We start from the raw sequence: 54,778 nt of genomic DNA on the forward strand, positions 1-54,778 counted from the left end.
CCTCGGCGTCGACGACCTTGTCCTGGATCTGCCCCCACTTCCAGAAGGGGCGCTGGCCGATCCGTTTGATGACGAGGTTGAGCGAGACCGGCATGGAGCCGACGGTTCCCTCGTGCAGTCGGTCGTCCGTGACGTAGCGCAGACCGAGCTGCTGACGCCCGCGTACGCCGAGCCGCGTCACATCCTGCCCGTCGAAGAGCACCGTGCCCTGCGAGGCCGGGCGCTGACCGGCGATCACCTCGGCGAGCGCACCCTGCCCGTGCCCGTCGATCCCCGCGATTCCGAGGATCTCGCCCTCGTGCACCTGGAGCGTGGCTGCTTCGACCTCGACATCGCGGCCGAGTCCATGGCTGGACACCCCGGTGAGCGAGAGGCGCACCGGGCTCTCGCTCCGGTCGATGCGCACGGTCTCCCTGGTGGTCTCGGTCGCGCCGGCGAGCTCGGCGGCATCGTCGACCTTCGCGAGGTCATCGCCGAACATGGCGTGCAGGATCGCGTCCTGCGCCTGGGCCTCGGAGTGGACGGCGAGCTCCTCGACCGAGATGTGCCCGACGTTGCGCCCCCCGCGCAGAACCGTGACGCAGTCGCCCATCGCGTAGGCCTCGCGCAGCTTGTGGGTGATGAAGACGATCGCGAGCCCCCGCGCCTTGACTCTCTCGATGCTCTCACCGAGGTGTTCGATCGCCTGGGGGGTGAGCATCGACGTCGGCTCGTCGAGGATGAGCAGACGGCTGCCCTTCCACATGGCCTTCGCGATCTCGACCTGCTGCTGCTGGCCGAGCCCCAGATCCGCGGCGAGCGCGTGCGGTTCGATGCGGACGCCGAGCAGTTCCGACAGCTCCTCCAGACGCTGGAGAGCCGACTTCCGGTCGAGCAGGAAACCGTTCTCACCCAGCATCAGGTTCTCGAGCACGGTGAACGCCGGTACGAGCGTGGAGTGCTGATGGACCACGCCGATGCCGTGGTCCACCGCTGCGCGCGGCGAGTTGATCGGCGTGAGCACGCCGTCGATCGAGATGGTTCCCGAGTCGGGCTGCTGCATCCCGGCGAGGATGCTGATGAGGGTGGACTTGCCGGCGCCGTTCTCGCCGAGAAGGCAGTGGACCTGACCGCTGACGATGTCGAGCGAGATCCGATCGTTCGCCACGACGCCGGGGAAGGCCTTGGTGATCTCGTGCAGCGAGATCACGCTCGGCTCTGTGGGTGATGACACGTGTGCTTCTCCTTGCGATGTGTACGCCTGGGCATCGGTGCCGGGAAGGGCGTCCCGGCACCGATGGTGTTCCGCGGGTGGTCAGGCGCCCTTGGCGGCGATGACGTCGTTCACCTGGGCGGCGTTCTCCGCCGCGGTGGGCACGATCGATCCGTCGGCGATACCGGCCTTCGCGGTCTCGATGGCCGCCTGGATCTCCGCCGTCAGGTTGTCGGTCTCCTGCAACGAGAGCCCGCCGTTGTCGACCGTGAGCGCGTAGCCCTGCTCGCCGAAGGTGCCGGCCTCCACGTCCTTGATGGCCTGCTCGTAGGTGGACGCGTAGTTCCACAGCACGGAGGTCAGCAGGACGTCGGTGTTGCTCAGGCCCGCTGTGACGTCGCCGATGTCGGCGATGTACTTGACGCCGTCCGCGGCCTCGACGGCCTGGAGGTATCCGTGCGTCGCACCGTCGCCCATGCCGAAGATGACGTCGGCACCCGAGGCGATCAGCTGCTCGGCAGCGGTCTTGCCGCCGGCCGCATCCGCGTACGCCGCCGGACCGACGGACGTGTAGAGCACGGAGATGGTCGGATCGACGCTGTAGACGCCCTCCGCGAAGCCGGACGACATCTTGAACCAGTTGAGGTCATCGGCCGACACCACGATGCCGACGGTCTTGCTGGTCGTCGTCATGGCCGCCGCGATGCCGGCGAGGTAGCCGCCCTCCTGCGCCTCCGTCTTGGTGACGGCGATCTTGCCCGGGATGTTCTCTCCGGCGTCCTGGATGAGGATCGGGACGTTCTTCGCCTGGGCGACGCTCGTCGCGGCGACACCGTAGCCGGAGGCGTGGGCGATGATGAACTGCGCTCCGCTGTCAGCGACCTGACCGAGGACGGTCTCGGTGTTGTCCCAGCCGGCGTCGGGGACGAGCGTGACCTCGATGCCGAGCGACTCCGACGCCGCCGTGGCGCCGTCGAGCCCTGCCTGGTTCCATCCGAAGTCCGACTCGTTCTCGGGGGCGACGAGCGCGAACTGCTCGACGGTCGCGCCCGCCTCGCTGCTCGGCTCCCCCGAGGGGGAGTCGCCTCGACCGCCGGAGCAGGCGGCGAGGCTGAAGGCGATCACGACGATCGCGGCGGCTGTGGCTGTGCGTGTGCTGCGGCGCGGTGCGCCGCTCAGGGTAATAGGCATTGCCGAAGATCCTCTCAGTCGGAAAGTCCCGATCCTCGTCGCCGTGCCAGGGCAATCTTTCTCACAATGTGTCGGGATAGCGATACAGTATGAGAAACGCAGCGACGCGTCAACGGTGAGATTCAGGATTTACACCCCGGAAACACGATCCCTCGATGATGTGGGTGGAGGTGCCAACATGGCTCGACAGAACATGAGCGCGTACGTCGCGCTGGCTTTCATTCTCGCCCTGACCGGTTGCGCTGCACAGCCGGCGCTGTCCGACAGGGACGCTGCCGCGCTCGCGCAGCTCGATGCGGTGGCCGGCCCGACGTCGGGTGTCGACGCCGACGCCATCACCGACACGGAGTGCTGGCTGCCCTCGGAGCACATGCTCGAGGAGGGCGTCGACTCCGACACGATGTGGCGCGTCCTGTGCCGGGTGCACTACAAGACCCCGACGAGCGAGCGCTATCAGGACACCACCTGCATCGGCGACTTCGCGGCCGAGCCCATGCTCGACCACTGCTACCGCTGGACCCACTACGACTTCGCCCAGGTGTTCGAGGACCACCCCGGAGTGGGCGCCAGCTGACCGCTCGCTCCGGATGCCGGTGTTTCCGGCGGGTAAAACTCCCCAATGACCTCTTGACACCTTCCCCGTTGTTCTCATAGCTTGAACGTCAATTACCGCAATATGAGAATCTATGAAAGGTAAGGTCAGCGATGACGGACCCGAAGGTCTATCTCCTCGACGGGGGAACCCTCGTCATCGACGAGTCGGACGTGCACTGGCACATCAACGCCGGCAACCCCGTGCGCTTCCCGGTCTACAGCGTGCTCATCGAGCATCCTGACGCTCTCATCCTCTACGACACCGGTTTCGATCTCGACCACGTGAACCGCGTCCTGCCGTTCGAGCTGCCGGAGCAGAGCGCCGAGCAGACCATTCCCGCGCAGCTCGCGAAGGTGGGGTATGCGCCGGAGGACGTCGACATCGTCGTCAACTCCCACTTCCATTTCGATCACGTCGGCGGGAACAAGTTCCTGACGAAGGCCACCACGCTCGTGCACAAGGAGGAGCTCCGCCACGCGAAGGTGCCGGAACCCTTCGAGCGTCTCGGATACTCCGACCTGTCGTTCGACCACGACTCCGTGACGTACAAGCCGATCTCGGGAGACTACGAGATCGTGCCGGGCGTGTGGCTCTTCGAGACCCCCGGTCACACGATCGGGCATTACTCCCTCCTGGTCGAGCTCGAGAACGAGAAGAGCATGCTCTTCTGCGGCGACGCGGCGTACACGCACACCACTCTCGAGAAGGAGTGGATCGCCGGCTTCCATCTCGACCCGACGAAATCCATCGAGGCGATCCGTCGGCTGAACTACCTCGCCCGCACCAAGAACGCCGATGTCTATCCCTCGCACGAGCTCGAGCCCTACACGACGTGGAAGCTCGCGCCCGACTACTACGGCGGCAACTGAGCGCGACCACCCGGCACACCAGCCGACACACCACACCCGACAGCAGGAACAGAAGGAGCATCAGGACATGGCCGAGAAAGAGCAGCGCGTCGCGATCGTGACCGGAGCCGCGCAGGGCATCGGTGCGGCAATCGCCGAAGAGCTGGCAGCGGATGGCGTGAAGGTCGTCGTCACCGACATCAACGCCACCGGCGCCACGGCGGTGGCCGAGCGGATCGGCGGCGTCGCGAAGGCCCTCGACGTCAGCGACCCCGATGCCGTCGCGGCCGTGGTCTCGGAGGTGGTCGACGAACTCGGGCGCATCGACATCCTCGTCAACAACGCCGCCCTCGTGCCGCTCACCGCATGGGAGGACATCACGTTCGCGGAGTGGCGACGCGTCATGTCGGTCAACCTCGACGGCATCTACCTCATCACGCACGCGGTGACCGAGGTCATGGGCCGCGCCGGATACGGCCGCATCGTCAACATCGCTTCGAACACCTTCGTCGCGGGCACCCCGAACTGCGCGCACTACGTCGCGACGAAGGGCGCATCCATCGGCCTCGTGCGCGGCCTGGCCGGCGAACTCGGCAAGAACGGCATCACGATCAACGCCGTCGCCCCCGGCATCATCGCGAGCGAAGGCGTGCTGAACGGACCCCACGTGAACGGGTTCGACTACGTGGTGCCGATGCAGGCGTTCGACCGCCGCGGATTGCCGCAGGACGTCGCTCCTGCCGTCGCCTTCCTGGCCTCGGAGAAGGCCGGGTGGATCACGGGCCAGACGCTCGTGGTCGATGCCGGCCACACGCGCAACTGACTCCATGCACGCCGACATCCTCATCATCGGTGCCGGCTCGGCGGGCAGCGTCCTGGCGAATCGCCTGAGCGCTGACCCGTCGCGGCGGGTCGTCGTGCTCGAGGCCGGCGCCCGGGTGGATGACCCCGACATGCGCCGCCCCGAGCTCTGGCCGTTCATCCACGGACGCTCCTACGACTGGGACTACCGCACGGTGGCACAGCCGGGCCTCGGTGGACGCCGTCTCGACTGGGCACGTGGGAAGGGGCCGGGCGGATCGAGCCTCGTGCACGCCATGGCCCACATGCGCGGATGCCGTGCGGACTTCGACCGGTGGGTGGAGGCCACCGGCGACGCGCGGTGGTCCTGGGACGCGCTTCTGCCCCACTTCCGCCGCATGGAGACCTTCTCAGGAGGGGCGGATGAGGTGCACGGCGACACGGGACCGCTCCCCGTCCTGCTGCCGGGGCCGGAGCTGTCGAGCCCGCTCGTGGCGGACTACCTCTCGGCATGGAACGCGCTGGGCGTACCGCGCATCGCCGACCACAACGGCGGGGAGATGCTCGGGGCCACACCGAACTCCCTGACCATCCGCGACGGCGAGCGGGTCACGGTCGCCGACGTCTACCTCGACCCGGTGGTCGATCGCCCGAACCTGACGCTCCTCACGGGCGTCACGGTGCATCGGCTCGTGATCGAGCGCGGCCGCGTGACGGGCGCGAGAGTGACCAGGGGCGGACAGGACGAGACCATCGAGGCCGACGAGGTGATCCTCGCCGGCGGATCCATCGGAGATCCGCTGCTGCTCATGCGCTCGGGCGTGGGCGACCCCGAGATACTCGCCGGCGCGGGCGTCGAGACGGTGCTCGAGTCGCGCGGCGTGGGACGGAATCTGCACGATCACCTGCTCGGCGCCGGCAATGTCTACCGGGCGCGACGCGCCGTGCCCCCGACGCGCTTGCAGCTGTCGGAATCCATGACGTACCTGTCGCTCGCGGGACTCGATCGCACCGAGGGCGCCGCCGACATCGTCGTGGGCTGCGTGATCGGCCCGAGTATGTCGGAGTCCTTCGCGCCTGCGGAGCGCGAGGGCGCCGTTCCCGGCGAGGCGTACACGCTGCTGTTCGGTGTCACGAACCCCACGAGTCGCGGTTCGCTGCGCATCTCCGGCCCGGAGATCGACGACGAGCCCGTGATCGATCCCCGGTATCTCCAGACCGAGCACGACCGTGCGGCGTTCCGCGCCGCACTCGCGCATGCACGTCTCGTGGGCGCATCGGCGGGACTCGACGAGTGGCGCGACCGTGAGCTGCTGCCCGCGGCCGACCTGAGCGACGCCGCGGCCGACGCGTTCATCGCCCGCGCCGCGATCACGCATCACCACCCGGTGGGAACCGTGCGGATGGGGGCCGACGACGACGCTCCGGTGACGCCCGACCTCCGCTTCCGCGGCCTCGACGGACTGCACGTGGTCGATGCCTCCGTGATCCCCTCGATCACCGCGGGCCCCGTGCATGCCTCCGTGCTCGCGATCGCGGAGTCCTTCGCGGACACCTATCCGGGCTAGCGGCTGCAGAGAAGAAGCCCGGCACGACCTCGCGGTCGACCGGGCTTCTTCTGCGCGCCGTCCGGGTCAGACGTCCGCGCCCAGGAACAGTCGCTGCGCCGTGCGATGCATGACGTCCTCGAGGTCCTCGGCGTCGAGTCCCGCGAGCTGCACCTTGAGCTGCTCGACCTTCGGCTCATGCCACGGACCGTCGGAGCCGTACATGACCCGGTTCGATCCGACCTTGCGCACCGCTTCGAGGATCTTGATGCTCATCGGCATTCCACTGGTCTCGAGCCAGACGTTCGGGTGTCTCTGTGCGACCCCGATCGACGCATCGATGTAGATGATGTTGCCGTGTCCCATGTGACCGAGGATGATCTTGGCGTCCTCGTAGCGTGCGATGAGCTCCTCGATGCTCCACGGCAGCGAGAAGATCGGATGCCCGCAGTGGATGAGCGCCGGCAGATCGCGTTCGATCAACAGCTCGATGATCGGCCAGACCATCGGATCGTCCGGATGGAACCCATCCATCAGCGGGTGCAGCTTGACCCCGCGGAACTTCGGATCGTCCAGGAAGTCCTTCAGCTCCGGGATCGGATCGCCGAGCTTGGGATTCGCCCAGTACAGCCCGTAGGCGCCGGGGATGTCCTGGATGACCCGCCGCACCATCGCGTTGTCCTGGTGGAAGACGAAGCCGGTGTCGATGTCGTTCTTCGCGAGGTACTCGGCGAGGTGATCCTCGTCGAGCTTCACACCGAACGTCGGGAAGTCCCCGACGTGCATGTGGGCATCGGTGATCGACATGATCGGATGCTCAGCGCGAGAACGTACCGACGTAGCGGGCCTGCTCGATGATCGAGTCGGCGTGGGACGCGAGGAACTCCTCGCGGGTCGGCGTTCCCTCGACGCGCGCACTCAGCGCGTAGACCCAGAAGTAGTAGTGATGCTGCCCGTGCCCGACCGGCGGCTGTGGACCGAACCACGCCGTCTGCGTCGTCCCGTTCGGCGCTTCGCGGATGCCCTCGGCTGCCAGGTCGAGCGTGGCGGCATCGGCCGGGATGCCGTAGACCGCCCAGTGGGTGAACCCCTGCGCCAGCGGTGCGTCAGGATCGTGCACGACGACGGCGAGCTCGACCGTGCCTGCGGGGGCGCCGGAGAGCGCGATGGCGGGGACCTCGTTGCCGCCGTCCGCCGTGAGGCGGTCGGGGATGCGGGCGAGGCCGTCGAAGTCGGGGCTCGAGATGGCGAGCTTGTCGATGAAGAGAGGCATGGCTTCCTTTTCGGTCAGATGCCGAGAACGCGGGCGATCTCGGCGGCGACGAGGAGCGGATGCTCCTCGGGGATGTAGTGGTCTGCGTCGTCGACGACGACCCAGCGGTCGTCCGGGCGATCGGCGCGCGCGCGTCGCCAGGCCTGCTCGCTCACGATCCTGCTGTCGGCACCGCGCAGGTGGGTCATCGTCGCGGAGACATCGCGGAAGGCGGCGTCCCACGGCGTCCGGAATCCCTCGATCAGCAGGCGCATGGCGCGCTTGTCCGCACGGGCGACCCAGCGGCCGTCGGCGTCCTGCACATAACCCCATCGCGCGCGACGCGCGATCGCGCCGGGGAGGATCGCGGTGTAGCGGGCGCGCAGGTACTCCTCGATCTCGGCGACGTCGTCGAACGACCGGAAGCCGTCCGCGACGCGCGTGTCGAGCACGTCGAGGACCGAGTCCTCGACGTAGGGCGTGTAGTCCACGACGACGGCGCCCGTCACCCGATCCGGATGCCGGGCCGCCGCGACCCAGGCGTTGCGCCCGCCGAGCGAGTGCCCGGCGACCACGGCATCCGCGATGCCGAGTGCGTCGAGAACCGTGACGACATCAGCGGCGAAATCCGAGGCCCCATAGCCGGTGGCCGGCTTGTCGCTGCGCCCATGCCCGCGCTGGTCGAGCGCGACCACGGTCGCCCGATCCGCGAGCGCATCGCCGACGGGTTCCCAGACCGCATGGTGGGCCGAGGTGCCGTGCAGCAGCACGACCGCGGGGCCGGACCCCCGCACGCGGAAAGCGATGTCGACATCGGCGCCCTGCGTGCGGAGGAGTCCGTCCTCGATGGTCTCGACCGATACCTCGGCGACCATCAGACCTCGGGGATGGAGGAGAGCGTCTTGCGCGCGGCGATGAGGCCGGTGATGATCTCCTTGCGCTTGGCGTCGACGTCTCCCGGACCGTACTCGTACATCCCGGCGCCGGACTTGAACCCGAGCTTGCCTTCGGCGATCTTGTCGAGGATCAGCTTCGGGGTCTCGGTGCTCGCATCCAGCTCCTTGTTCAGGTAGCCCGAGACGGCCTGGTAGATGTCGAGACCGGCCATGTCGAGGAGACGGGTCGGTCCGACCACGGAGAGCTTGTAGCCGATGCCCCACTTGACGCACGCGTCGAGACCCTCGGGGGTGACGATGCCCTCGTCGAGCAGCGCCATGCACTCGCGCAGGATCGCGTACAGCACGCGGTTCTCGACGAAGCCGGGGATCTCCTTCTCGAGCACCGGCACATAGTCGAACGCCTTCACGATCCCGATGAGCTTCTCGACCAGCGCGGGATCGGTGTCCTCACCGGGGATGACCTCGATCATCGGGATCAGGTGCGGCGGGTTCGACCAGTGCATGCCGATCAGACGTCCCGGCAGGGTCATGCTCTTGCCCATGGTCGTGATCGGGATGCCGGACGTGTTCGTGGCGATGATGACCTCGTCGCCGATGCGGGCCTCGAGGTCGGCGAGCACCTTCTGCTTGAGGTCGAGACGCTCGGGAACCGCCTCGATGATCAGCTCACTGCCTTCGAGGGAGGCATCGAGGTCGGTCCCGAAGGTGACCGAACCCCCGGGTGCCGAGGGCGAGTCGACGGCGGCGAGGACGCCCTGGACCACGCCGTACGCCGCTTCCGCACGTTCGATGGCCTCGGTGGAGATGTCGTACAGGCGTACGGTCACGCCCGCACGGGCGAGGGTGGCGGCGATGCCGGGGCCCATGGTTCCGGAACCCACGACGGTGGCGATGCGGGGAAGGCTGCTCATGATCGTTGCTCTCTTTCGGTTGGTGTGGGTCAGATGGCGGGCGGGAGAGCGATCGGCGAGATGCCGATGCCGTAGGTGGCTTCCACGCGCTCGAGGCGACGGTTGAAGTACGTCCAGAAGTTGTGCTGCGCCTTGGCCGGGTAGATCCGGTCGAACTTCTCCCTGGTCTCCTCCGGTGTCGGCTCGATCGGCGTGAATCCGGAAGCACCGAGGTCGACCTGGAAGCGGGCCGCCTTCTCGAGGAAGATGCCCGTGAGCGTCACCTCGGCGACCGTCGAGCCGACGAAGGCGATGCCGTGGTTGGCGAGCAGCAGCGCCTGCGCGTCGCCGAGCGCGGCGGCCGCGGCGACGCCGAGCGGCACCGTGGTGATGATGTGGCTCGTCTCGGCGAAGCGCGGCACTCCCTCATAGGCGAACCAGACCCCGTGGTTGTTGTACGGCTTGAGCTGTTCATGCGAGGCACCCAGCAGCGTCGAGAAGTGCGCGTGGGAATGACCGACGAAGTTCACGTCGGGGCGCGCCTTCATGATCTCCGCATGCAACGGCCATTCGAGATGCCGCAGCCCCGTGCCTTCGAGCACGTTGCCGTCGAAGTCGATCAGGATGAAGTCGTCACCCTCGACCTCGCTCAGCGCGAGATTGCCGCGCTTGAGCCAGAGCCCCCGCCCGAAGGGATCGCGGAACGAGAGGTGCCCCATCGACATGTCGCCGTGGCCCTCCAGCTCGAGGATGCGATGCGCGCGGGCCACGTCGGCGAGCACGCTGGCGATGGACTGGTCCTCGTAGTACTGCGAATGCGTGTAGGTCACGCTGTCTCCTCGGGGTGTCGGCGCCCGTGCGGGCGATGCTCTCAGGGTCGGGCAAGGACTTCGGCGGCGGTGATGCCACCGACGCGGGCGTTCAGACGCCCTCCGGTGGCGACCGCGGCGATGATGACGAGCTCATCGGGGCGGGGCGCATCGGGCAGCGTCAGCGTGATCGCGTCGTAGTGCGACCGCACGTAGACCTCATCCTTGTACGCGAGGGGGATGTCGATCGAGCTTCCGGCTGCGGCGGATTTGGTGGCGGACGAGATCCACGCCTCTCCTCCGCCGATGGCGTCGCGGAATGCGTTGCCGAAGACCGTGGTCACGCACGCGACGACGTGCTCCTGCTCGCCGTCGAGTCCGGCGATGCCGCCCTTGCCGTAGCTCTCGGCAGGACGCCCGCCGAGGAGGGCCAGCGCCCGGGCGCCGAGCTCGGTGCCCAGACTCGCACTGGGGTCGATGAGCGGCGACAGATCCTCGACCCAGCGTCCGGCGAAGGGATTCTTGATCACGACGGCGACCGCGGCCTTGACGAGAGGGAGGGCGGGCGCGGGGCCGACCTCGTGCAGCGTCTCCTGCACGAAGGAGTGGAACGCGCGGACCTGGTAGACGGAATCGATGCTCATGCGGGGACCTCGTGTCGGTGCGGATCGGTCGGGTTGTAGAGGGCGGTGGTCACGGTCTCGCCTTGGAACTGGTTGCCCTTGGCCATCTCGCGGGTGTCGGCGTACCACTGGGAGCGGTCCTGCGCGAGGTCGGTCAGCGGACGCTCGAGGCGCTCCCACTCCTGCAGCGCCTCGGGGATCGACGCCGCCTCGGTCGCGGCGGCGGCCAGGGTCCAGGCGTTCTGCATCGCGCACCCGGCCCCCTGCGCCAGCGCGGGGCACATGGCGTGGGCGGCATCGCCGATCAGCGCGACCTTGCCTTCGGTCCAGTGGTCGAGGCGCGTCGTCTGGTAGCCGTAGTAGCGTCCGGGGATCTTCGCCGCATCCGCCAGCACGGGAGCCAGCTGCGGGAACACCGAGGTCCACAGGTCGAGGTCGATCGGCACGCGCGAACCCTGCGCATCGGCGGCGGGCGCCATCAGTGCGATGTAGAGCTCCTGATCGTTCGCCGGGGTGTAGAGCACGCGCAGCACGCGGGGCTCGAGGTTCCAGAAGTCGATGACGTTGTCCCACTCGGTGTCGGGCTCGAGCGCCTGCAGTTCGGCCTTGCGGCGGGGAACGAGGAAGCGCGTGATGCCATCGCGCGAACGCTGACGCTCGAGCGGGATGCCGAGCGAGTCGCGCACGGCCGATCCGACTCCGTCGGCACCGATGATGAGGTCGGCCTCGGCCGTCTCGCCGTTCGCGAACGAGATCGTCCCGTCGGCCGTCGCGCCGGTGACCTCGGATCCGCTGATGATCTCGACGCCGGCCTCACGCGCGGCGACCAGCAGGGTCTGGTGCAGGTGCGGACGGGTGAGGGTGCGCCAGCGGATGCCGTCGAGTGTCTCCTGCGACTGGATGACGTTGTTCATGCGCGTCTCGTACGCCGGGGGTGTCATGGAGTTCGACATGAGATCCGGACCGGCCTTGATCTTGTCGAGCACCTGGAGGCTGTTGTTCCACAACACGATCCCCGCTCCCTCCGCACGCAGCTCGGGGCTGCGCTCGTGGAGTCGCACGCTCCAGCCCATCTGTGCCAGGGCGGTGGCTGCGGTGAGACCCGCGAAGCCGCCACCCGAGATCTCGGCGTGGCGTCGGCGTTCTGTCATGTCGCTCTCTCTCTTCCTGTCGGCCGCACTTCGGCGCCGGGACAGCGGATCACCGAACTCGTAATTCTCATATTCTGAGCGGTGATTCTCGCAATGGTAGAGATTCTGCCCTGTCTGTCCGCCGTCGCGCAAGAGATTCGTCGCGACAGGCCCAACGTTTTACGTCGCCGTAACGTGGGCGCCCCTCCCGGACGACATTCGCGGAACCCGCATACTGTGCTCTCATGACTGTTGTCGCACTGATCACCGGAACCTCCTCGGGCATGGGGCTGCACGCCGCCGTCGAACTGGCGCGGCAGGGGCTTCACGTCGTCGCCACGATGCGGGATGTCGGGCGAGCCGAGCGCCTGCAGGCCGCCGCCTCCGCCGCGGGGGTGCCGGTCGATGTGCGCGCTCTGGACGTGGTCGACCACACGGCGGCGGCCACCCTCGTCGCCGAGGTCGAGGCCGAGCTCGGCGGCATCGACGTGCTCCTGAACAACGCCGGGCGCGGGAGCGTCGCCACGGCCGAACAGGCGAGCATGCAGCAGGTGCGCGACCAGCTCGAGGTCAACTACCTGGCACCTGTGAACCTCACCAAGCTGGTGCTGCCCGGCATGCGCGAGCGCAGGAGCGGGCAGATCCTCACGATCACGAGTGTCGGCGGTGCGGTCGGCCAGCCCTTCGCCGACACCTACTGCGGTGCGAAGTTCGCGGTGGAGGGGTTCATGCAATCCCTCGCGCCCGTCGCCGAGCGCTTCGGCATCCGGGTCAGCGTGATCGAGCCCGCCGCGGTCGCGAGCGACTTCGTCGACAACGCCGAGCGGCCCGACACCGACGGCCCTTACGGCGCACTGCTCGACGCCTACCTCGCGCGCACCGCCGGAGCCTTCGCGAACGCGCAGACGGCGGAGTCCGCCGGAGCGGCCATCGCCGCGGCCGTGCTGTCGGATGAGTACCGATTCCGCTGGCAGACCTCCGAGGGCGCCACCGCGTTCGTCAGCGCCTCACTGGCCGACACCGACGGCAGCCGCGTGCTCGGCTTCACCCGTGGGTGGATCGCGGCGGGCTCGTGAGCATCGCCGCGTAGCCCGCCTCATACGTCGGATACTCCAGTTCGCCCAGCACGGCGCGCAGCAGCGAACCGTCGAGCACCGTGCCGGTCGGAGCGGCGGAGACGTCATCCGGCGGCACCTCCAGGCCGAGGGTCTGCGCGATGAACGCGACCACGTCGCCCAGCGGTGCCGGCGCTGCGTCCACCGCGTGCAGCACGCGCGGCGGCTCCGGCATCCGCAGCAGCACCTCCAGCGCGCGCACGAGGTCGGCGTCATGGATGCGGTTCGTGCGGCGGCGGTGGTTCACGGTCGCGTGCTCGCGCACCTGGCGGATCAGGAAGTCGCGCCCCGGGCCGTAGATCCCCGCCGGGCGCACGATGACGGCATCGAACAGGTCGATCGCCGCGCGCTCTCCGTCGCGCAGCTCCTGCGCGCGCTCGGTCACGGGCGCGGGATCATCCTGCTCCGTGATCGGGCGCTCCGCTCCCCGCCCCTCGAACACTCCGGTCGACGAGACGAAGACCGTGCGGGCGGGGACCGCGGGCAGCGCCGCGGCCAGATGCGTCAGCGCCGTGCGGTAGCCGGAGGGACCGCTCGGCGGGAGCGTCACGACCATCGCGTCGACCGGTGGCAGCGGTTCGGGCAACGGAGCCGAGAGGTCAGCCCTGATCCCGATGACACCGTCGGGCAGGGTGCCGTCGCTCCGCCGCACCGCGAAGACCTCCCCGCCGTCGGCGCGCAGCCGCGGTGCGAGGAGCCCTCCGAGCTTGCCGTATCCGACGAGGAGCGTACGGGCGGGTGCGGGTGTGCGGGACGAAGTCATCCGTCCCAATCTGTCACACGACGGCGAGGTCCAGCCCCGCCGACACATCGCCGGCGGGGCCGTCAGGCATCTCTGGTCGAGCTCGCGATGAACTGCCGCGTGCGCTCGTGCTGCGGGTTCTCGAAGAAGTCCGCAGCAGAGGCATCCTCCACGATCTCGCCGCCGTGCATCAGCACGACGCGATCAGCGACCTCGCGCGCGAATCCCATCTCGTGCGTCACGACGATCATCGTCATCCCCTGCCGCGCGAGCTCGGTCATGACTTTCAACACCTCCCCGACGAGTTCAGGGTCGAGGGCGCTGGTCGGCTCGTCGAACAGCATGAGCTGCGGCTTCATCGCCAATGCCCGCGCGATCGCGACACGCTGCTGCTGCCCGCCGGAGAGCTGGGCCGGATAGTGCTCCATCTTGTCGGCGAGTCCGACGCTCTCCAGCAGCTCGCGCGCCTCCGCCTTCGCCGCTGCACCCGACAGTCGCCGCACTGCACGCGGCGCTTCCATGACGTTCTGCAGGGCGGTCATGTGCGGGAACAGATTGAAGCGCTGGAACACCATTCCGATGTGAGCTCGCTGCGCCGCCATCCCTCGCTCGGTGAGCTCGCGGACTCCGTCGCGATACTCGCCGAAGCCGACGAGCATCTCGTCGACCCAGATCTGCCCGGCATCGATCTTCTCCAGCCGATTGATCGCCCGCAGGAGCGTGCTCTTACCCGCGCCAGAGGAACCGAGCAGACAGACGACCTCGCCCGCGCGCACATCCATCGTGATGTCGCGGAGCACGGTGTTGTCGCCGAAGGACTTCTTGACCTGCCGGATGCGCACGAGCGCCGTGTTGTCATTCATCGATACCTCGCCGGGAGAAAGGGGGACGCACGAGTGCGTTGCGGATGGCCGTCCGGAGATTCCGCGGACGACCGCGTCGGGTGCTGCCGTCGAAGGCGCGTTCCAAGTAGAACTGGCCGATGCTCGCGATCGTCACGATGATCATGTACCAGACCGCCGCAGCGAACAGCGTCTCCATCACCTCGAGATTGCGGCTGGAGATGTTCGCTGCCGCCTTCACGAGCTCGAAGTAGGTCACCACCGACGCCAGCGAGGTGGTCTTGAGCATGTTGATGAAGTTGTTGCCGGTTGGCGGAATGATGATGCGCATGGCCTGCGGCAAGATGATGCGGGCCAGCGTACGCATCGGGCTCATCCCGAGGGCATGTGCAGCCTCGGTCTGGCCGCTGTCGATGCCTTTGAGCCCACCGCGGATGATCTCGGCCATGTAAGCGCTCTCGTTGAGCGCGAGACCCAGGAGCGCGGCGGTGAACGCGGTCATGATGGCATTGGTCGGCTGATCGATCAGCGTCCAGTCCGTGAACGGCACGCCGATCACGATGCGGTCGACCACCAGAGCGAGGTTGTACCAGACGAGGATCTGCACGAGCACGGGGACGCCGCGGAAGATCCAGATGTACCCGGTCGCGACCGACGTGGCGACCGGGTTGCGCGAAATGCGCATGATCGCGATGACGACGCCGATGATTACAGCCACCAGCTGCGCCGCCACCGCGAGCACCACCGTGTTCCAGGCCGCTTGAGCCATGGTGTCGAGCACCACGTACTGCAGCACATGCGGCCATTGGATGCGTGCCCCGGCGAGCACGACGATGATGCCGGCGACAGCGGCGAGCACGATCAGCGCGCTGACCCAGCGCCAGAAGTGCAGCCGACGGTAGAGCTTGGGTCCTGCGACCGAGACGGAGGCGAGGGGAGCAGTAGTGTTCACGGGTTCCTTTCCGGAGGAGGTGTGCGGGAGCGACCGACGGCCGCCCCCGCCGCACTCACTTCCCCGCGTTGATCTCGACCGTCTCGATGGCTCCGGCCTGGAGCCCCCAGGCGGCGAGGATCTCGCCGTACGTGCCGTCGTCGATCAGCGACTGCAGCGCCGCGGCGAGCGCTGCCCGCAGCTCCGGCGTCTCCTTGTTGACTCCGATGCCGTAGAGCGCCCCCTCGAGCGGGGGCAGGTCGACGACCTCGAAGTCCTCGCCCCCGTTGGCCGTCTGGGCGACGTAGACGAGGTTCGCCAGATCGTTGAGCTCGGCGGTCACGCGTCCGGTCTTGACCGAGTTGAGACGCTGCTGGTCGCTGTTCACGGTGACGACGTCGATCGCCTCTGCCCCGTCGGCAACGCACTTCTCACTCAGCGCGAGGGCCCATGCCTCCTGTGAACTGCCGACGCCTGCGGTCACGCCGTGCCCGCACAGATCCGCAGGCTCGGCGATGTCATCGGGATTGCCCTTCGCGACGAGGATGCCGATCCCGGTCTTGAAGTAGTCGACGAAGTCGACCATCTCTTGACGATCGGGGCGATCGTTCATACCGGCCATGGTGAAGTCGACACGCTGCGACTGCAAGCTCGTGATGAGGTTCTCGAACGCGGAGTCGTTGTAGGCGACGTCGAGACCGAGTCGCTTCGCCATCGCGGTGGCGAGATCGACCTCGTACCCGATGGGCGTCGCCCCGTCGGCCGCATAGAAGTTGGCAGGTGGGAACTGCAGGTTGGAGCCGACCTGAAGCACTCCGGCGTCCGTGTACTGCGCCGGCAGCAGCGCGGCGATCTCGGCATCCTCTTCGACCCCGGAGACGATCGCCGCCGCCGGCTGGTCGTCTGCGGCGGGCGCCGACGACTCGTCCGTGTCGGTGGGGAGTGTCGACGTGCACGCGGACAGGGCCGCGATGCCGACGAGGGAGAGGGCGAGGAGGGAAAGACGTGACTTCATTGTGTGTCCTTTCGGGTGGGGTGGAATGTTCAGAGGGTGAGTGCGCGCACCGCATGGAGAAGACGATCGACATCTTCGACCGAGGTGTACGGGGCGATGCCCGCCCGCACCGCGCCGTCGCGCAGATCGGCCCAATCCTCGGCCTCGATCGCGTAGAAGCTGCCGCCCATCACGGCGACGTCCGCTCGCCCGAGTGCCGCGCAGACCTCGGCTGTGGTGCGGCCGTCGATACGGAAGAGGGCGGTCGGCACGTGCGTGCTCGGCGCACCGATGCGCTCGACGCCGTCGATCTCCGCGAGGCCGGCGATGAGCCGCTCGAAGAGAGCATCCTCGTGCTTCGCGACCGCCTCGTAGGAGCGCTCCAGCCGCTCGCGGCGCGTGCCGTCCCCGGGGATGACGTCGGCCAGGAACTCCACCGTCTCTGTCACCCCGGCCAGGAGCTCATAGGGCAGAGTGCCCAGCTCGAACCTCTCGGGAACCTGCATGGTCGACGGGCGGAGCTTGTCGGGGACGAGGGCCTCCAACTTCTCGACGCTGGATCCCAGCACGCCGATGTGAGGACCGCAGAACTTATACGGCGAGCACACGATGTAGTCGGCTCCGAGGGCGACGGCATCGACGAGCTCGTGGGCCGTGTAGGCGACGGCGTCGACGTAGATCTCCGCTCCGACCGCGTGCACGGCTGCCGCGATCGCCGCGATGTCCGGCGCCGTGCCGTACAGGTTCGACGCCGCGGTCACGGCGACGAATCGCGTGCGGTCGCTGAGCACGCGACGTACATCATCGGCTGTGAGGTCACCGGTCTCGCGGTCGAAGTCGATCCAACGCAGGGTCGCGCCGGACAGGTCAGCGGCGAGCACCCACGGACGTACGTTCGCGTCGTGGTCGAGGCGACTCGCGACGATCTCATCGCCGGGGCCGAGGCGACGGGCGACGGCTCTGGCCACGTCGAACGTGATCTGCGTCGCGCTGCGGCCGAAGAACACAGCGCGCGGATCAACGTTCAGCAGGTCGCCCATCGCGGCACGGGCGCCGCGCACGATGCGGTCTGCGTTCTGCTCACTGTAGTTGTTTCGACCGCGCTGCGAGACGGGACTCACCATCGCGTCGCGGATGGCGTCGGCGACGCGGGTCGGGGTCTGGGTGCCACCGGGCGCATCGAACAGGGCGCTTCCGGTGCGCAGGGCGGGGAACTGCTGGCGGACACGGGACAGAGGGTAGGTCGAGGACATGGTCGAACTCCAGGCAGAGACAGAGGCGGCGCGTTGACGCTCCCGCGCGCTCCGGTCACTCCGGGAGCACGCGCATCACCTCAGGGATGACGGGTGGGAGAGACGTCGGTGCACCGATTCATCGGCGTGGATCGACAGAATCGCAGTCGCGATCGATCCGTTTGCTACAGCACCGTCGTACGGCGGGCGCATGATCCCCCGATGCGCCCATTGCGCCGCTGGCGGTTCTCGCCGTGCGCTCCGTACATGTGTTTCTCCATCGAATCATCGAGTGCGTCCGCACTCTCCGGCACATGCTAGCACCGGAGCCAACAAAGTGAAATCGATTTCCCGGTGGGGCGTCGCGCCTCAGCGGGCGAACGCGACCGAGCCGTCCGAGGCGAACGGGATCTCGTGCAGCTGTCGATGCAGGATGTCGCCGGCTTCCGGAAGGCGGGCGAAGTCCACCTCGATGCCGAGGCCGGGCTCGTCGGAGAGCACCATGTACCCCTCGTCGACCCGCCATCCGGTCCGGATCGCGTCGCCGAAGGCGGCGAGCTGGGCGGGGGCGTGCTCGTGCGTCAGGGTGTTCGGGATCGTCGCATCCACGGTGAGAGTCGCGGCATCGGACACCGGGCTCAACCAGTTGTGCCACGACACCTGGGCGTGGTGCGCCTCTGCGATCGCGGCGATCTTGCGCGCCGCACTGATGCCGCCGGCGAGGGTGACGTCGGAGCGGACGATGAACGGACCGTTCGCGGCCAGCGCCTCGCGGACCTCCCAGATCGACTGCCACCGTTCTCCGAGCCCGAGCGGAACGCCGTGCGCGAGCAGACCGGTCTGCACATCGAACGTGTCGATCTGGATCGGATCCTCCACGAAGAGCGGTCGGAGCGGTCGGAGACCGTCGAGCAGTGCGGGGATCTGGTGCGGCGCGAGAGAGCGATGCACCTCGACGATCATGTCGACCTTGCCGGCGGTCGCATCCCGCACGGCGGTCGCGCGCTCGACGGCACGGGCCGCGATCTCTCCCGTGGAGTGATCGATCCAGGTGTCCTCCAGCGGATCGAACTTGACGGCGGTGAAGCCCTCCGCCGCCGCACGGGCCGCAGACCGGCCGAGCTGCTCGGCGTCGGCGCCGTCGATGATCGCGTGCAGGCGGATGCGGTCGCGGTACGCGCCGCCGAGGAGCTCGTGCGTCGGCACGCCCAGTGCCCGCCCCTTGATGTCCCAGAGCGCACAGTCGATCGCGCTCAGTGCCGCACCGACGATCGCGCTGCGGAAGGGGCCCATCCGCCACATCAGGTGCCAGTGGCGCTCGATGCGACGGGGGTCGGTGCCGCGCAGGGCTGCCGCGAACGTCTCGACGACCGACGCAACGGCCTCGGGATACGCCCAGCACGCGGATTCCCCGATGCCGACGACCGAGGAATCGGTGCGGACCGCGACGAACAGGATGTTCCCGCGCACGTGGGTTTCGATATCGCTGATCTTCATGGGGAGGAGTCCTTGCGTGAGTCTGCTCAGGAGGCGCTGCCGGCGGCGAGCCCGCCGTCGACGATGAGGTCGGTGGCGGTGACGTACGAGGCATCGTCCGAGAGGAGGAAGCAGATGGCGGAAGCGACTTCGCTCGCCTCGGCCGCGCGTCGTATCGGGATGATCCGCGCCGCATCTTCGCGGATGGCCTCGAGCGAACTCTGCGAGACCGCGAGGGGCGTGATGGCCGACCCCGGGAGGACGCTGTTGACCCGGATGCCGGTGCCCGCCAGCTCCAGGGCGACCGAGCGGGTGATCGCCTGCGCCGAGGCCTTCGACGAGGCGTAGATCGCGTTGCGGGCCACCGGGCGGATGCCGGCGACCGATCCGACCACGACCAGCGATGACCGGTCGTCCTTCGCGACGACGCGCGCCGCCTCCTGAAGGCTGAGCAGGATGCCGAGGGCGTTCACATCGTGCACGCTGCGGAACCTGGCGGGATCGACATCGTCCAGCGGAACCGTCCCCGGATGCACTCCTGCGACCAGCGCCACACCGTTCAGCTCGCCCGCCGCCGAGACGGCGGCGAAGAGCGCGGCGACCGAGGCCGGATCGCCCTGGTCGTAGCCGAAGTGCTCGCAGCCGCCGAGGGTCTCAGCGAGGTCACGCGCCGCGTCGACGTTGCGGTCCGCGACGATGACGCGCGCGCCTTCCTCGTGGAGGCGCACGGCCGTCGCCTCCCCCAGTCCTGAGGCTCCCCCGCACACGAGGTAGCGGCGCCCTTCGAGACCCCTCACCGCACGACCTCGATCGGGGGCGCGGGCGTCCGCCGCCGCGCTGTCAGGAAGCAGGAAGTCGGGGTGATCGTCACGATCACAGAATACGGCAGTTTTCGGCAAAACCGATAGCAAAACCTCTGAATATGAAGAGATCATTGGTCGGAGGAATACGGTCTGATACGGTTCTGCCGTGTCCCCCACCACCGACGGCGCTCCTGCTGCCATTCTCCGCGACCCCGAGGTATTCGTCTACGAGCTGCGCCCCGAATGCGAGGACGACTACGACCGGCACCATGCCGCCGTCTGGCCCGAGGTGATCGCCGAGCTGCGCGGCAGCGGCATCACCGAGTACACGATCCACCGACGCGGCAGCCTGGTCATCTCCGTCCTGCGGCGCGAAGAACGCACGCAGGCGCCGGAGCTCTCTCCCGAGGCACGACGTCGCGTGGACGAGTGGCACGACCTCATGGCGCCGCTCTTCGCGGCCGTGCAGGACGAGGCGGGCGAGCCGTTGTATGCGGAGAAGATCTTCGACATCGGCGCGTATCCCGAGACCGACTGAGTTCAGCCGAGCGGCGTCCACCCCGCCGGACGCGTGAGCGCGACCCCCGTTCCCTCCACCCGTTCGGGCGCCGAGTAGGAGATCGCGAGCTCCGGTGTGTCCATCGCCTCGCCGCTCCATCCCGAGCGCATGGCCGCGTCGAGGATGCCTGTCGTCAGCTGCGTGCGCTCGATCGGGATCTGCGGGCGACCGTCGCGGATCAGCTGCTCCGCCTGCCGCACCAGGAACGTGAAGTGCAGGTGCGGTGCTCCCGGCAGCCACATCTGGCAGATGAAGGACTCGTCCGCGCCACGGGCGGCGAAAGCGAACTGACGCACCTCGTCTTCGCAGATGACCACGTGGGCGACGAGCCCGTCGGCGTAGTGCACCTCGATCACACCGGCGACCGTCAGGATCGCATGCTCACGCTGCGCCGGGTTCAGCTCCAGACTGTCGAAGGCCGCAGCGAGCAGATCGGGATCGACCCTCCCCTCGGCGATCGCCGTGTGCGAAGCCTCTCGGTCGAGGGCGACCACCTGCGCGACACCCGTCTCCCCGCCGGCGCGACGTTCGACATGCGCCTGCAGCCCTTCGAGGCAGTGGAACCCGTAGCGTTCGAGCGGCCCCCACCCGAGCAGGAGCGCGGCATCCATCGCCGCACCCTGCGGCCACTCGGCACCGACGGGCACCCGCCACGAGAGCGGGATGGTGGAACCGGCTCCGTAGCCGACGCCGAGCCGACGCGCGGTCGCCGCCATCTCGTTGGCATCCCGCGCGGAGTACGCCAGACCCTTGTCGTTGAAGATCGGGACGTACCGCCCGGCAGCCGTCATCGCCGCGATCGCCGCATCGAAGAAGCGGCGTCGGGGGTACACCTGCTGTCCATGCTCGTTCAGCTCGTAGTCGCCGTGCTCGCCGATGATGATGACTCCGTCGACGGCGAGCTCGCCCGTCCCATCGACGAGCGCCTCCCCGATGGACAGCGCACGGCGGATGCCGTGGCGTTCGAGGAACGGAAGTCCGAGGTCGTCGCCCTGCACGCACCCGACCTGCTCGAGGTACATCGACACGACCTCGAGCTCGGTCTGCTGCTCGACCCCGTCGAGAGTCCACCCCTCGACGATCGGGGGCACGATCACATCGGTGTGGCACCCCTCGAACCACACCGTCGCCAACACTGCGACACGCATCTTCGCGCGTGGAGACATCCTGTCCTCGCCTTCGTCACGACAAGCCTATCGATGCGTATGCCCGAAATGAAGAATCGCCGCGAAATAGCATCAGATCACCTGAATCCAATAGTCTGGCCGAAAACATCCCTAATTCCAGGAGTGCCGACATGAGCAGAATCCGCCCGATCATCGCCGACGGTCTTCCCCCGGCTCCGTCCGCATTCTCGGCGGGAGTCATCGCCGACGGACTGCTGCAGGTGTCGGGCCAAGGACCCATCGATGCCGACGGCACGATCCGGTCGGATCTCGACGTCGCCGATCAGACCAGGCTCACGCTCGAGCACATCTGCCGCGTGCTCGAGGCCGGCGGTGGATCGTTCGCCGATGTGATGATGCTGCGCGTGTACCTGACCGATCGCGCCGACTTCGGCGAGATGAACCGCGCCTTCGAGGAGTACGTGACCCGATACCGGGAAGGCTCGGGGCCGGCGCGCACCACCGTGATCGTCGGGCTGCCGTTCGAGGGGATGAAGGTCGAGATCGACGCGCTCGCACTGGTCCCGGAGCGCGCTTCCGCCTGAGCGCGGAGGGTCAGCGCTCCGACGGGACGGCCGTGAGCGGATGTTCCTCGAGCAGCGTCACCTCGACCTGCATCCAGGGGCGGGCGGGCAGCGAGTCGATCGCCGCCTGCACCGCGTCACGATCAACAGCGCGCCACACGCCGATGTTCTCGACGGACTCGTCGGAGGGAACGCGCCAGATGTGCGCGATCACGCCATCCCGCCGCAGCTCCGCCCCGCGACGACGCTCGGCCGCCACGACGGCGCTCCACTCCTCCGTCGAGACGTCGGTGGGCACCGTCGTGCGCACCCGGACCAGGAACTCCCGCTGTGCCATGACCTGCTCATCTCTCGTCATCGTGGGGCGCCCCGATGCACCGGCGTGTGCGGAGCGAGTCGAATGTAGCGCGATTGCGGGCATAATTGGTGGACAGCGCGGAAACCATCGTGATTCCGCCTCGCAGCGATAACGGATGACTCGCGCGAAATCGACGGGAGACGGGAATGATCGGACTCATCGGGCCTGCCGACTCGGTGGCGCACGCACTGGCCGTCGCGACCGCGCACCACTGGGAGGGCCGGATCATCGCCCGCCCCTACCGGCACGCCGACGAAGCGGCGACGGTCGCCCGCGAACTCGACCAGACCTGTCAGGTGCTGCTCTTCACCGGTCGCGTGCCGTACGAGCTCATCCGCGGCGTCGAGCTGAACGCCGAGCTGCAGTACATCTCGCACTCCGGCGCCGACCTCTACCGCTGCATCGCGCACGTGCTGCTGACCCACGACGGACACATGCCCACGGCGACCGTCGACTCGATCGACAGGGAGACCGCCGAGAGCACGTTCGAAGACCTCGATCTTCCGGCGCCGGCGTGCGCACCGTTGCCGAGCGACTCCGACGGGCCCATCCCGGCCGCGGACGAACTCGTGCAGTTCCATCTCGACCAGCTTGCCTCCGGTGCGGCGGAGATCGCCCTGACGTGCCTCGCCGAGGTGAACGAGCGACTCCGCGAGAAGGGCGCGCCCGTCGAGCGCATCGTGCACACCAAGGCCACCCTGCTGGATGCGCTGCACCGCGCCGTCCTGGCGGATGAGCTGCACCGGACGCGCTCGGCCCAGCCGGCCGTGGCCATCTTCCGCGTCGACGTCGACAGCCGCGGCGGGCTCGACGTCTATGACCGCGAGCAGCGGCGCCTGCGCGCGCAGAGCGCTCTCCTGCACCTCGCCCGCAAGAACGGCGGGCGCCTGAGCACACTCGAGCGCGACCTCTACGCCATCACCACGAACCGCGGGGCGATCGAGATGGCACTCGAGCGCCGCCGCAACGGCCACTCGTCGCTGCTCGACGTTCCGAACTTCGATGCTCCGACCACCGTCGGCGTCGGGATCGGCGACACCTACTCGCTCGCGGAGGAGAACGCCCGCGCGGCGATGCGCGTGGACGGCGACGCCGTGACCGTGATGTTCCCCGATGGCCGGACCGACTCCGGCCGAGGTGCCGCTCCGGCCCACCTCGGCGCACAGGACGTCACCGACGGCTACGTACGTCTGGGAGAGCGTCTGAGCATCGGCGCCCTCGCCGCGCAGCGCCTGGTGCGCGCCCTGGGCAAGGTCGACACCGACGCCCTCACCGCGCGAGAACTCGGGGAGGCCTACGGCGTGCAGACCAGGTCGGCTCGCCGCCTGCTGTCCACGCTGATCGAGGCCGGCTTCGCCGAGGAGATCGGCATCCGGGCGCGTCCGCAGGCCGGCCGCCCGCAGACCCTGTGCCGCGTCGACCTGCGCCGCATCCTGGAAGAGCTGGAACAGCCCGCCGCCTCCGTCTGATCCGTCGCCGTCAGTCCGTGCGCGCGGCGTCGCCGGTGAAGACACGATCGTAGAGAAGCGTCGAGAGCCCGGCGTCGACCGTGACGGTCTGCCCTGCGATCGCCCAGGCATCGGGCGAGAGCAGGAAGCCCACGACCCTGCCGATGTCGGCGGGGCCGACCGTGCGGTCGATGACCTGCTGCTCCGACGCATGCCGACGGATCCATCCGATCCCGTCATCGCCCAGGCCGTAGCTGTCGACGAACCGCTCGTCGAGCACCGCACCGGGCGCCACCGCATTGCAGCGGATCCCGTGGGTGCCGAGCTCGGTGGACATGCCACGCGTGAGGCCCTCGACCGCGCCCTTGGTCGCCGCAGAGATCGCATATCCGCTCTGCGTGTGCTGCCCGTGCACGGACGAGATGTTCACGATGGCTCCGCCTCCACCCCGCTCGATCCGGTGGCGGGCGAAGGCACGGGAGGCGAGCCAGAGTCCGCGGATGTTCAGCGAGAAGAGCCGGTCGAAGTCCGCTTCCTCGGCGAGATGCGCCGGGAGCGAGAGGCCGACGCCGGCGTTGTTCACCAGCGCATCGACCTCGCCGTAGTGCGAGATCGCCGTATCGAGCACGTGCGCAACGCCCTCGGCCGTGCGGAGGTCCGCCGACACCGCGATCGCATCCGGATAGCGCTCGGCCGCCGAACGCACCGCCTGCTCATCGACGTCGTTCAGCACCAGTCGCGCGCCGCGTTCGGCGAGCGCGTCGCAGACACCTGATCCGACGCCGTGTCCCCCGGCACCTGTGACGATGACGACCTGTGCCTGCTGTTCCTGCATCGCTTCTCCCTCGCCCTGTTCGACTCATGATGGTGTGGGGACACCGGCTGACGCCGATGCCCCCACACCGTACTCCGAGGCTCAGCCCTGGAGGTCGTACCATTCCTTCTGCTTCTGCACGAGCTGCGAAATGAAGTCCTTCGGCGCGAGCTCACCGAGCACGAGCTTCTGAGCCAGCGGGTCGAAGACCTCCTGGTTCCACGCCGGGACGGCCGCACCGGTGCCGTCGTTCGCGGCGATCTTCACGACATCGGGGTTCGCGAGTGCCGCCTGCACACTGGTGAGCGAGTCGATCACCGTGGCGTCGGTACGGGCAGGAACGGCGATCTGGCCGATCTTTTCCTGGTAGCCCTTCTGCAGGAAGAACGCCATGAACTTCTTGGCGTTGTCCACGCCGGCGGCCCCTTCGATCGCCGAGAAGCCGATCGTGTCGATCTGCATCGGCTGGATGTCACCCTTCTCGAGCGCCGGGAACGGGAACGAGCTGTACTCGAAGCCCTCGGCCGCGTACGGGGCGACCTCGGCGGGCAGCCAGGAGCCGTTCAGGATGAGGGCGGCATCGTTGTTCGCCCACTTCTGCTGGATCGCCGGGAACTTGCTCGCAGCGAAGCCGTCGGCGAAGGCGCCGGTCTCGGCCAGTTCTGCGGCGGCCTCAGCCGCAGCGAGGAACTCCGGGGCTTCGAACGCCTTCCCCGTCTTGTCCTGAGCGGCCTCGAGGAGCCCGCCCTTGCCGGTGGCGCTGACGGCGAGGTTGATGTACCACGCTGTCGCGTACGGCTGGATCGTGCCGTCGAGGGCGACGGAGCCCTTGCCGGTCTCGCCGACCAGATCCATGAACTCCGACCAGGTGGTCGGAGCGTTGTCGGCCCAGTCCGGGTGCTCCGCGCCGTTGTACCAGACGTCGAAGTTCGACGTCATCTCGAACGGCAGGCAGTACGTGGTGCCGTCGAACTGGCCGGTCGCGAGTGCATCCGCGGCGAGAGTCTCCTCCACCGTCTTCCCCTCGCCGGGGACCTCCTCGCCGAGAACAGAGGAGAGGTCGGCAGCCTTCTTCGTCGCGACGAGCGAAGAACCGACTCCCGCACACCCGAAGTCGACCATGTCGACGGTCGGGTTCGATGAGGTCAGCAGCGGCGTCAGGACGTTGGGAAGGTCGCGTCCCTGCCAGGTCACATCGACCTTGATGCCGGTCTCCTCGGTGAAGGCGTCGAAGGCCTCCTTCATGATGTCGGAGGTCGGCTCCCCCTCCGTCCAGTAGCTCATGTAGCGGAGGGTGTCGTTCTTCTCTCCGTCGCCTCCGCCGTTTCCGGCATCGGTGGAACATCCGGTGATGACGAGTGCCGCTGTGGCGAAGACGCCGACGCTGGCGAGCACACGAGTGGTGTGGGTCACGTGATTTCCTTTCGGTGGAACTTTCGGTGGGTCGGGTACGACTCGGATCATCTGCTGTAGCCGGCTGCGATCCCGTCGACGAGACGGGAGCCCAGCCAGATGTAGAGCAGAAGCAGGGGAAGGATGATGAGGGCGATGCCCGCGAAGAGCACCTCCCACCGGGCGCCGGTGTACTGCATGGTCTTCATGAACTGCATCAGGGCGACCGAGATGGTGCTCTCGTGCCGCAGGAACACCAGGGCGAAGAACGTCTCCCCCCAGAAGCCGATCGCCTGCAGCACGATCACGGTGATGAGTCCGGAGCGGGCGAGCGGGAACATGATCCGCCAGAACGTCATCCCCGGCTTCAGTCCGTCCAGCGCCGCCGCCTCCTCGAGGTCGCGCGGCAGCGAGCGGAAGAACCCGGTGAGCAGGAACACGGTGAAGGGCAGCGACAGGCCCGTGTAGATCAGGAAGAGGCCGAAGATCGAGTCGATCAGACCGATGCGGTCGAATGCCACGAACAGGGGGATGAAGATCGCCTGCACCGGCACGCCCAGACCGAGGATGAACAGGATCGTGATCGGGCCCGAGCTGGGACGGCGGAACCGCGCCAGCGCATAGGCGGCAGGAGCGCCGAGCGCCACGCTGGCAAGACTGCACGTGACCACGAGGACCACGGAGTTCAGGATGCCGGCGCCCAGGTTGGCGGAGTTCCAGGCCGCGACGTAGTTCTCCCACTGGGGTGAGGCGGGGAGGCCCCACGGTTCGAAGATCAGCTCGCGCGTGGTCTTGAACGAGCTCAGCAGGATCCACAGCAGCACGAAGACGTCGAAGACGGCGAGCGCCCAGGCGAAGGGGATCAGGATGACCTTCACCCCGACCGAGCGCATCTCGCGCACCCGTCGGCCCTGGCGCGTGTGGTCCGGCGTGCGGACGGAGGTGTCAGTACTCAATGTCGTCACTCCTCATGACACGGCGGGCAAGGATCGTCAGGGCGAGCGCCAGGAGCAGCATCACGACACCGCAGGCGGCTGCCGCGCCGAACTTCGCGAGTCCATTCGTCGGGAACGCCTGGGCGTACGAGTAGATCGCGATGTTCCAGATGTCGGTGCTGGGCAGGGTGCCGGCTGACGAGGAGAACAGCAACAGGAACTCGAAGGTCTTGAGTGCTCCGACGCACCACAGCACGGCCGTCACGCTCACCAGATCCCACATCAGCGGAAGGGTGACGTAGCGGAACCGCTGGAAGGCGCTGGCACCGGCGAGGTCGGCGACCTCGTAGTACTCCTTCGGGATCCGGTCGGCGGCTGCCAACAGGATCACCGTGTAGGTGCCGACGCTCAGCCAGGCGAGTCCCAGCATGATCGTCGGGAAGATCAGCTGAGAGCCCAGCCAGGCCGGAGGCTCGGCGATGCCCAACGTCTTGAGGAAGCTGTTCACCAGGCCGTCGGGATTGAACAGGAACCCCCAGAGCACCGAGATCACGATGCCGGGGATCAGAGTGGGGAAGAAGATGATCGAACGGATCGCCTTGCGTCCGAAGGTGTTCTGCAGGACGAGGGTCAGCGCGAAGGCCACCGCGTAGACGATGATGCCGACCCCGACCACGATGAGGAAGGTGTTCCACAGCGAGCTGATGAAGATCGGGTTGCGGAACATGCGCACGTAGTTGTCGACGCCGACGAACTCCATCGGGCCGTTGCCCGCCCACTGCGTGAAGCTCGTGTAGATGCTGAACAGCGTCGGCAGCACGAGCACCGCCGTGAAGACGACCAACGCCGGTGCGACGAACAGCCGGTAGCTGCGTCGACGCGTCCGGTCGAATGCCGATTCGCCCGCCGCGAGCTTGCGCTGCGGGCGGCCTTTCGTGTCGGTCGGTGTGACGAGTGTCGCTGTCGCGGACATCGGGCCTCCTTCTCTTTCCTGCGAGCACTCGGCAGCTGCCTCGGATCGACGGGTGATCGATTCAGCAGCGAATCGTTCGAGTTGTCAAACGCTATCGCACTCATTCGCGTCCGTCAACGGTCAAAGCGAACGCGACGATCTCTCCCCGAATGACGCGGAGAGGAATCGCTCATGACCTGATTTTCTGGGGCAAAACGCGATATGCCAACTTGAGGCTCGCGTTCGACGCACACAGGCTCTACGCTGTGATCTAACGAAGTGCGTTCGATATGACGAACACTTCAGACGCAATGACTACTTCGACGCATCGTTGCGTGGAGAGGATGAGCCGATGCAGGACAGGACGGCCGTGATCGCGGGATCGCACCCGTACGAGAGCGTGGCGGAGGCGACGACATGGCGCGCGTGACCGTGGTGGGCGGAGCCGGCGATGTCGGTGCTCTGGTGCTCCCGCTGCTCGCCCGGCACCACACCGTGCGGGTGGCGGATCTGCGCCCTCCGAGCGGATGGCGGGGCGACTACGTCCGCGCCGACGTCGCCGATCCCGCTGCACTGCGCGCGGCCTGCGAGGGATCCGACGCCCTGGTCTTCCTGGCGATGGGCACCAAGCGCGATTGGGGCAGTGCCGACTGGGCCCGCAACCAGTTCGCCGTGAACGTCGAAGGCCTCTACTCGACTCTGCGCGCCGCCGCAGAGGTCGGCGTACGCCGCTTCGTCCACGCCAGCACGGCCTCCATCTTCGCCGACTACCGTGCGCCCCTCCTGCCGGCGACGGGCGATGCGGTCGATGCCTACGGCCTCAGCAAGACGGCCGCAGAACTCGTGTGCGCTGCCGCCACCCGCGAACACGACCTGACCGGCATCTCACTCCGCCTCGTCGGCCCGCTCGCCGACGAGGCGTGGCAGGAGTACGACGATCCGCACAGCCGCGACGTGATGACCGCGGGGAGCGACGTGGCCCGAGCCTTCCTCGCCGCGCTCGATGCCCCCACAACGGGATACCGCACCTGCATGATCTCCGGAGATCACACCGGGGAACACATCGACCTGACCGACGCGGCAGAGCTGCTGGACTGGCGTCCACTCGCTCGGCGCGAGGTCGCCGCTCCGGGAGAGACCGCATGAACATTCCACTCGCCGACCGCACCACCGTCGAAGCCGCCGAGGCGATCGAGCGGGCATCCCTGGCGATCCTCCCCCTCGGGGCGATCGAACAGCACGGACCGCATCTCGCGCTGCGCACCGACATCTCGATCGCGACCGCGCTGGCCGCCCGTGTCGCCGACGCCCTCGGCGACACGGCACTGCTGCTCCCTCCCATGCCGTACGGACTCTCCGAGCACCACACGGCGTTCGCGGGGACGGTGACATTGCGCCCCGAGACCCTCATCCGGCTCATCCTCGACGTCGTCGAGTCGATGGCGGCGCAGGGCATCGACCGGGTCATCATCGTGAACGGACACGGCGGCAACATGGATGCGATCCGACTGGCCGCCCGCCAGTCCCGCCGTGACCTGGGCTCGAGGGTGGCGCACGTGATGTGGGCGCAGGTCGCCGGCGACGCGATCTCGGAGGAGATGGCGGGACGGGGGATGCACAACCACGCCTGCGAGATCGAGACATCCCTGGCGATGGAGCTGTGCCCGGAGATCGTGCACGAACCGCTTCCCGGCGCCTGGCTGGAGCCGGAGTTCGCGCCGTTCGCCGCTCCGCCGGCAGCGCGGATCGACGTGCCCCTGTGGTTCGACGAGCTCACACCCACGGGTGCGCTCGGCGACCCCTCGCGCGCGACCCCTGAACGCGGCCGACGGCTCGCGGACCTCGTCGTGGAGCGGACCGTGGCCTTCGCGCGGGGATTCGCGGCTCCGTCATTCCCGCTCGCCGCGCCTCCGGAGTTCGACGCTTGAGCCACTCGCACGCACGGGCCGATGCGCACATCCACCTCTTCCGCGACGGTTTCGTCGACGGCGGGCGTGATGAGCTCGCCTGGTACGAAGAGCTCCGCGCGACGGCCGGAGTGACCGCAGCGCTCGTGGTCGGATTCGAGGGCAGTCCGCGCTTCGCCGGCAACAACGCCCACATCCTCGCACTCGCCCGGCGGCTCGACTGGGTGCGGCCGACCGCGTTCGTCGACGTCACGGCTCCGCCCTCGCCCGCCGCACTGCGCCGGATGCGCGCGGACGGATTCGTGGGGTGGAGCGCCTACCTCCCCGAAGCGAGTCCCTCTCTGTCCGACTGGTCATCCGACCATCTCGAGGCGCTGGCCGGCGGCATCCTGAGCGTGAACGCCTCGCCTACCGCGCTGCATCATGCGCGACACGTGCTCGAGAAGATCGCCGACGTCCGCGTCCTCGTGAGCCATCTCGGCCTGCCAGGGACCACCGTGCGCGACGCCGATGCCACAGCGGCGCGGCACGCGCTCGCGCCGCTGCTCGCCCTCGCGCCGTCCGCGCACATCTCCGTCAAGCTCTCGGGCCTTTACGCGATCGATCCCTCCTTCCCGCATCCGGGGGCGCGGACGACCGTGGACGCCGTGCTCGGTGCATTCGGCGCCGACCGCATCGCCTGGGGATCGGACTTCTCCCCCGTCCTCGCGGAGGTCGCTCCCGACGACGCGATGGGCGTGCCCGCGTGGATCCTGGCGGGCCTCTCCCCCTCCGAGACGGATGCGATCCTGGGCGGTACACTGCTCAGGCATCTGGCACACGTTGACTCGATCGGGGGGACCGACGCATGAGCGCAGGTTCGACCGGGTGGTCGGAACCGCCACTTGCCGGCAACATCCGCCGCTGGCGTGAGCGGCGAGGGCTGAGCCTGTCCGCCCTGGCGCGTGACGCGGAGATCTCCAAGTCCACGGTCTCCGAGCTCGAACGCGGCATCGGCAATCCGTCCTTGGACACGCTCGGTGCCATCGCCCGCACGCTCCGCATCCCGATCGCCTTCCTGTTCAACGAGGCTCAAGGCCCGGCCGACGTCGACATCAGACGCCTGTCCGACGCCCCTGTGCTCTCGCACGTCGAGGGCGAGTCGATCGCCCAGCTGCTCAGCGGCTGGACCGCGCGCGGCGAGGCCGAGCTCTCCGTCGTGACCGTCGCCGCAGACGGACGGATCGACGCGCGCGGAGACGGCAGCGGAGCCGTCAAGCGCGTGGTGTGCGTGGAGGGCGTGGTCGAAGTGGGCACGACAGCCCGTTCCGATCTGCTCATGCAGGGCGACCTCATCACCTTCCCGAGCGATCAGTCCCACTTCCTGCGCAGCGTCAACGGCGCGACACGGGTCCTCGTGATCGAGCAGTACCCGCCCTCCGCCTGACCGCCTCCCGGGCTCGTCAGGGCTGACTCTGGACAGCCTCGTCGATCGGGACCATGCGCCCGTCCGGGAACGACACCTGCGTCCTCCCCGTGCGCTGCGCACCGTCGAGCGCCGTCCGCGCCAGCGTCTCCGCATGCTCGAACGTGTTGGCGACGCCGACGCCGACGTGCAGGACCAGGCCGTCGACCGCGATCTCCATGGGCCAGGCCTCACCGAACCCGCCGTCGAGATCGTCGTCCAGAGTGAGACGGCTCATCGCCACCGAGAACAGTCCGCCCTCGACGGCTGTGAGACGTCCGCCGTTGCGCCGCGCCACTTCCAGCAGCTCCCGGTGCACCCGCATCCGCACCACTTCGCGCTCGAACACGTCGAGCTCCGCCAGGCGGGCACGATCGGGCGCGAACAGCGCGACGGCCAGCTGCTCCTCGCGCGATCGGATGAGGTCATGAGACAGACGCGCGCGCTGCAGGGCATCCGCCATGGTGCGCGCGGTGTGCTCGATGCGCCATACGCGCACGCCCTCCTCGAGCAGCACCGCGTGCACCTCGGCGAGGCAGGTGAGCACGGCGTCAGCCCGCCCGTCGGCGAGCGCCGCGCGGTGGAAGGCGATGATCTCCGCCACATCGGCGGGAACCGCATGATCCTCCGGCGAACCGAGCGGATGCGCGGAGGGCGTCGGCAGACCGAGGTCGGCGAAGGCGCTGAGGACGGTCGGCTCGTCGATCGAGTCCACCGTGACGCGCGGCATGTCGCCGCCGCACTCGATCAGCACCTGCGCGATGCAGCGGTACAGGTCGGCCCCGGAGTGCGAGACGAACTGCGGCTCCGCCTCGGTCAGTTCCGACCCCGCCATCATGTACGGCGCCTGCCCCGTGAAGAGCACCACCGTGCAGGAAGGATCCAGGGCTCTGGCCAGTTCGGACGCCTCATCGGCGTGCCGGTAGACACCGGGCAGGAGCATGTCCGCGAAGCCACCTTCGGCCGCGATCTGCGTCGCGAGAGCGACGGAGTCAGCAGGCCCGACGATTCCGATCACTGTGCCGCCTCCATCCGTTGTGATGACTCAGATCAGCGAACCACACGACGCACTGCCGACACCACATCGGCGGCCGAGGGAATCACCACGGCCTGCAGCGCGGGAGCTGCCGGAGTGGGCACATCCGGCGCCCCGACGCGGGCGATCGGCGCGCGCAGGTCGCGGAAGCACTCCTCGGCCGCACGAGCGGCGATCTCCGCACCGAAGCCGCCGGTGAGGTTGGCCTCGTGTGCGATCACGAGGCGTCCGGTCTTGCGCACGGATGCCGCGATGAGGTCGAAGTCGAGGGGCGCGAGCCACCGCGGGTCCACCACCTCGACGTCGATGCCCTCGGCGGCGAGCTCCTCCGCCGCCTCCAGCGCGGCAGCGGCCATGCGCGACCAGGCGACGACGGTCACGTCTGCACCCTCGCGAGTGATGCGGCCTCCGCCGATGGGCTCGACGGGGGCGTCGAGACGCACCTCTCCCTTCGTCGGGTAGAGCATGCGCGCCTCGGCCACGACCACCGGGTCGTCGGACACGATCGCCGCGCGCAGCATCTGGTACGCGTCATCCGCCGTGGACGGCACCGCGAGGCGCAGGCCGGGAGTGTGAGCGATATACGCCTCGATCGAGTGCGAGTGCTGCGCGCACGACCCCGACGAGTATCCCTGCTGCGTGCGGATGACCAGCGGGGCGCCGTACGTGCCCCGACTGACGTAGCGCGTGTTCGCGATCTGGTTCACGAGCTGATCCATCGCGACGAACATGAAGTCCGCGTACATGATCTCGGCGATCGGGCGCAGCCCCGTCATCGCGGCACCGAGCGCCATGCCCAGGAACGCGGTCTCCGAGATGGGGGTGTCGAAGATCCGGTCGGAGCCGAAGTCGCGGTGCAGGTTCTTGGTGGCGCCGAACGGACCGCCGGGCACTGCGACGTCCTCACCGAAGATGACGGTGTCGTCGAGCGCTTCGAGTGACCAGCGCAGCCCGTGCTGGACCGCTTGGATGTAGCTGATGGTCTGGGTGGCGTCAGGCATAGACGTGATCCTTGGCGGTGTTCGGGTCGGGCAGTTCGGTGGCGCGCGCCGCATCGACGGCGCGCTCGATCTCGGCGGCGACCTCGGCATCGACGGCATCGAGCTCGGAGAGCAGGGCGGCGTCGGCGGCGTTGCGGATGCGTTGCAGCGGCTCATCGAGTGCCGCCTCGGCGACTTCGCCGCGTGGGCGGTAGTGCTGCGCATCGCCGCTGTGATGCCCCACCAGACGCTGGGTCATCGCCTCGATCAGCGTCGGCCCCTCGCCGCGGCGAGCGCGCTCCACCGCTTCCGCGGCAGCCGCGGCGACCAGGTGGGGGTCGTTGCCGTCGATCGTGACGCCAGGGATGCCGTAGCCCTCAGCGCGGATCGCGAGCTGATCGATCTTGGTCATGTCCTTGATGCGGACCATCTCGGAGTAGATGTTGTTCTCGACCACGAGCACCATCGGCAGCGTCAGCGCGGCGGCGAGGTTCAACGCCTCGTGCACCGCGCCCTGGTTGGTCGCGCCGTCGCCGATCGCGACGACCGACACCTGGCCCTGGCCGTGTCGCTGCGCCGACAGCGCCGCACCGGCGGCGATGGGGACGCCGGCGCCGACGATCGAGTTCTCACCGAGGAAGTTGATGCTCGCGTCGCTGAAGTAGGGGGAACCGGCGCGCCCGCCGTTCACTCCCCCGGAGCGCGCCATGACCTCGGCGAACAGCCCGGTCAGGTCGCTGCCGCGCGAGATCGCCCAGCCGTGGCCGCGGTAGGTGGCCGTGACGTAGTCGTCAGGGCGAAGGATGCTCGCCACGCCGACCGCGATCGCCTCCTGCCCGTTGGTGAGATGCATGGAACCCGGCACCTCACCGCCCGCCTTCAGATCCATGAGGCGATCCTCGAAGGCGCGGATCCGCCGCATCTCGCGATACATGTGCACGATGTCGCCCACAGCGCTCACCGATTCCTCTCGTCCGTCGACAGCACCGCACGGGTGAGTCGTTCCATCATGTCCACACCGGTCGTCAGACACCGCTCATCGATGTCGAAATCGCCGGAGTGCAGCGCGCGCGTGCCGGATCGCCCCGGCTCGGCGACGCCGAGTTTCAGATACAGCCCGGGCCAGCGCTCCGCCAGCAGGGCGAAGTCGTCGGTGGTGAGGGGCGGCTTGGGGAGGTCGACGAGATCGCAGACCTCCGGGCCGACCGCACGCGCCAGCTCCACGAGGGCGTGCGCATTGACCAGCGACGGCATCTCATCGGCCCAGGTCAGCTCGATGCTGACATCGTGCGCGCGTCCGACGCCCTCGCACAGCTGCGCGATCGTCTGCTTGCAGGTGGCTCGCACGACCGGATCGTGGGTGCGCAGAGTGCCGGTGATCGCCACCTCTTCGGGCACCTGGCTCTGCGAGGCGCCGCCGGAGATCGTGCCGACGTTCAGGGCCACCATCTCGTCCGGGTTGCGGCGTCGGGCGATCACCGCATGCAGAGACGTGACCAGGTCGCTCATCGCCAGCAGGGCGTCGCGCCCGAGACCCGGCGTCGCCGCATGCGAGGCCCGGCCGCGTGCGACCATGCGGAACGCATCCTTCGCCGCCATCGCGATCTTCGGGTCGACTCCCACGGACCCGGCCTCCAGGTTCGGCCAGCAGTGGAGTCCGAGCACCGCGTCGTACGACTCCGCCAGCGCTCCGCTCTCGAGCACGCCGCGGGCACCGGACGGCTGTCCGAACGGGATCTCCTCGGCCGGCTGGAACAGCACCTCGACGCTGCCGCGCTCCGGACGGCGGGCGGCGAGACGGCGGAGTACGCCGACCATCACCGTCATGTGCGCGTCGTGACCGCAGGCGTGCGAGACGCCGGGTGTGGTCGATGCGTAGGGCAGGTCGTTGACCTCCTGCACGGGGTAGGCGTCCATGTCGGCGCGCAGCAGCACGCGCGGCCCCGGCGCATCTCCCCCGATGCGGGCGATGAGGCCCGTGCCGGCGACACCCGTGGTGAGCGAGTCGACCCAGCCGTCGAGCAGAGACTCGATCTCGGCACCGGTGCGGTGCTCGGTGAACCGGAGCTCGGCGATCGAATGCAGGCGGCGGCGCACACCGCGCAGCTCCTCGGCCTCGTCGACCGCGGTGCGTTCCTGCACGGTCACAGCAGCTCGATCCCGGCGGCGAGAGCGCGTTCGCGCACGAACCGCACACCCTCGGCACTGCGCTCGGGGGTGAGATGCTCCACGATCAGGGCGGAGCCGTCGGGGAGGCGGCGCACCTGTTCGAAGAACGCGTCGTAGTCCAGGACTCCCTCGCCGGGCTGCACCTCGAGGATGCGGCACACGAACTCGTCCGTGACCGCGACGTCCTTCAGGTGACAGGACGCTCCGTAGCGGGGGCCGACGACGTCGATCATGTGCTCCATGCGCGCGGCGTTGTCGAAGACCGCGACGGCGCTGTCGAGCAGGTTCACCGGATCGAAGTTCGCCGTGATCACGGGCGAGTCCACCGCGTCGAGGATCTCGCGGATGGCTTCGGGAGACCGCATCGCCGACAGTTGATGGCACTCGATCGTGTAGCTGATCCCGGCGTCTTCGATGTGCGGGGCGATGCCGCGCAGACCTTCGATCAGATCGACCTTCGCACGCTCGGAGTAGTTGTCGGCGTGCGGCGCGTAGAAGTTCCGCTGCCAGTCGTCGCGACTCGTCCCGGCCCCGGAGCTGATCATGGTCGCGCCCAGAGCGACGGCGGTGGGGATCGCGGCCAGCACCCGGCGGTGGGCCTCGGCTCGCACGTCGGGGGCGGCGTGCACGAAGTTGGCGTTGACGCCGGCCATCTGCGCGACGTGGATTCCACCGTCGGCGAGGCGGGAGCGCACGTCGGGGGCGTCACCGCGCACGGCAGCGGATCCCGCCGTGAAGTGGACGGAGAGCGAACGGATGCCCATCTCCGCCCAGCGGGCGATCAGCGGCGCGGTGAATCCCGCCGGTTCGTCGGGGATATCGCCGTTCGCCAGGCCCAGGTACATCGCCATCGGTACTCCGTAATGTCCGTATTACTCCGTTACTGGTGACCACTCTAGTCGCGACGACGGGGACGGGTCAACGAAAGGCGTGGAATATATGGAATTTCGGCCGGCACATCGACGCTGTTTCGTGCAATGATGAGTGCGACGGGCAGGTGGGGGCCACCTTGCCGACTGAATGACCGTTTTGAATCCTCAGAGGAGAGGCGCCACGATCATGGCATCGTTCGACACCACATTGGGACTACAGGATCGACGCATCGTCGTCACCGGCGCCGCGAGCGGCATCGGCCGCGCGACCGCGCTCGCTCTCGCGGGAGCCGGCGCACGCCTGGCGCTCCTGGACTGGGACGAGGCGGGGCTCACGCAGACCGCCGCCGAGCTCCCCGTCGATACGGCCCCCCTGACGCAGCAGGTCGATGTCAGCGACGAGGGGTCCGTCGACGCCGCGTTCGAGGCGATCATCGCCGAATGGGGCGGGATCGACGTGCTCATCAACGTCGCCGGCATCATGCGCGACCAGATGGCGGACATCCGGAACATCACGGTGCAGGACTGGCAGCGCGTCCTCGACGTCAACCTCACCGGCAGCTTCCTCACCGCGCGCGCAGCCAGCCGGACCATGATCCCGGCCGGGGGCGGCGCCATCATCCTGGTCGGATCCCCCGCCGGCGTCTCCGGCGCCAGCGGCTCGATCTCGTACGGCAGCAGCAAGGGCGGCGTGAACGGCCTGGCGATGACCCTGGAGCGCCACCTGGGAGAGCACGGCATCCGCGTGCACAACTTCCTCCCCGGCTCCGTCGACACCCCGCTGTTCAACCGTTCGCTCGACAACGGCGTCGCCAACGGCGCGGATCAGTCCTATGCGGACCACGCCCGCGAGATCGCGGTCAGTCCCGAGGGCATCGGGCGCGCCCTCGCCATGCTGGCCTCGCCGTGGGCATCCGACCTGAAGGGCAACGTCTTCACGCGCTGAGGCGGGACGACGGCGATCGGATCGGACCATTGGACTCTGTTTCGCTAAGCGGTACAGTGGTTCCATTCTTCGACGCGCCGTTGCTCGCCCTCGGCGCCGTCGCCCGTTCGGCGCGAACGCGCCTGACCTGCAAGGGAGCAGACCGTGTACCTGATGAGCATCGGCGCGATCGGCGCCGAGAGGCCGAGAAGAGCAGGGGCATTCGCATGACCGACTTCACGGGACTCGTCGCGATCATCACGGGAGCCGCGAGCGGCATCGGCGCCGCCACTGCGGCCGAACTGCTGTCGCGAGGCGCCACGGTCGCGATCCTCGACCGCGACGTCTCCGGTGCGACTCCGGATGCGCTCGCAATCGCCTGCGACATCGCCGATCCTGCCGCGGTGAAGGTCACCGTGGCCCGCGTGGCCGAGGAGCTGGGCGGCATCGACATCGTCATCAACAACGCGGGAATCGGCGCCTCCGGCACCGTGGTCGACAACGACGACGCGGAGTGGGCGCGCGTGCTCGATGTGAATATCACCGGGATGGCACGCGTCGTGCGCGAGGCGCTCCCGCATCTCGCACGCTCGCACAGCGCGGCGATCGTGAACATGTCGAGCGCGGTCGCCTACGTCGGGGTGCGCAATCGTGCGCTGTACAGCGCCAGCAAGGCGGCGGTCGTCGGGCTCACGCTCGGCATGGCGGCCGACCACGTGCGCGACGGCATCCGGGTGAACGCCGTCGCCCCCGGCACGGCCGAGACCCCGTGGATCGGACGGCTCCTGCAGGAGTCGGATGATCCGGATGCGGCAGCGGAGGCCCTGCGCCAGCGACAGCCGATCGGACGACTGGTCTCCCCCGTCGAGGTCGCCAGGGCGCTCGCCTACCTCGCCTCACCCCTGTCGGGCTCCACGACCGGAGAGATCCTCCGTGTCGACGGCGGCATGTCGAGCCTGCGGCTGTGATGATGACGGCCCGAGACGAGTCGCGCCCCACCCGAGTCGCGGTGGTCGGCTTGGGCACGATGGGGATCGCGATCGCGAGACTGTTCGAGAATCACGGTCACGAGATCCGCGTCTTCGACACACGGGTGCAGGCGGCGGACCCGCCTGCACCGCTCGCGGGGATGAGACTGCAGATCTGCACCACGATCAGAGAATGCGTGCAGGACGCGGACTTCGTCTTCGAAGCGGTCAGCGAAGACCTCGCGGTGAAGGAGTCCGTTCTTCGAGAGGTGTCGCGGTGGACCGCAGGCATCATCGCCTCGAACACCTCCACCTTCATGCCCCGCGTGCTCGCCGCATTCGTCGCGCGACCGGAGAACCTGCTCGTCGCGCACTTCTTCAATCCTGCAGACGTGGTGCCGCTCGTCGAGGTGGTCCCCCACGCCGGGACAGCGATCGAGGCGCGTCGGGCCATCGAGCGCCTTCTCCGTGATGCCGGGAAGAAGGTCGTGCTGCTCGAGAAGGAATGCGTCGGGTTCGTCGCCAATCGCCTGCAGGCCGCGGTGCTCCGCGAGAGCCTGTCCCTCATCGAGCAGGGCGTCGTCTCCGCTGAGGATCTCGACGAAGTGGTGAGGAGCGCACTCGCCCCGCGATGGGCGATCGCGGGGCCGCTCGGCGTCGCAGATCTCGGCGGCCTGGACGTCTTCGTCGCTGTCTGCACGCAGATCTTCCCCGACCTCTCCGCCGCCCAGGAGCCGAGCCCGCTTCTGACCTCCCTGGTCGACTCGGGACGGATCGGCGCGAAAGCCGGCTCCGGCTTCTACCCGCACTCGGATCAGAGCGCTCGCGAATCCATGGAGCGGATCGCGGGACTGTTCGCCTCTCTCGCACACGCCGACCCCACCACCCCTGAACGCCCTGGAGGCATCGCATGAAACGTGTCGGAATCGTCGGCGTCTTCCACGAGACGAACAGCTTCTCCGAGCACGGCACGGACAGGGAGTCGTTCCGTCCGCGCTGGTATCTCGGCGAGGAGTTCACCACCGCGTTCGCCGGCTCACGCACCGTCGGCGGCGGCTTCCTCGACGGGAATGCGGAGCACGGCGTCGAGAGCGTTCCGCTGTTCGGCGCCTACGCGACGCCGTCCGGCCAGATCACCGCGTCGACCTTCGCCGACATCCTCTCGGCGATACGCACCACCCTCGAGCCCACAGCACCCGAACTCGACGGCATCCTGCTCGAGCTGCACGGCGACATGGACGTCGAACTCGTCTCCGACCCCGAGGAGACGATCACCGCTCTCGTCCGTGAGCTGGTCGGCACGCTCCCGATCGTCGCCGTCCTGGACTTCCACACGAACATGAGCAGACCTCGACTCGCGCAGGCCGACCTCCTGGTGGGATACCGGGAGAACCCGCACATCGACACCTACGACCGCGGAAGAGAGGCAGCAGCGCACCTCGCCCGGCTGCTCCGCGGTGAGGCCGCGCCCGCCCGCGCCCACCGGGGCCTGGCGATCGTCGCCCCTCCCGTCGCGCAGCGGACGACGATCGAGCCGTTCGCGACGATCACGGCGCGAGCGCGACAGCTCGCCGCGCATCCGGCGGTCTGGTCCGTGAATGTGCATGGTGGATATGCCTACCTCGATGCGTCCTACACCGGGATCGGCTTCACGGCGTTCGCGGATGCCGGCAGCGGCGAACTCGCGGACTCCATCGTCGCCGAGCTGAGCACGCTCACGACCACCCTCGCACCGACCCTCGTAAAGGAGTACCCCAGCCCGGAGAGTGCCGTCGCCACCGCGCTCGAGGGCGCTGGCGTATGCGCCATCGTCGACACCGGCGACAACATCAACGGCGGATCACCGGGAGACACGACGTGGCTCGCGCACGCGGCCAGAACATACGCGCCCGCGAGGTTCCTGACCACGATCTGCGACCCCACAGCGATCGAACAGCTGCGCGACGTTCCGATCGGTGAGAGCGCCGCAGTGAGCATCGGGGGCTGGGCCGGCGAGAGCGCGGGTGCTCCTCTGGTCGGCACCGCGACGGTCGTCGGCCGCTCTGCAGGGGTGTTCGTGAACGAGGGCCCGATGGCGACCGGCGCGACGATCGACATGGGCGCCGCGTGCTGGGTGCGCCTGGACAACATCGACATCGTCCTGCAGCAGCGGGCGTCCCAGCCGAACGATCCGCAGATGTTCCTCCACCTCGGTATCGATCCGCGCGGCTACGACGCCGTCATGCTCAAGGGCGCGGCCGCCGTCCGCGCCGGCTGGGCGCCGTACGTGGACGGATTCGTCGATGCAGGCACCCGCGGCGAGACCGACTCCGTGCTGGATCGTCTCCCCTACACGGCGTTCGAAAGGGGCCCGCGCGCGCACTGAGCGCGGGCCCTCGACCGCCTAGAGGATTCCGAACTTGGCGAAGGCCTCGGATGTCGACATGCCGCCCTTGAGCGCGGCGCGCACGTCGCTCTCGCCCGCCACCTTCTCGAATGCGAGGCGCAGCACCTCGCCGAGGCGTGCGTGCGGCACCACGACGAGTCCGTCCTCGTCGCCGAAGACCAGGTCCCCTCGTCCGGCGGGAACTCCTGCGATGGTGATCGGCTGGTCGATCTCCACGACCTCGTCGCGCCCGTAGGAGTCCAGCGGCACGAGCCCCTTGACGAACGTCGGCATGCCGATCTCCACGATCTCGTCCGCGTCACGTGCGAAGCCGTCGACGATCACGCCTCGGCCGCCCGCGGACGAGACGGCGGTGGCGAGGAGGCCGCCGAAGATGGCACTGGTCGCGTGCTGGTCCATTGCGATCAGGAGGACGTCCTGGTCCTGGAGGTCATCGATGATCTGCATGAGAGCCGCGTACGGGGCCTCCGGCTCGCGGTTCACGGAGACCGCACGGCAGGGCCGTGCGTAGCCCACGACGCGCATTCCGGCCTGCAGGGGGCGCAGCGACGGATCGGCGACCTGACCGCCCAGGCCCAGCCCGTCCATGATGTCGCTCAGCACCGCCGTGAAGAGGGTCGCGTTGATCTCCTCGATCGACCATGTGTCCTGCACGTTCCACCTCGTTCCATTCAGTGAACCCTGTTGTCCACTGAATGGAATCTACAGTCCGGCCGCCTCTTCCGCAATGACCGCAGCCACCGCCCGGAGACGCGCAGCGACAACCGGGACCTTGTCCATCGGCAGGCGCGGAGTCACGGAGGAGACGCTGATGGCGATGCGGGGAGATTCGATCGGGATCGGCACCGCGATGCACCGCCCACCGATCTCGTTCTCCTCGTCATCCACGGCGTATCCCTGGGCTCGCACCCGATCGAGGTCATCACGGAGCGCCGGCCATGAGAGGATCGTGCGCTCGGTGCGGGGGGAGAAGCGCTCGCCGACCAGCTTCTCCGCCGCCTCGAGCGGCATACGGGCGAGGATCGCCTTGCCGAGCGCGGTGCAGTGCAGCGCGTCACGGTCGCGCGGCCGCGCCGCCAGCCGCACCGCGTGAGTGCTCTCGACGATGTCCACATAGGCGACTTCGCGGCCCACGAGGATCCCCATGTTCGCCGTCTCGCCGAGCTCGTCCCTGAGCCGCTCCAGGTGCGGGCGAGCGATCTGGCCGAGTCGCTCCAGATGATCGGCCTGCAGCGAGTACACCCCGACGCCCAGCCGGAAGTCGTTGGAGTCGCCGACGCGCTCGACATAGTTGCGAGCGACCAGGGTGGAGAGGTAGCGGAACGCCGAAGTCTTCGGGAGCCCGCATGCTTTCGCGAGTGCGGTGAGCGAGACCGGGCCGCCCGACGCCGCCAGAGTGTCCAAGAGGTCGCAGGTCCTCTCGACAGCACGGATGCCGTAGAGATTGACGTCGTCGCCGGGTGCTTCTGTAGCCATGGTTACGAGTATGTGGCATCGGTCCGTGCCGGACAGCCCCCTGCCTCCTATGCTGAGCGCATGATCGCCGACGAACCGGATGCCGTGTCCCGCCGCGTGGTGTTCCGCCGCTTCGGCGGCCCGGAGGTGCTCGAGGTCGAGCTGCGGCCGATCCCCGTGCCGGCGCCCGACGAGGTGCTCGTGCGGGTCGCCGCGGCCGGGGTGAACCCCGTCGATTGGAAGCTCTTCAGCGGGCAGCCGCTGCACGACTCCTATGAGCGGAACCTCCCCTCGGGCAACGGCTATGACTTCGCGGGCACGATCGCCGCGACCGGGGCGGATGTCGAGGGCTGGCGCGTCGGCGACCGGGTGTTCGGCGGACTCCGCTATCACGCGCAGGCGGACCATCTCGTGATCGACCCCCGCCTGCTGGTGCGCGTGCCGCAGGGGTTGTCGCTGCTCGTGGCCGGGTCACTGAACGTGGTCGGACGCACCGCCTTCGCGAGCGTCGAGTCGCAGCATCTCACCGCGGACGACGTGGTGCTGGTCAGCGGGGCAGCCGGTGGCGTCGGCATCCTCACCGCGCAGCTCGCCGCCCGGACCGGCGCACGCGTCTACGGCACCGCGAGCCCGCGCAACCATGCTCTGCTGCGACGGCTCGGCGTGCATCCGCTGGCCTACGGAGACAACCTTGCCGATCGGCTGCGCACCGCCGCGCCCGAGGGGCTCACCGTCGTGTTCGACACCGTGGGACACGGCACCGTCGAGTTGGGCCTCGCTCTCGGCGTGATCCCGGAGCGGATCAACTCGGTCGCCGACTACGAGGCGCGGCAGCGGCATCCGATCGCCGGAGTGGGCGGGGCCGCCGCCGGTCCTCGCGAGCTCGCGATCGTGGCACAGCTGCTCGCCGACCGCGCGATCGAACTGCCCATCGATTCGGTGCATCAGCTCGGGAGCGTGCGCGAGGCCTACGCGCGGTCCATCGCCGGTCATGCGACGGGGAAGATCGTGATCACCACGGCATCGCGGTCGTGACGGCACGCCCCCGGCGACGACCGCTCAGCTGATCGTCGTCGCCACGATCACCGGGGTCATGACCGCCATCATGGTCGCGGCGATCGCGGAGTTCACGGCCACCGAGACGGCACCGCCCGCGGGCGAGCCGGTGGTGAGCGCTTCGATCCGCTTGCGCAGCTGGCCGGCGGAGAGCTGGCCGACCTCCTGGCGGAGCAGCGGATGAGCGGCGTTGAGCCCCTGCAGGATGGCGAGCAGCGTGAGGTCGGCCTGAGTGGGCGCCGCGGTACCCGCGATGACCGCAGCCAGCCGCGAGCGCAGCAGAGCCTCAGGACCAGGGTCGGACTCGGGGGTGCGCTCCGCACCCCATCCGAAGAAACCGCGCTCGCCGCGCGCGAGCACGCCCTGAACCACCAGTGAGGCGACGACCTCATCGAGGGGATCGAGCTTCGTCGAGTACACCAGCGATTGCAGGCGCTTGCCGCTGAGCGGAACCAGCCGGGCGAGCACCGCGTCGAGCACCGGGTTCCCGGTCGGCTCTGCCGAGACGACCTGCACCGTGGCCTTCTTGTCCTCTGTCACGATCACTCGGCCGTGCAGCGTGAGGTCGACGATCACGGCAGCGACCTCGCCGAACAGGCGGTACGACGCGGCGGAGGTCTCGAGGCGGCCGTCCGGTCGCAGCAGCAGAAGGTGGAGCTCTTCGACGATCAGCATGACGCCACGGTACGACGCCGCCTCGCCTGCTCGCATCCCCCGCACGACGGATGCCGGACGCGAGAACGCCGCGCACCCTGGACGGGATGCGCGGCGTTCGGAGAGAAGCTGTTACTCGCCGGCGGCGATCTTCTTCGCGTCGTCCGTGTTGAGCACGCGGAACAGGATCGCGGCGATCACGGCACCGACGATCGGGGCGACGAAGTAGAGCCACAGGGAGCTCCACGCGAAGTGACCGCTGACCGAGAGTCCGAGCGCGACGGCCGGGTTGAAGCCACCACCCGAGATCGAGCCGACCGTGGTCGCACCGACGAAGACGACGCCACCGATCGCGAGACCGTAGAACGAGTTGCCCGCGGTGTCCTTCGAGGTCGCGACGTTCAGCACGACGTAGACCAGGATCAGCGTGAAGAGCGCCTCGACGAGGAAGGCGGGGCCGACCTCGATGACCATGGCCTTCTCACCGGCCGGCCACACGGTCAGGCTCACCAGTGCGGCAAGCACGCCACCGACGAGCTGAGCGATCAGATAGGCGACGAAGTCGACGACGCTGAGGCCGCCGCGCAGGAAGACACCGACCGAGACGGCGGGGTTGAGGTGCGCACCCGAGATGTGGCCCGTCGCGTAGACGAGGACGGCCAGCGTGAAACCGATGGCCAGCGGAGTCAGCGGGTTGCCGCTGTTGACGGCGGCGATGATCGCGAGGACGAAGAGGAAGGTCGCGAGCGCTTCGGCGAGCGCCTTGCGTGCGGTACCGGTCATGAGTGAACCCATTTCTTGTGAGGTTGTGAGCGATACGCATGATCGCCCGCGCACTCGGCCGGCTCCCCCGCCTCGCGCGACCACAATATATCGGCTCTCCGAGACCGAGGCGTGGGGACTCGCGGTTTTTCTGTGAGAAGGCTGAGTGTGACGGAGCCCGGGGAATCTCCGGAATGTCCCCGGTAGGAGCACTGCGACAGCCACGCGAGGCGGTGTCAACCCCGTCGTCGTCTCCCACCCCGGCACCTACCGTGTGAGGATGACCACCGAGATCGCTCCCGCCGCGGAGACCCCCACCCGGCTGCGGAGGGCGATCACCGGCCCTCTCCTGTTCGCCTTCATCCTCGGCGACGTGCTGGGCGCCGGGATCTACGCGCTCATGGGTGTGCTGTCGGAGAAGGTCGGCGGGATGCTGTGGGCGCCACTGCTGCTGGCCCTGCTGCTCGCCCTGCTCACCGCCGGCTCCTATGCGGAGCTGGTCACCAAGTATCCGAAGGCCGGAGGCGCCGCCGTCTTCGCCGAACGGGCGTTCCACAGCCCGTTGGTGTCGTTCCTGGTCGGCTTCAGCATGCTGGCGGCCGGGGTGACGAGCGCAGCGGGACTCGCTCTCGCCTTCGCGGGCGACTACCTGAGCACCTTCGTCGATCTTCCGACCATCCCGGTGGCGATCGCGTTCCTCGCCGTGGTGGCGGCACTGAACGCCCGCGGCATCCGCGAGTCGCTCGGAGCCAACCTGGTCATGACGGCGATCGAGCTGAGCGGGCTGGTCATCGTGGTCGCGGTCGTGGCGATGTTCGTGGGCGGGGGCGGAGGAGACATCTCCCGCATCACCGAGACCCCCGAGGGCACGAGCGTCGCACTCTCGGTGCTCGCCGGCGCCGTGATCGCGTACTACTCGTTCGTGGGTTTCGAGACCTCCGCGAACATGATCGAAGAGGTGAAGGATCCGCGACGCACGTATCCGCGGGCCCTCTTCGCTGCGCTGTTCACGGCGGGTGCCGTGTATGTGCTGGTCGGAGTCGCGAGCTCGATCGCGCTGCCGGCGGCAGACCTCCAGGAGTCCAGCGGCCCGCTGCTCGCCGTCGTCGAGGCGACCGGAGTGAGCGTCCCCTCCTGGCTGTTCAGCCTCATCGCATTGATCGCGGTCGCGAACGGCGCGCTGCTGACGATGATCATGGTCAGTCGCCTCACCTACGGGATGTCGGAGCAGAAGCTGCTGCCCGCCGTCCTCTCCCGCGTGCTGCCGAAGCGGAAGACACCCTGGGTCGCCATCCTGGCCAGCACCCTGGTGGCCATGGGTCTGACACTCGTCGGAGACCTGGCCACGCTCGCCGAGACCGTCGTGCTGCTCCTGCTCTTCGTCTTCCTGAGCGCGAACGTGTCGGTGCTGGTGCTGCGGCGCGACCGCGTCGATCACGACCACTTCCGGGTGTGGACGTTCGTCCCCGTGCTCGGCATCGGCTCCTGCATCCTGCTGCTCACGCAGCAGCGCCCGATCGTCTGGCTGTTCGGAGCGATCCTGCTCGCGGTCGGCGCCCTGCTCTCTCTCCTCGCCCGCTGGGGACGGCGACGCGCGGAGGACAAGACCCACACCCCCGATACCGAGGAGAAGCACCATGACGAAGCCCGATGAGACCTCCGCCGAGGCGACGTCCGTCCCCGAGATGACGAGCGAGGAGAAGCGCCACGATCAGCTCACCGCTGCTCCCGACGCCACGGAGGCCGACGCGGCCCCGCGCATCGAGGTGACCGAACGAGAAGGCGTCACCCGCATCGACATCGCCCCGGATGCCGCCGTGCGACCCGGCCCCGGTCCCGGTATGCCCGACGCCGACGAAGGCTGACCGCTCCGGCGTCCCGGGCGAGCGGGATGCTAGAGCCAGCCCTTGCGCTTGAACACGACGTACAGGCCCAGGCCCATCGCCAGCATCATGGCGATCGCCATCGGATATCCGAGCACCCAGTGCAGTTCGGGCATGTGGTCGAAGTTCATGCCGTAGATCGTCCCGATCAGGGTCGGTGCGAACAGGATCGCCGCCCAGCCGGAGATCTTCTTGACCTCTTCGTTCTGTCGGATGCTCAGTTCGGTCATCCGCCGCATCTCCTCGTTCTGACGGCGCGCGACGATCGTCGACTCCACCGTCAGCGCATTGTCGAGCACCGTGCGGAACGTGTTCGCCCGGTCGGCGACGCGGAGCGTGTGGTCGAGCACGTCGCGCAGGTAGCGCTGCAACTCCTCGTCGACCAGGTACTTCTCGGAACCGCGCAGCAGCGCCTCCAGCATCCCCGACAACGGCTGGGTCGCGCGCTGGAAGTCGATCACCTCGCGGCCGAGCTCGTAGATGCGCTGCGTGGCGTCCACGTCGTCCTCGAACAGCTGGCTCTCGATCTCGTCGATGTCGTTCTCGAGCCCGGCGAGCACGGGAGCGTACTCGTCGACGACCTCGTCGAGGATCGCATACAGCACCGCCTCGGGGCCGCGCGCGAGCAGTGCGGGGTCGCCCTCCAGGCGGCGGCGCACCCGTCCCAGATCCGGCGACTCGGCGTGCCGGATCGTCACGACGAAGTCCGGTCCGACCACGACGTGCACCTCACCGAACTCGACCTCCTCGGTGTCGTCCAGGTAGCGCGCGGGACGCAGCACCATGAACAGCACGTCGCCGTAGCGCTCGAGCTTGGAACGCTGGTGTCCGCCGAGCGCATCCTCCACGACGAGCGCGTGGATGCCGAACTCGTCGGCGACCTCGCGGATCTCCTCCTCGCTGGGGCGGTACAGGCCGATCCAGCTCATGCCCTGCCGCTCGCGCATCCGCTCGAAGGTCTCGCTGAGACTCTTCGGATTCGCTGTGCGGATGCCGTCCACGTAGATCGCGTTGTCGATGATCGTCATCGCCGCTCCTTCCGGACGCCGCCGCAGGTCAGAACGGGATCACTCCGCGGGGGGCGCGGCGCAGGTGAGCGCCGCGTTGGTGATCGACTCGTGGTACTGCTCGCCCGTGAACGGCAGCCCGAACTCGGGAGCGGTCTGGCCCTCCGCGGCGGGAGCCTTCGAACCGATCGCGGCGAGCTCCCAGGCGAGGTAGGCGGCGATGTTGCCCGAGGCCGTGGAGTCGTTGAGCACGACGGCCACGGTGAAACCTGTCGCAGGATCGGAGTACGCAGCGGTCGCGTAGCCGGGCGTCCATCCGTGCTGGCCGATGAGGGAGCCCACGAGGTAGGCGCCGCCGGTGGCCTGATACCAGGACGGTGCGGAGCTGCTGAGCGGGAGCGGGGAGCCGAAGCGGTCCGGATCGTCCTTCGTGCGGAGCGCCTGCTGCGCCTCGGCCTGCGCGTAGCGGCCGAGGTCGGCGATCGTGGAGACCGCACCGGAGTCCGTGAACCCGCTGCTCGCCGACAGTGTGGTGATGTCGACCGGCGCCGCACAGTCGTACCCGCCCTCCACGGCGTTCATGTAGTGGCCCTTCAACACGGGTCCGGTCGACGGCGGAGCGGCCGCGTCACCGGGCAGCGACGTGTTCGACAGGCCGAGGGGCTCGGTGACGTACTCCGCGATCAGCTCAGATGCCGACATGCCTGAGGCCCGCTCCAGCGCGAGCCCGAGCAGCAGATATCCCGCATCGGAATCGCGGAAGGTGGTGTGCGGGGGGATCCGCTCCCGACCGAGGCCGTAGCCGGCGAGCTCCAGAGGAGACCAGATGCGACCCGGCGTGTTCATCCACGCCGACTTCACGGTCGCCTCGGAGGAGCCGGCACCGCTGGTGCCGTTGCAGAGGTCGAGGAGCGTGATGTCCTTCATGTCGGCCACGCCGGAGACGTACTCGGGCACGGGCGCGTCGAGCTCGACGGTGCCCTCGTCGGCCAGCGCGTAGAGCACATCGCAGGTCATCAGGCGGGTCACGTCGGCGATGCGGAACGACATGTCGGTGTCGACCGGGGCGCCGTCCTTCTCGGTCGTGCCGACGCCGGTCACCCAGGATCCGGCCCACGGCACCCAGACGCCCACGATCGCTCCGGATGCCCCCGAGGAGACCATCGCGCTGTCGACCGCCGCCTGCATCGCGGCGACCGTGTCGTCGGGGAGGGCGCCGTCGACCTGAGCGGGCGGGGTGTAGGTGAAGGAGTCCTCCGCAGTACAACCGGTGAGGACGAGACCGAGCACGGCCGCACTGGCCGCGGCGGCGCGCCACCGGCGCGACGAGAGAAGCTGCATGGAAGGAACCCCCGAGAAGATGTCTCCCGAGTCTAGAACGCGGATGCTGAAAGACCACCCCGCGCGAAGCGTCATAAGGTGTGAATGTGCCCCACTCCTTCGATGCCGACGTGACCGCCGCCGTGCTGCGCCACATGAACGGCGACCACACCGACGACAATCTCCTCATCGCCCGGGCCTTCTCGGCCTCGGACGGCGGTGCGATCACGGACGCCGTGATGACGGGATTCGACGGGGACGGCGGCCGGTGGGACGTCACCCGCGACGGAGTCACGTCCGAGCTGACGGTGGCGTGGCCGGGCGGCCCCATCGCCGACCGCCCCGCAGTGCGCCGCGAGGTCGTCGCGATCTACGACGCTGCGTGCGAGCGCCTGGGCATCGAGCCGCGTCCGCACGACTGATCCCCAGGATTCGCACCGGGAATTCATGAGTCTCCGGGTTTCGTGACGACTTAGGCAACCCTTACACTGAGGTCATGTCCGAGATCCTCTCCTTCTCCGCCGCCCTCCGGGAACGTTCCTCCGGATCGCACTCGCGCAGCGAGACCGCCGGCTTCATGTCCGACCTCCTCAAGGGCGAGGGTTCTCGCGAGGACTACATCTCCCTCGTCGCGCAGCACTACTTCATCTACGACGCACTCGAGGGTGTCGGCGAGCGCATGCGCCAGGATCCGGTGGCCTCGGTGTTCCTCAGCGACAAGCTCACGCGCCTTCCCGCGCTCGAAGCCGACCTGGAGTTCCTGCTCGGAGCCGACTGGCGCGAGCAGATCGTCGCGCTGCCCACGACGCAGCGGTACGTGGACCGCATCCGCGAGGTCGGCGCGACCTGGCCGGGCGGCTTCGTCGCGCACCACTACACCCGCTACCTCGGCGATCTCTCGGGCGGGATCTTCATCGGCCGCGTGATGGCACGCCGCTTCGGCTTCGAGACGAACGGCATCGGCTTCTACCTGTTCGACGACATCGCCGACCCCGCCGCGTTCAAGGACGTCTACCGCGAGCAGCTCGACTCCGCCCCATGGGACGAGGCCGAGCGCGAGCGCGTGATCGACGAGGTGCTGCTCGCCTACCGCTTCAACACGGAGCTGTTCGAAGACCTCGACCGGGCGCGCGCGGCGGCCTGACGAGACCGCTCAGCTCTTCGGGAGCTCCGGCGTGGATGCCGCCAGCCACGCATCGCGCATGAATCGCCGCACGTCCTCATCGACGCGGATATCGCGAGGACGCAGGTCCCGTGACAGGTACAGCCCCTCCAGCGAGGTCAGTCGGCTGAGCGCGACGTAGGTCTGCCCGGGTGCGAACGCCCCGGAACCGAGGTCGATGATCGCGCGCTCGTACGTCTTGCCCTGCGACTTGTGGATCGTGACGGCCCACGCCAGCCGCAGGGGGAACTGCGTGAACTCGGCGACCACGTCGCGGCTGAGCTTCTTGGTGTTCTGGTCGTACGCGTAGCGGAAGCGCTCCCAGACGGCCGGTTCGACGTCGACCTCCTCGCCGTCGATGTCGACGCGCACGGAACTGCCGAGAATGCGCAGCACCGTGCCGATCGTGCCGTTCACCCAGCGCGGAGGCTCACCCGACATCGCGGTGTCGTTGCGGAGGAACATCACCTGCGCGCCGACCTTGAGCTTGAGCTCGGCTTCGGCGGGCAACGATGCCTCTCCGCGTCCGAAGTCGCCGCTGACCTCGGCGCGCGCCGTCTGCTCCTTGCCCGCGAGGGCGGCGAGGTGGCGGCTGTTGATGCTGTTCACGATGTCGTTGCGCGTGGCCAGGGTGATCATCGGCACCTCGCCCGGCTCCGGTTCAGGGGGCGTTCGTGCGCCCTGGGTGTTGAGCACTCCGGCGATCTCGGCCGTGACCCGCCCGTAGCGCACGGCATTGAGCATGGCCTTGAAGCCGTCATCCGACTGACGATGGATCTGCACCAGTTCGCGCACGTGCAGCTTCGCCCGGGTGTCGACCTCGAAGAGCCCCTGCTGGTCGGACGAACCCGAGCCCCCCGAGCCGCCCGCCCACACCTTCGCGTCGAAGAACCAGAACGACCGGTAGTGGTCCTGCACATAGCGGGCCTCGTCGCCGCGCGGCGGCACCGGGGCGAGCTGGTAGGGGTCGCCGAACATCACGACCTGCACCCCGCCGAACGGCTCGCCGCGCCGACCTCGTGCCTGGCGGAGCGACCGGTCGATCGCATCCATCAGGTCGGCGTTGACCATCGAGATCTCATCGATGACCAGCGTCTCGATCGCGTTCAGGATGCGGCGCGTGGCGTCGTTCTGATCGATGTCGCCATCCGCGATCAGTCCGATGGGCAGGCGGAACAGCGAGTGGATCGTCTGCCCCTCGACATTGAGCGCCGCCACTCCCGTGGGCGCACAGATCGCGATCTGCTTGGCGGTGTTCCACGCGAAGTACTGCAGCAGGGTCGACTTCCCCGTGCCGGCACGGCCGGTGATGAACACGTGCTCGCTGGTGTCCTCGATGAGACGGAACAGCTCGTGCTGCTCGTCGGACAGGGCGGGAAGGGACACGGATCTCTCACGGGGAAGCGGGTGGGTACAGGCGCTCCCCCATGGTACGGCCCGGCATCGGCCAGCGCCTCGTGGCGCTCGGCATCGTCTCAGGACGTCCTCCTAGACTGGCGCCATGAACCAGGTGGAGACGAAGGCGCCTCGGCGCGCTCGTCTCGGCGTCGACCTCGCGATGCTGACCGTCATCGGGCTGCTCCTGGTCGCGGCGATCGGCGCCGGCGGTGCCACCCTGTACCAGCAGTTCTACGGCCCTTCGGCCTTCGTCACCCGCTACCTCGACCTGCTCTCGGCCGGGCGGGCGGCCGACGCGCTGCGCATCCCCGGGGTCGCGATCGACCGCGAGACGCTCGCTCAGGCCGGCGTCGACGCGGGGGCATCCGAGGCGATGCTCCGCCACGCCGCTCTGGCACCGCTGTCCGACATACACGTCGACTCGGAGAAGCCCGTCGACGGCGGAACCGCCGTGACCGTCAGTTACCAGGCCGGTGGCCACGAAGGCACCACCACCTTCCTCGTCGCGCAGGACGGCTGGGTAGGCGTCACCCCCAACTGGCGTTTCATGACCAGCCCGCTCGCGGTCGTCGACCTCACCCTCCGGGGCGCGGATCAGTTCGCGGTCAACGGGTTCGAGGTCGATCGGCGGCAGATCTCGGCGGACGGCGCCGAAGCCGGAGCCCTCGACCCGCTGTCCCTCCTCGTCTTCACACCGGGCCTCTACTCGGTCACGGTCGACACGGCGATCGCCGAGGCGACCGGCATCGGCGTCCTCGCGGACACCCCGCTCGCGATCACTCCCCTCGACGTGCAGACGACACCGACGAAGGAGTTCGTCGGCGTCGTGCAGGAACGCGTCGAGGAGTTCCTCACGCAGTGCACGGCACAGGAGGTCCTCCAGCCGACGGCATGCCCGTTCGGCCTGCAGGTCAGCAACCGCATCGCCTCCTTGCCGAAGTGGTCGATCGCCGAGCAGCCCCAGGTGACCGTCGCCCCGGACGGCGGGCACTGGCAGATCCCTCCCGCTGACGCCGTGGCGCACGTCGAGGTCGAGATCAAGTCGCTGTTCGACGGCTCGGTCGAGGCCGTCTCGGAAGACGTCCCGTTCCAGGTCAACGGATCGATCCTGATCCTGCCCAACGGCTCCGCATCGATCCGCGTCGGATCGCCGGGCGAGCCCGCAGGAGACTAGCGGCCGCGGTCAGGCGCGCTCGGCCTGACGGCGGTCGCGCTCGGCGAGAGCGGCGAGCTTGGCGTTGTACTCCTCGAGCTCGGCATCGCCCGTGCGGTCGGCATGGCGGTCTCCGCGGCGCTGCACCTTGGTGTCGTCCCGGCTCCACTGGATCGCGACGGTGATCGCGAGGATGAGCGTCGGGATCTCACCGATCGACCAGGCGACACCGCCGCCGATGTACTGATCGTCCATCGGGTCAGGGCCCCAGGTGCGCCCCATGGAGCCGAACCAGTCGGCGACCATCAACCCCTCCTGCATCATGATCGCCATGCCGAAGAAGGCGTGCATGGCCATCACCGCGATCAGGGTGATCAGGCGGCCGGCGTAGGGCAGGCGGTAGGGCACCGGGTCCGCGCCGATCAGGCTCAGCACGAACAGGTAGCCGGAGATCAGGAAGTGCGCGACCATCCACTCGTGTCCGAGGTGCTCGTACATCGACCAGCGCACGAGATCGGTGAAGTAGAACGCCCACAGCGACAGGATGAAGATGCCCGCCGCGACGAACGGATGCGTGACGACGCGCGAGAACGGGGAGTGCACGGCCCACATGATCCACTCGCGTCCGCCGCGCGTGCCGTCGTCGCGCTTGTGGACGGCGCGCAGGGCGAGCGTGATCGGGGCTCCGCTCACGAGCAGCAGCGGGATCGCCATCGACAGCATCATGTGCCCGAGCATGTGCACGCTGAACAGGTACTCCTGGTACGCGTTGATCGGGCCGCCGGTGACCCAGACCAGCATCAGCATGCCCAGCACCCAGAAGATGGTGCGGTAGATCGGCCAGCGGTCGCCCCGGCGGTGCAGGCGGATGACCCCGGCCAGGTAGAAGAACAGTCCGAACCCGGCGGCGACCAGCCACAGGATGTCGATGTCCCACGACGTGAACCAGCGGTCGATCGTGAACTCCGGCGGCAGCGCGGTGCGGGTCAGCACCTCGGCCGGCGTCTGGGCGAACGCCACCTCACCGGTCGGCGGAGGGGTGCGCGCGAGCGCGGCTGCGGCGCCCGAAGCCAGACCCATGAGTGCGACCTCGCACAGGACCAGCATCCAGAACCAGCGGGAGGCGCGTTCGCCGGAGAGCCGGGGGATCAGCCGCGCGCGATACCAGGCGCCGAGCAGCCCCATGCCCCCCAGCAGCACGACCTTGGCGATCAGGATGACGCCGTACGGCGTCCACAGCGCACTCCAGTCCCCGAGAGCGACGACCGAGCGCGCGACGCCCGAGACGGCGACCACGACGAACGCGGCGATCGCGAGGGTGGAGTAGCGCGACACGAGGCGCGGGGTGTCGACGTCCGGTCGACCGCGGAGCACGACCAGCAGCAGCAGTCCGCCGAGCCAGACCGCGGCGCCGATCGTGTGGAGGAGGATCGAGTTGACCGCGACGTTGTGGCCGGCGAGGTCACCCGCGTGGCCCTGGGTGGCCAGGGGCAGGAACGAGGCGGCGGCGAGGATCGCCGTGAGCAGGGTCGTGGTCCAGCTCCGCCACGCGAACGCGAGAACCGTGATGACCGCTCCGAACACGGTCGTGATGAGCCACGACTGACCGAGCGGCAGGGTGAGCAGGAAGCGGCCGAGCTGCGAACCGAACTCCCGCTCGAGACTGAGCTGGGGGTTGAACGCGGACATGAACGCGAGGAAACCGGCGAGCCCCGCCGCGACGGTGAAGACCGCCGCTCCGATCGAGGCGACGTTGAGCGCCGTGTCGAAGGACTTCTCGCCGCTGCGCAGCGCGAACAGCGCGAGGACCAGGGAGCCGAGCATCGCGGCGCCCGCCATGTTCATGAGCAGCTTCGCGATCGGGGTGCCCCAGAGCACGAAGGGGCCCGGATCCTGCAGCAGCGGCGTCTTGGCGCCGCCGCCGATGACGAGGGCGGCGATCACGGCCACGAGGGCGGCGGCGATCAGGATGGCCACGCCGGCGACACGATACGCCGAACTCCGGCTGGTCGTATCGGGGCGGGAACTCACCCCTCCAGCCTAAGCCGCGTATCCGCGGTATCCGACCTGCTCGGAACGGCTGTCCGCCCGCCCCGCCCGGGGATGCACGAAGGCCGCCGCCCACAGGGGCGACGGCCTTCGAAGAGGTGCGGTCGAGATTACTTGACGGCAGCCTTCAGC

The 54,778-nt window shown here is 68.5% G+C and carries 58 protein-coding genes (2 of these 58 running past the window's edge); 22 read left to right on the top strand and 36 right to left on the bottom strand.

The window, feature by feature from the left end:
- Window positions 1-1,213: the 5' portion of a putative B6 ABC transporter ATP-binding protein gene (locus FB560_RS15115; RefSeq protein ID WP_141873357.1), read on the bottom strand. 383 nt of this gene lie to the left of the window's left edge; 1,213 of the gene's 1,596 nt are visible here — the first part of the coding sequence; its start codon is at window positions 1,211-1,213; its stop codon lies off the left edge, out of view.
- An 81-nt stretch (window positions 1,214-1,294) separates the two neighbouring features.
- Entirely contained in the window at window positions 1,295-2,383 is a 1,089-nt protein-coding gene (locus tag FB560_RS15120) for a putative B6 ABC transporter substrate-binding protein (RefSeq protein ID WP_141873358.1), read from the bottom strand.
- A gap of 178 nt (window positions 2,384-2,561) precedes the next feature.
- Here FB560_RS15120 and FB560_RS15125 point away from each other — a divergent pair, with 178 nt between their 5' ends.
- From FB560_RS15125 to FB560_RS15140, 4 genes are all read left to right on the top strand, one after another.
- Window positions 2,562-2,957, top strand: a complete 396-nt coding sequence (locus FB560_RS15125; RefSeq protein ID WP_141873359.1) for a hypothetical protein — start codon at window positions 2,562-2,564, stop codon at window positions 2,955-2,957.
- Window positions 2,958-3,088: 131 nt separating this feature from the next.
- Complete coding sequence (gene pldA / locus FB560_RS15130; protein ID WP_141873360.1) at window positions 3,089-3,847, top strand: 4-pyridoxolactonase; 759 nt, start codon at window positions 3,089-3,091, stop codon at window positions 3,845-3,847.
- Window positions 3,848-3,914: 67 nt separating this feature from the next.
- Window positions 3,915-4,649, top strand: a complete 735-nt coding sequence (gene pldH / locus FB560_RS15135) for a pyridoxal 4-dehydrogenase, SDR-type (protein ID WP_141873361.1) — start codon at window positions 3,915-3,917, stop codon at window positions 4,647-4,649.
- Between the two features lie 4 nt (window positions 4,650-4,653).
- Window positions 4,654-6,195 (top strand): GMC family oxidoreductase, encoded by a 1,542-nt coding sequence (locus tag FB560_RS15140; RefSeq protein WP_211349996.1) that lies wholly within the window; start codon window positions 4,654-4,656, stop codon window positions 6,193-6,195.
- A 66-nt stretch (window positions 6,196-6,261) separates the two neighbouring features.
- Here the strand turns inward: FB560_RS15140 and FB560_RS15145 are convergent, their stop codons facing one another.
- The 7 genes from FB560_RS15145 to FB560_RS15175 are packed head-to-tail and all read right to left on the bottom strand — an operon-like array spanning window position 6,262 to window position 11,798.
- Window positions 6,262-6,981 (bottom strand): amidohydrolase family protein, encoded by a 720-nt coding sequence (locus tag FB560_RS15145; protein ID WP_141873363.1) that lies wholly within the window; start codon window positions 6,979-6,981, stop codon window positions 6,262-6,264.
- Between the two features lie 10 nt (window positions 6,982-6,991).
- On the bottom strand, window positions 6,992-7,447 hold the full coding sequence (locus FB560_RS15150; RefSeq protein ID WP_141873364.1) for a YbhB/YbcL family Raf kinase inhibitor-like protein: 456 nt from the start codon (window positions 7,445-7,447) through the stop codon (window positions 6,992-6,994).
- 14 nt (window positions 7,448-7,461) lie between these two features.
- On the bottom strand, window positions 7,462-8,301 hold the full coding sequence (locus tag FB560_RS15155; protein ID WP_141873365.1) for an alpha/beta fold hydrolase: 840 nt from the start codon (window positions 8,299-8,301) through the stop codon (window positions 7,462-7,464).
- Complete coding sequence (locus FB560_RS15160) at window positions 8,301-9,236, bottom strand: 3-hydroxyacyl-CoA dehydrogenase NAD-binding domain-containing protein (RefSeq protein WP_141873366.1); 936 nt, start codon at window positions 9,234-9,236, stop codon at window positions 8,301-8,303. Before FB560_RS15160 ends, FB560_RS15155 begins: the two co-directional genes overlap by 1 nt.
- Window positions 9,237-9,265: 29 nt before the next feature.
- Entirely contained in the window at window positions 9,266-10,045 is a 780-nt protein-coding gene (locus tag FB560_RS15165; protein WP_141873367.1) for a class II aldolase/adducin family protein, read from the bottom strand.
- Between the two features lie 41 nt (window positions 10,046-10,086).
- A complete protein-coding gene (locus FB560_RS15170) occupies window positions 10,087-10,668 on the bottom strand; it encodes an amino acid synthesis family protein (protein ID WP_141873368.1) in 582 nt (193 codons plus the stop codon).
- The gene (locus FB560_RS15175; RefSeq protein ID WP_211349997.1) at window positions 10,665-11,798 is read right to left on the bottom strand and encodes an FAD-dependent oxidoreductase; all 1,134 of its coding nucleotides are present in this window, start codon (window positions 11,796-11,798) and stop codon (window positions 10,665-10,667) included. Before FB560_RS15175 ends, FB560_RS15170 begins: the two co-directional genes overlap by 4 nt.
- Window positions 11,799-12,022: 224 nt before the next feature.
- On the opposite strand from FB560_RS15175, the gene FB560_RS15180 reads away from it, so the two are divergent.
- A complete protein-coding gene (locus tag FB560_RS15180; protein ID WP_141873369.1) occupies window positions 12,023-12,853 on the top strand; it encodes an SDR family NAD(P)-dependent oxidoreductase in 831 nt (276 codons plus the stop codon).
- On the opposite strand, the gene FB560_RS15185 is transcribed toward FB560_RS15180, so the two are convergent.
- The 7 genes from FB560_RS15185 to FB560_RS15215 form a co-directional block, all read right to left on the bottom strand.
- Window positions 12,822-13,655, bottom strand: coding sequence for a sugar nucleotide-binding protein (locus tag FB560_RS15185; RefSeq protein WP_141873370.1), 834 nt, complete (start codon window positions 13,653-13,655; stop codon window positions 12,822-12,824). The two genes, FB560_RS15180 and FB560_RS15185, sit on opposite strands and share 32 nt — an antisense overlap.
- A 62-nt stretch (window positions 13,656-13,717) precedes the next feature.
- A complete protein-coding gene (locus FB560_RS15190; protein ID WP_141873371.1) occupies window positions 13,718-14,497 on the bottom strand; it encodes an amino acid ABC transporter ATP-binding protein in 780 nt (259 codons plus the stop codon).
- Window positions 14,490-15,428, bottom strand: coding sequence for an amino acid ABC transporter permease (locus FB560_RS15195; protein WP_141873372.1), 939 nt, complete (start codon window positions 15,426-15,428; stop codon window positions 14,490-14,492). The genes FB560_RS15190 and FB560_RS15195 overlap by 8 nt, the downstream gene beginning before the upstream one ends.
- Window positions 15,429-15,483: 55 nt before the next feature.
- Complete coding sequence (locus tag FB560_RS15200) at window positions 15,484-16,422, bottom strand: ABC transporter substrate-binding protein (protein ID WP_141873373.1); 939 nt, start codon at window positions 16,420-16,422, stop codon at window positions 15,484-15,486.
- Window positions 16,423-16,451: 29 nt separating this feature from the next.
- Window positions 16,452-17,654 (bottom strand): cysteine desulfurase-like protein, encoded by a 1,203-nt coding sequence (locus tag FB560_RS15205; RefSeq protein WP_141873374.1) that lies wholly within the window; start codon window positions 17,652-17,654, stop codon window positions 16,452-16,454.
- Window positions 17,655-18,002: 348 nt separating this feature from the next.
- On the bottom strand, window positions 18,003-19,130 hold the full coding sequence (locus FB560_RS15210; RefSeq protein ID WP_141873375.1) for a mandelate racemase/muconate lactonizing enzyme family protein: 1,128 nt from the start codon (window positions 19,128-19,130) through the stop codon (window positions 18,003-18,005).
- Between the two features lie 26 nt (window positions 19,131-19,156).
- Complete coding sequence (locus FB560_RS15215; RefSeq protein WP_170198172.1) at window positions 19,157-19,906, bottom strand: SDR family NAD(P)-dependent oxidoreductase; 750 nt, start codon at window positions 19,904-19,906, stop codon at window positions 19,157-19,159.
- A 172-nt stretch (window positions 19,907-20,078) separates the two neighbouring features.
- Here FB560_RS15215 and FB560_RS15220 point away from each other — a divergent pair, with 172 nt between their 5' ends.
- A complete protein-coding gene (locus tag FB560_RS15220) occupies window positions 20,079-20,450 on the top strand; it encodes an L-rhamnose mutarotase (protein WP_141873377.1) in 372 nt (123 codons plus the stop codon).
- A 2-nt stretch (window positions 20,451-20,452) separates the two neighbouring features.
- Here FB560_RS15220 and FB560_RS15225 read toward each other — a convergent pair whose 3' ends face one another.
- Window positions 20,453-21,637: a hypothetical protein gene (locus tag FB560_RS15225; RefSeq protein WP_141873378.1), complete on the bottom strand. Its 1,185-nt coding sequence runs from the start codon at window positions 21,635-21,637 to the stop codon at window positions 20,453-20,455.
- 131 nt (window positions 21,638-21,768) lie between these two features.
- Here FB560_RS15225 and FB560_RS15230 point away from each other — a divergent pair, with 131 nt between their 5' ends.
- Window positions 21,769-22,182, top strand: coding sequence for a RidA family protein (locus FB560_RS15230; RefSeq protein WP_141873379.1), 414 nt, complete (start codon window positions 21,769-21,771; stop codon window positions 22,180-22,182).
- 10 nt (window positions 22,183-22,192) lie between these two features.
- Here the strand turns inward: FB560_RS15230 and FB560_RS15235 are convergent, their stop codons facing one another.
- A complete protein-coding gene (locus tag FB560_RS15235; protein WP_170198173.1) occupies window positions 22,193-22,498 on the bottom strand; it encodes a muconolactone Delta-isomerase family protein in 306 nt (101 codons plus the stop codon).
- A gap of 167 nt (window positions 22,499-22,665) precedes the next feature.
- On the opposite strand from FB560_RS15235, the gene FB560_RS15240 reads away from it, so the two are divergent.
- Entirely contained in the window at window positions 22,666-23,988 is a 1,323-nt protein-coding gene (locus FB560_RS15240) for a hypothetical protein (protein WP_141873381.1), read from the top strand.
- A gap of 10 nt (window positions 23,989-23,998) precedes the next feature.
- Here FB560_RS15240 and FB560_RS15245 read toward each other — a convergent pair whose 3' ends face one another.
- The 4 genes from FB560_RS15245 to FB560_RS15260 form a co-directional block, all read right to left on the bottom strand.
- Window positions 23,999-24,802, bottom strand: a complete 804-nt coding sequence (locus tag FB560_RS15245) for an SDR family NAD(P)-dependent oxidoreductase (protein ID WP_141873382.1) — start codon at window positions 24,800-24,802, stop codon at window positions 23,999-24,001.
- A gap of 81 nt (window positions 24,803-24,883) precedes the next feature.
- A complete protein-coding gene (locus FB560_RS15250) occupies window positions 24,884-26,194 on the bottom strand; it encodes an ABC transporter substrate-binding protein (protein WP_141873383.1) in 1,311 nt (436 codons plus the stop codon).
- A gap of 47 nt (window positions 26,195-26,241) precedes the next feature.
- A complete protein-coding gene (locus FB560_RS15255) occupies window positions 26,242-27,129 on the bottom strand; it encodes a carbohydrate ABC transporter permease (protein WP_211349998.1) in 888 nt (295 codons plus the stop codon).
- Entirely contained in the window at window positions 27,119-28,081 is a 963-nt protein-coding gene (locus FB560_RS15260; RefSeq protein WP_141873384.1) for a carbohydrate ABC transporter permease, read from the bottom strand. Before FB560_RS15260 ends, FB560_RS15255 begins: the two co-directional genes overlap by 11 nt.
- A gap of 396 nt (window positions 28,082-28,477) precedes the next feature.
- On the opposite strand from FB560_RS15260, the gene FB560_RS15265 reads away from it, so the two are divergent.
- From FB560_RS15265 to FB560_RS15280, 4 genes are read left to right on the top strand one after another with little or no spacing between them, the layout of a single operon-like run.
- Window positions 28,478-29,206 (top strand): NAD-dependent epimerase/dehydratase family protein, encoded by a 729-nt coding sequence (locus tag FB560_RS15265; RefSeq protein WP_141873385.1) that lies wholly within the window; start codon window positions 28,478-28,480, stop codon window positions 29,204-29,206.
- Complete coding sequence (locus FB560_RS15270; RefSeq protein ID WP_141873386.1) at window positions 29,203-29,988, top strand: creatininase family protein; 786 nt, start codon at window positions 29,203-29,205, stop codon at window positions 29,986-29,988. The genes FB560_RS15265 and FB560_RS15270 overlap by 4 nt, the downstream gene beginning before the upstream one ends.
- Entirely contained in the window at window positions 29,985-30,818 is an 834-nt protein-coding gene (locus tag FB560_RS15275; protein ID WP_170198174.1) for an amidohydrolase family protein, read from the top strand. The genes FB560_RS15270 and FB560_RS15275 overlap by 4 nt, the downstream gene beginning before the upstream one ends.
- On the top strand, window positions 30,815-31,393 hold the full coding sequence (locus FB560_RS15280) for a helix-turn-helix domain-containing protein (RefSeq protein ID WP_141873388.1): 579 nt from the start codon (window positions 30,815-30,817) through the stop codon (window positions 31,391-31,393). The genes FB560_RS15275 and FB560_RS15280 overlap by 4 nt, the downstream gene beginning before the upstream one ends.
- 16 nt (window positions 31,394-31,409) lie before the next feature.
- Here the strand turns inward: FB560_RS15280 and FB560_RS15285 are convergent, their stop codons facing one another.
- The 5 genes from FB560_RS15285 to FB560_RS15300 are packed head-to-tail and all read right to left on the bottom strand — an operon-like array spanning window position 31,410 to window position 36,447.
- Window positions 31,410-32,429 carry a hypothetical protein gene (locus tag FB560_RS15285; protein ID WP_141873389.1) on the bottom strand — a complete coding sequence of 340 codons (1,020 nt, stop codon included), beginning with the start codon at window positions 32,427-32,429 and terminating at the stop codon, window positions 31,410-31,412.
- A 32-nt stretch (window positions 32,430-32,461) separates the two neighbouring features.
- Window positions 32,462-33,448 carry an alpha-ketoacid dehydrogenase subunit beta gene (locus FB560_RS20975; RefSeq protein ID WP_170198175.1) on the bottom strand — a complete coding sequence of 329 codons (987 nt, stop codon included), beginning with the start codon at window positions 33,446-33,448 and terminating at the stop codon, window positions 32,462-32,464.
- Window positions 33,441-34,388 carry a thiamine pyrophosphate-dependent dehydrogenase E1 component subunit alpha gene (locus FB560_RS20980; protein ID WP_229672851.1) on the bottom strand — a complete coding sequence of 316 codons (948 nt, stop codon included), beginning with the start codon at window positions 34,386-34,388 and terminating at the stop codon, window positions 33,441-33,443. The genes FB560_RS20975 and FB560_RS20980 overlap by 8 nt, the downstream gene beginning before the upstream one ends.
- Entirely contained in the window at window positions 34,385-35,575 is a 1,191-nt protein-coding gene (locus FB560_RS15295; protein WP_170198176.1) for a M20 metallopeptidase family protein, read from the bottom strand. The genes FB560_RS20980 and FB560_RS15295 overlap by 4 nt, the downstream gene beginning before the upstream one ends.
- A complete protein-coding gene (locus FB560_RS15300; protein ID WP_141873391.1) occupies window positions 35,572-36,447 on the bottom strand; it encodes a sugar phosphate isomerase/epimerase family protein in 876 nt (291 codons plus the stop codon). Before FB560_RS15300 ends, FB560_RS15295 begins: the two co-directional genes overlap by 4 nt.
- A gap of 208 nt (window positions 36,448-36,655) precedes the next feature.
- On the opposite strand from FB560_RS15300, the gene FB560_RS15305 reads away from it, so the two are divergent.
- From FB560_RS15305 to FB560_RS15320, 4 genes are all read left to right on the top strand, one after another.
- Complete coding sequence (locus FB560_RS15305; RefSeq protein ID WP_170198177.1) at window positions 36,656-37,414, top strand: SDR family NAD(P)-dependent oxidoreductase; 759 nt, start codon at window positions 36,656-36,658, stop codon at window positions 37,412-37,414.
- Window positions 37,415-37,620: 206 nt separating this feature from the next.
- Window positions 37,621-38,361, top strand: coding sequence for an SDR family NAD(P)-dependent oxidoreductase (locus FB560_RS15310; protein ID WP_141873393.1), 741 nt, complete (start codon window positions 37,621-37,623; stop codon window positions 38,359-38,361).
- Window positions 38,361-39,275 carry a 3-hydroxyacyl-CoA dehydrogenase family protein gene (locus FB560_RS15315; RefSeq protein WP_229673061.1) on the top strand — a complete coding sequence of 305 codons (915 nt, stop codon included), beginning with the start codon at window positions 38,361-38,363 and terminating at the stop codon, window positions 39,273-39,275. The genes FB560_RS15310 and FB560_RS15315 overlap by 1 nt, the downstream gene beginning before the upstream one ends.
- Window positions 39,272-40,726 (top strand): M81 family metallopeptidase, encoded by a 1,455-nt coding sequence (locus tag FB560_RS15320; protein ID WP_141873395.1) that lies wholly within the window; start codon window positions 39,272-39,274, stop codon window positions 40,724-40,726. The genes FB560_RS15315 and FB560_RS15320 overlap by 4 nt, the downstream gene beginning before the upstream one ends.
- Before the next feature lie 18 nt (window positions 40,727-40,744).
- On the opposite strand, the gene FB560_RS15325 is transcribed toward FB560_RS15320, so the two are convergent.
- Window positions 40,745-41,401 (bottom strand): RraA family protein, encoded by a 657-nt coding sequence (locus FB560_RS15325; protein ID WP_141873396.1) that lies wholly within the window; start codon window positions 41,399-41,401, stop codon window positions 40,745-40,747.
- Between the two features lie 48 nt (window positions 41,402-41,449).
- A complete protein-coding gene (locus FB560_RS15330; RefSeq protein ID WP_141873397.1) occupies window positions 41,450-42,223 on the bottom strand; it encodes an IclR family transcriptional regulator in 774 nt (257 codons plus the stop codon).
- Between the two features lie 60 nt (window positions 42,224-42,283).
- On the opposite strand from FB560_RS15330, the gene FB560_RS15335 reads away from it, so the two are divergent.
- Window positions 42,284-43,237 (top strand): NADP-dependent oxidoreductase, encoded by a 954-nt coding sequence (locus FB560_RS15335; protein WP_211349999.1) that lies wholly within the window; start codon window positions 42,284-42,286, stop codon window positions 43,235-43,237.
- A gap of 24 nt (window positions 43,238-43,261) precedes the next feature.
- On the opposite strand, the gene FB560_RS15340 is transcribed toward FB560_RS15335, so the two are convergent.
- Both FB560_RS15340 and FB560_RS15345 read right to left on the bottom strand, forming a co-directional pair.
- On the bottom strand, window positions 43,262-43,933 hold the full coding sequence (locus FB560_RS15340; protein WP_170198178.1) for a GOLPH3/VPS74 family protein: 672 nt from the start codon (window positions 43,931-43,933) through the stop codon (window positions 43,262-43,264).
- A 111-nt stretch (window positions 43,934-44,044) separates the two neighbouring features.
- On the bottom strand, window positions 44,045-44,695 hold the full coding sequence (locus tag FB560_RS15345; RefSeq protein ID WP_141873399.1) for an MIP/aquaporin family protein: 651 nt from the start codon (window positions 44,693-44,695) through the stop codon (window positions 44,045-44,047).
- Between the two features lie 259 nt (window positions 44,696-44,954).
- Here FB560_RS15345 and FB560_RS15350 point away from each other — a divergent pair, with 259 nt between their 5' ends.
- Entirely contained in the window at window positions 44,955-46,328 is a 1,374-nt protein-coding gene (locus tag FB560_RS15350) for an APC family permease (RefSeq protein WP_141873400.1), read from the top strand.
- Complete coding sequence (locus tag FB560_RS15355; RefSeq protein ID WP_141873401.1) at window positions 46,312-46,539, top strand: multidrug transporter; 228 nt, start codon at window positions 46,312-46,314, stop codon at window positions 46,537-46,539. Before FB560_RS15350 ends, FB560_RS15355 begins: the two co-directional genes overlap by 17 nt.
- 29 nt (window positions 46,540-46,568) lie before the next feature.
- Here FB560_RS15355 and corA read toward each other — a convergent pair whose 3' ends face one another.
- Both corA and FB560_RS15365 read right to left on the bottom strand, forming a co-directional pair.
- Complete coding sequence (gene corA, locus FB560_RS15360) at window positions 46,569-47,585, bottom strand: magnesium/cobalt transporter CorA (RefSeq protein ID WP_141873402.1); 1,017 nt, start codon at window positions 47,583-47,585, stop codon at window positions 46,569-46,571.
- A 39-nt stretch (window positions 47,586-47,624) separates the two neighbouring features.
- Complete coding sequence (locus tag FB560_RS15365; protein ID WP_141873403.1) at window positions 47,625-48,905, bottom strand: serine hydrolase domain-containing protein; 1,281 nt, start codon at window positions 48,903-48,905, stop codon at window positions 47,625-47,627.
- 86 nt (window positions 48,906-48,991) lie between these two features.
- Between FB560_RS15365 and FB560_RS15370 the strand changes: the two genes are divergently transcribed.
- Both FB560_RS15370 and FB560_RS15375 read left to right on the top strand, forming a co-directional pair.
- Window positions 48,992-49,306 carry a DUF2470 domain-containing protein gene (locus tag FB560_RS15370; protein WP_141873404.1) on the top strand — a complete coding sequence of 105 codons (315 nt, stop codon included), beginning with the start codon at window positions 48,992-48,994 and terminating at the stop codon, window positions 49,304-49,306.
- Between the two features lie 74 nt (window positions 49,307-49,380).
- Window positions 49,381-50,028 carry a biliverdin-producing heme oxygenase gene (locus FB560_RS15375; RefSeq protein ID WP_141873405.1) on the top strand — a complete coding sequence of 216 codons (648 nt, stop codon included), beginning with the start codon at window positions 49,381-49,383 and terminating at the stop codon, window positions 50,026-50,028.
- A 9-nt stretch (window positions 50,029-50,037) separates the two neighbouring features.
- On the opposite strand, the gene FB560_RS15380 is transcribed toward FB560_RS15375, so the two are convergent.
- Window positions 50,038-51,432 carry an ATP-dependent DNA helicase gene (locus tag FB560_RS15380; protein ID WP_141873406.1) on the bottom strand — a complete coding sequence of 465 codons (1,395 nt, stop codon included), beginning with the start codon at window positions 51,430-51,432 and terminating at the stop codon, window positions 50,038-50,040.
- A gap of 115 nt (window positions 51,433-51,547) precedes the next feature.
- On the opposite strand from FB560_RS15380, the gene FB560_RS15385 reads away from it, so the two are divergent.
- Window positions 51,548-52,618, top strand: a complete 1,071-nt coding sequence (locus FB560_RS15385) for a hypothetical protein (RefSeq protein WP_141873407.1) — start codon at window positions 51,548-51,550, stop codon at window positions 52,616-52,618.
- A 9-nt stretch (window positions 52,619-52,627) separates the two neighbouring features.
- On the opposite strand, the gene FB560_RS15390 is transcribed toward FB560_RS15385, so the two are convergent.
- A complete protein-coding gene (locus FB560_RS15390) occupies window positions 52,628-54,628 on the bottom strand; it encodes a cytochrome c oxidase assembly protein (RefSeq protein WP_141873408.1) in 2,001 nt (666 codons plus the stop codon).
- 128 nt (window positions 54,629-54,756) lie between these two features.
- On the bottom strand, window positions 54,757-54,778 hold the 3' portion of the coding sequence (locus FB560_RS15395; protein ID WP_017203554.1) for an HU family DNA-binding protein. Its footprint extends 266 nt past the window's final position; the window shows 22 of its 288 coding nt (coding positions 267-288); its start codon lies off the right edge, out of view; its stop codon occupies window positions 54,757-54,759.

The sequence above is a fragment of the Microbacterium saperdae genome (assembly GCF_006716345.1).
GTDB classification, from domain to species: domain Bacteria; phylum Actinomycetota; class Actinomycetes; order Actinomycetales; family Microbacteriaceae; genus Microbacterium; species Microbacterium saperdae.

What these genes read in the sequence shown, in the direction of transcription:
- FB560_RS15120 (WP_141873358.1), bottom strand. Translation starts at nt 2,383, where the DNA reads ATGCCTATTACCCTGAGCGGCGCACCGCGCCGCAGCACACGCACAGCC.
- FB560_RS15125 (WP_141873359.1), top strand. Translation starts at nt 2,562, where the DNA reads ATGGCTCGACAGAACATGAGCGCGTACGTCGCGCTGGCTTTCATTCTC.
- pldA (WP_141873360.1), top strand. Translation starts at nt 3,089, where the DNA reads ATGACGGACCCGAAGGTCTATCTCCTCGACGGGGGAACCCTCGTCATC.
- pldH (WP_141873361.1), top strand. Translation starts at nt 3,915, where the DNA reads ATGGCCGAGAAAGAGCAGCGCGTCGCGATCGTGACCGGAGCCGCGCAG.
- FB560_RS15140 (WP_211349996.1), top strand. Translation starts at nt 4,654, where the DNA reads ATGCACGCCGACATCCTCATCATCGGTGCCGGCTCGGCGGGCAGCGTC.
- FB560_RS15145 (WP_141873363.1), bottom strand. Translation starts at nt 6,981, where the DNA reads ATGTCGATCACCGATGCCCACATGCACGTCGGGGACTTCCCGACGTTC.
- FB560_RS15150 (WP_141873364.1), bottom strand. Translation starts at nt 7,447, where the DNA reads ATGCCTCTCTTCATCGACAAGCTCGCCATCTCGAGCCCCGACTTCGAC.
- FB560_RS15155 (WP_141873365.1), bottom strand. Translation starts at nt 8,301, where the DNA reads ATGGTCGCCGAGGTATCGGTCGAGACCATCGAGGACGGACTCCTCCGC.
- FB560_RS15160 (WP_141873366.1), bottom strand. Translation starts at nt 9,236, where the DNA reads ATGAGCAGCCTTCCCCGCATCGCCACCGTCGTGGGTTCCGGAACCATG.
- FB560_RS15170 (WP_141873368.1), bottom strand. Translation starts at nt 10,668, where the DNA reads ATGAGCATCGATTCCGTCTACCAGGTCCGCGCGTTCCACTCCTTCGTG.
- FB560_RS15175 (WP_211349997.1), bottom strand. Translation starts at nt 11,798, where the DNA reads ATGACAGAACGCCGACGCCACGCCGAGATCTCGGGTGGCGGCTTCGCG.
- FB560_RS15180 (WP_141873369.1), top strand. Translation starts at nt 12,023, where the DNA reads ATGACTGTTGTCGCACTGATCACCGGAACCTCCTCGGGCATGGGGCTG.
- FB560_RS15185 (WP_141873370.1), bottom strand. Translation starts at nt 13,655, where the DNA reads ATGACTTCGTCCCGCACACCCGCACCCGCCCGTACGCTCCTCGTCGGA.
- FB560_RS15190 (WP_141873371.1), bottom strand. Translation starts at nt 14,497, where the DNA reads ATGAATGACAACACGGCGCTCGTGCGCATCCGGCAGGTCAAGAAGTCC.
- FB560_RS15200 (WP_141873373.1), bottom strand. Translation starts at nt 16,422, where the DNA reads ATGAAGTCACGTCTTTCCCTCCTCGCCCTCTCCCTCGTCGGCATCGCG.
- FB560_RS15205 (WP_141873374.1), bottom strand. Translation starts at nt 17,654, where the DNA reads ATGTCCTCGACCTACCCTCTGTCCCGTGTCCGCCAGCAGTTCCCCGCC.
- FB560_RS15210 (WP_141873375.1), bottom strand. Translation starts at nt 19,130, where the DNA reads ATGAAGATCAGCGATATCGAAACCCACGTGCGCGGGAACATCCTGTTC.
- FB560_RS15225 (WP_141873378.1), bottom strand. Translation starts at nt 21,637, where the DNA reads ATGTCTCCACGCGCGAAGATGCGTGTCGCAGTGTTGGCGACGGTGTGG.
- FB560_RS15230 (WP_141873379.1), top strand. Translation starts at nt 21,769, where the DNA reads ATGAGCAGAATCCGCCCGATCATCGCCGACGGTCTTCCCCCGGCTCCG.
- FB560_RS15235 (WP_170198173.1), bottom strand. Translation starts at nt 22,498, where the DNA reads ATGGCACAGCGGGAGTTCCTGGTCCGGGTGCGCACGACGGTGCCCACC.
- FB560_RS15240 (WP_141873381.1), top strand. Translation starts at nt 22,666, where the DNA reads ATGATCGGACTCATCGGGCCTGCCGACTCGGTGGCGCACGCACTGGCC.
- FB560_RS15245 (WP_141873382.1), bottom strand. Translation starts at nt 24,802, where the DNA reads ATGCAGGAACAGCAGGCACAGGTCGTCATCGTCACAGGTGCCGGGGGA.
- FB560_RS15260 (WP_141873384.1), bottom strand. Translation starts at nt 28,081, where the DNA reads ATGTCCGCGACAGCGACACTCGTCACACCGACCGACACGAAAGGCCGC.
- FB560_RS15265 (WP_141873385.1), top strand. Translation starts at nt 28,478, where the DNA reads ATGGCGCGCGTGACCGTGGTGGGCGGAGCCGGCGATGTCGGTGCTCTG.
- FB560_RS15270 (WP_141873386.1), top strand. Translation starts at nt 29,203, where the DNA reads ATGAACATTCCACTCGCCGACCGCACCACCGTCGAAGCCGCCGAGGCG.
- FB560_RS15280 (WP_141873388.1), top strand. Translation starts at nt 30,815, where the DNA reads ATGAGCGCAGGTTCGACCGGGTGGTCGGAACCGCCACTTGCCGGCAAC.
- FB560_RS20975 (WP_170198175.1), bottom strand. Translation starts at nt 33,448, where the DNA reads ATGCCTGACGCCACCCAGACCATCAGCTACATCCAAGCGGTCCAGCAC.
- FB560_RS15300 (WP_141873391.1), bottom strand. Translation starts at nt 36,447, where the DNA reads ATGGCGATGTACCTGGGCCTGGCGAACGGCGATATCCCCGACGAACCG.
- FB560_RS15305 (WP_170198177.1), top strand. Translation starts at nt 36,656, where the DNA reads ATGGCATCGTTCGACACCACATTGGGACTACAGGATCGACGCATCGTC.
- FB560_RS15310 (WP_141873393.1), top strand. Translation starts at nt 37,621, where the DNA reads ATGACCGACTTCACGGGACTCGTCGCGATCATCACGGGAGCCGCGAGC.
- FB560_RS15315 (WP_229673061.1), top strand. Translation starts at nt 38,361, where the DNA reads ATGATGACGGCCCGAGACGAGTCGCGCCCCACCCGAGTCGCGGTGGTC.
- FB560_RS15320 (WP_141873395.1), top strand. Translation starts at nt 39,272, where the DNA reads ATGAAACGTGTCGGAATCGTCGGCGTCTTCCACGAGACGAACAGCTTC.
- FB560_RS15330 (WP_141873397.1), bottom strand. Translation starts at nt 42,223, where the DNA reads ATGGCTACAGAAGCACCCGGCGACGACGTCAATCTCTACGGCATCCGT.
- FB560_RS15335 (WP_211349999.1), top strand. Translation starts at nt 42,284, where the DNA reads ATGATCGCCGACGAACCGGATGCCGTGTCCCGCCGCGTGGTGTTCCGC.
- FB560_RS15340 (WP_170198178.1), bottom strand. Translation starts at nt 43,933, where the DNA reads ATGCTGATCGTCGAAGAGCTCCACCTTCTGCTGCTGCGACCGGACGGC.
- FB560_RS15345 (WP_141873399.1), bottom strand. Translation starts at nt 44,695, where the DNA reads ATGACCGGTACCGCACGCAAGGCGCTCGCCGAAGCGCTCGCGACCTTC.
- FB560_RS15350 (WP_141873400.1), top strand. Translation starts at nt 44,955, where the DNA reads ATGACCACCGAGATCGCTCCCGCCGCGGAGACCCCCACCCGGCTGCGG.
- FB560_RS15355 (WP_141873401.1), top strand. Translation starts at nt 46,312, where the DNA reads ATGACGAAGCCCGATGAGACCTCCGCCGAGGCGACGTCCGTCCCCGAG.
- corA (WP_141873402.1), bottom strand. Translation starts at nt 47,585, where the DNA reads ATGACGATCATCGACAACGCGATCTACGTGGACGGCATCCGCACAGCG.
- FB560_RS15365 (WP_141873403.1), bottom strand. Translation starts at nt 48,905, where the DNA reads ATGCAGCTTCTCTCGTCGCGCCGGTGGCGCGCCGCCGCGGCCAGTGCG.
- FB560_RS15375 (WP_141873405.1), top strand. Translation starts at nt 49,381, where the DNA reads ATGTCCGAGATCCTCTCCTTCTCCGCCGCCCTCCGGGAACGTTCCTCC.
- FB560_RS15385 (WP_141873407.1), top strand. Translation starts at nt 51,548, where the DNA reads ATGAACCAGGTGGAGACGAAGGCGCCTCGGCGCGCTCGTCTCGGCGTC.